This window comes from Mesorhizobium sp. M8A.F.Ca.ET.161.01.1.1, from assembly GCF_004792105.1.
Classification (GTDB): Bacteria; Pseudomonadota; Alphaproteobacteria; order Rhizobiales; family Rhizobiaceae; genus Mesorhizobium.
Map to the genome: position 1 here is coordinate 229504 of NZ_SRTD01000006.1, position 57671 is coordinate 287174.

The window sequence follows — 57671 nt, forward strand, 5'->3', positions numbered from 1 at the left end:
GGTGAGTCGCGACTCGAACCTCGACCTGATCGGCTATGTGACCGAGTTGCTTGAAGCGAGCGGCGTTGCCTGCCAGATCGTCCGCAGCGCGGACGGACACAAGGCCAACCTCTTTGCCACCATCGGCCCGGCCGACCGGCCCGGTGTCATGCTGTCGGGCCACACCGACGTCGTTCCCGTCGACGGCCAGAACTGGACGCTGCCGCCGTTCGAAATGACCGAGCATGACGGCAAGCTTTATGGACGCGGCGCTGCGGACATGAAGGGTTTTGTGGCCTGCGCGCTCGCGGCCTGCGTCAAGGCCTCCAAGATGGCGCTTCGGACGCCGCTGCATTTGGCGCTCTCCTATGACGAGGAAGTCGGCTGCCTGGGCGTGCGCGACCTGATCGAAATGCTGAGCGCGGCGCCGCGACGCCCGCTGCTGTGCATCGTCGGCGAGCCAACCAACATGCGGGTGGCGACCGGGCACAAGGGCAAGCTTGCCGCTCGCGCCATCTGCAGGGGACGCGAAGGCCATTCGGCGCTCGCCCCGCTGGCGCTCAATGCCATCCATCTCGGCTGCGATTTCGTGCGCGCCTTGCGCGACGAACAGGAGCGGCTGGCCCGCGACGGCGCCCGCGACGGCGACTACGACATTCCCTACACGACGGTGCATGTCGGCAAGATCAATGCCGGCGTCGCGCTCAACATCGTGCCCAACCTGTGCCAGGTCGATTTCGAGATCCGCAACGTTGCCGCCGACAATGCCGCCGGCATTCTCGACAGGCTGCGCATTGCCGCGGCGCGCATCGCTGAGGACGCGGCTTCGATCGCGGCCGAGGCCGCGATCGAAATCGAGATCACCAATACCTATCCGGGCCTCGACACGCCGGCCGCATCGGCGGCGGTGGCTTTCGTCAAATCGCTGACTGGTGCCAACGACACGATGAAAGTCGCGTTCGGCACGGAAGGCGGCTTGTTCAGCCGCGATCTCGGCACGCCTGCCGTCGTCTGTGGGCCGGGCTCGATGGCGCAGGGACACAAGCCGGATGAATTTGTCAGCGTCGAACAGCTGCGGCGTTGCGACGGGATGCTGGACAGATTGCTGGAACGGCTCACGGACGGCTGGCCGTGATGCGAATGGCAGCCCTCACTTCACGATGCGTTCGGTGCCGAAGACACCCTGCTCGACGACGAAGCGGCGGCAGTGGTCGATGAAGGCCTGCACCGTCAGCGTGCGATGCTCGGCGTTGGGCAAGGCAATGCCTATGGTCAGCGGCCTGAGGTCCCCCAGCAAAGGCACGAAGACCAGCAATTTTCCGTCCGGCGACATGGTGTTGAGCGGCCGCATATTGGCGATACCGTAGCCGAAGCCATTGGCAACCATCGAGCGCATCACGGCGATGTCGCCGGTGCGCTCGACGATCTTGGGCCGCAGACCCCTGGGCTGGAAAGCCGACAGGAAGTATTCGCGGCTGTAGGGCAGATCGAGCAGCACCATCGGCTCATCGACCAGTTCCTCAGGGGTGATGCCTGCCTTCGCCGCCAGGCGATGCGCGGCCGGAAGCATCACATAGGCCGGCAACTGCATCAGCGGCTCGAAGGTCATGTCCTGCGACAGCTCCAGATCGTAAGTCAGCGCGGCGTCTATCTCGCCACGCTGCAGCATCTCGAACAATTGGCCCTGGTTGCGTTCGAATTGCCGGACGCGCACATCGGGATAGGCATCCTCGAATTTCTTGCGCAGCGCCGGCAGCACGATCTGCGCGAAAGTGAGCAGGCAGCCGATCGCCAGCGGTCCGCGCACCTTTTCGGCGATGTCGCCGGCAATGTCGTGCAGCGCGTCGGCGTCGTTGAGCAGGCGCGCGGCTTCCTTGAGGAACAGGCGCCCGCCCGCGGTGAGCGCCAGGGCATGCGAGTGCTTGCGCACGAAAAGCTGGACACCGAACTCGGCTTCGAGCTGGGCGATCGACGCCGAGATCGACGGCGGCGAGACGTTCACCTGCTCGGCCGCCTTGGCGATCGAACCCGCTTCGCCAACGGCGACGAAATATTCGAGCTGTCTGAGCGTGAAGCGGAGCGGCATGGTTCTATGTTGCCGGTTTGCGGCTGGTGATCAAGTCGCGCCCACTCCTCAGTACTTGATCCAGGTGGTCTTCAGCGCGGTGTATTTGTCCAGCGCGTGCAGCGACAGGTCGCGCCCGAAACCGGACTGCTTGAAACCGCCGAAGGGAGTCATCGGGCTCAGCGCATCGACGGTATTCACGGAAACCGTGCCCACGCGCAGCCTTTCCGCGAGGCGATGCGCCCGCGACAGGCTGTCGGTCCACAGCGATGCAGCCAGGCCGTAGACACTATCGTTGGCGATGCGAAGCGCCTCGTCTTCGGTGTCGAAGGCGATCACCGACAGAACCGGACCGAAGATCTCGTCGCGGGCAAGCGGGTCGTCGGGCGAGACGTTGTCGAAGATCGTGGGCTGCACAAAACTGCCGCGCCCGTCGACGGCGACCCGGTCGCCGCCGGCCACCAGCCGTGCCGACTTCCTGCCGCCATCGATGAAACGCATGACGGTCGCGGCGTGGCGCGCGTCCACCATCGCACCCATCCTGGATGCTGGGTCGAGCGGATCGCCGGGCTGGGTCGCGGTTGCGCGCTCTGCCAGTTTCTCGACCAGCGCATCCTTGATGCCGCGTTCCACCAGAAGCCGGGAATTGGCCGAGCAGACCTGTCCCTGGTTGAAGAAGATGCCGAAGGCGGCCATGTCGGCGGCCGCATCCAGATCGCCGCAATCCGCGAACACCAGATTGGGGCTCTTGCCACCGGTCTCCAGCCAGACCTGCTTCATGTTCGACTGGCCGGAATATTGCAGGAACATCTTGCCGACAGCGGTCGACCCCGTGAAGGCGAGGCAATCCACATCCATGTGGCGGCCAAGCGCCTGGCCAGCCGTCTCGCCGAGGCCGGGCACCACATTGAGCACGCCGGCGGGCAGGCCCGCCTCCATGGCAAGCTCGGCCAGCCTGAGCGCCGAGAATGGCGATTGCTCGGCGGGTTTCAGCACCACCGAATTGCCCGCCGCCAGCGCTGGCGCGCATTTCCAGGTCGCCATGTCGAGCGGAAAGTTCCACGGCACGACGGCGCCCACGACCCCAAGCGGCTCACGCCGCACCAAAGCGAGGTCGCCCCGGCCCGTCGGCGCCACCTCGTCATAGACCTTGTCTATCGCTTCGGCGTACCACTGGAAGATCGCCGCCGACCCCGGCACGTCGATTGTCGCTGCATCCTTGACCAGCTTGCCCATGTCCAGCGATTCCAGCAGCGCGAGCTCCTGCAGGTTCTCGCGCAGCAATTCCGCCAGCCGCAGCAGCACGTGCTTGCGATGCTGAGGGCTCGCTCGCGACCAGACGCCAGCCTCAAAACTGCGCCGCGCCACAGCGACTGCGAGGTCGATGTCCTCTTCGCCGCAGGAAGCAACCTCGGCGAGCGTTGCGCCCGTGGCCGGATTGATGCTGGCGAAGGTCCGGCCGGAGCGGGCGGGCACCGCCTTGCCGTCGATGAACGCCCTGTCGCGAAAGCGGATCGCCGACGCCTTGCCGATCCAATCCTTATGACTGAGTTCGCTCATGCCGGCTCCAGATGTCGGACTATTCGTCACCCGGAACGCCATAGCTCGGCGCACCGGACGGATTGAGAGCGCGCGTGACATAGGCGTCGAGCTGGGGCTTGTAGATCTCCCACAGCGCCGCCAGCTGCTCGATCGGGCAGTCCTCGGTCCAGTCGCAACGCAGGTCCGCGACCGGCCATGAAACATCGCGCACCAGCTTCATGCCGGCGGAGCGGATAGGTCCCGCCTCCCCGCCTGCATCGAGCGCGGCCCACATGGTGGCGATCAGCCGGTCGCCGAGATCGCCTTCGGAGGCGAGAAAGGTGTCGACCATGGCTTGCGGAACCCTGTCGCTGGCAAGCAGATTGCCGCCGCAGGCGACGTCCTCGCCGCGCGCCTCGGCCCAGATGCCGAGTGCTTTCGGTCCCGAATGGATTGCGCTACCGCCGGCCGCGTCGACCGCCAGCACCTGCCGGTATTCGCTAAAAGCGGCCGTGCGCTTCAGGATCGCGACGGCTTCAGCGGCGGAGGCACCCCGCGCCATCAGCTCCAGAGCCCGTGGCCCGAGCGTTGGATCCGTGACGTTCTGGCTGACAACCGCGCCGACGCCGGCCTGCGCGTAGGCGCAGCGTGCCGCGACGGCGGGAGACGACGAGGATACCGCCACCCCGAACATGCCCGTGCGCCGGCAGCGCGCTACTATCGAGAAGGTCATGGCCTAGTCCGGGATGATGGCTGTGCATCATCCGGGATTACGGCGGTGCCGTCGATCTCGACCAGCCATTCCGGCCGCGCCAAGGCCGATACGACAAGGCCGGTCGAAACCGGATGCACGCCTTTGATGTATTCGCCCATCGTCCGGTAGACGGCTTCGCGATGGCGCACGTCTGTCAGATAGATCACCACCTTGACCAGATGCTCCATCGTGCCGCCGCATTCCTCGATGAGCTGCTTGATGTTCTGCATGACCTTGTGGGTCTGCTCGACCGGATCGTGGCTGCCGATGTTTTTGGCGGTGTCGAGATCCTGCGGGCATTGGCCGCGCAGATAGATCGTGCGGCCACCTCGCGTGACGACCGCCTGGCACAGATCATTGTCGAGCTTCTGCTCGGGATAGGTATCCTTGGTATTGAAGGTGCGAATTCGCGTATGCGCCATATTGGTCTCCATCAGGTCGGGCTCGCGGCGTCGTCGGCTTTGGTCAGGCGTCCACGGGCTCGCGTTTCGCGGCGGCGTGATAGGCCAGATATTTGCGCTGCGTCGAAATACGGTCGGCCACGTGCTTGGCGTCGTGCCAGACGCCCCAGATAAAACTGGAACCCCTTCTCGATTGCCAGGGCAGGCCCAGGAAATAGATCCCTGGCTCGGTCGAGACGCCGCGGTGGTGCCTTGGCCTTCCCTTCTCATCAAAGGCATCGACCTTCAGCCAACTGTAATCGGCGGCAAAACCCGTCGCCCAGATGATCGCCGCCATCCCCGCCTCGGCCAGGTGCAGTTCGCGGATCGGATTGGTCATGCATTCGGGATCCGGTTCGATCCGGCGGGCAGCGGGCTCTTCGGGAAGGTCGAGACCGTTGCGCGCCACATAGGCGTCGGCCTCGTCCAGCAGCGACATCAGATTGGCATCACCGCGGGCAATGTTCTTCGCAAGATCAGGCGCGAAGCTCATCAGCCCGTCCTGATAGGTCCTTGTCATGCCGACCAGGGTGAGCCCTTGCTTCGCCAGTCGGCGGAAATCGATCGTTTCGCCGCCGCGCGCGCCGCTCACCGCGATCGTCACATGTTCCGTGCCGGGTCCAGGGGTTTCGAGGTCCCATTTGCCGAGAACGCCCAGCCACCAGCAGAAATCGCGCCCGCGATAGGCCCGCGGCGGGCGATCGTGCGGGCCGACCGAGAGGTAGACGCGCTTGCCAGCGCGCTGAAGTTCGTCGGCGATCTGCACGCCCGAGGATCCCGCACCGACCACCAGGACCGCGCCCTTTGGCAGCTGATCGGGGTTGCGGTAGGCACTGGAATGGATTTGCAGGATGCCTGCCTCCTTGGGGACGAGAGGCGGGATGACGGGGACCTGGAAGGGTCCGGTCGCGGCGACGATGCTGTTTGCCTCGATCAGGCCATCGGACGTCTCGACGCGGAATCCGGGCCGGCCGACATTTCTTTGCACAAGCCTGACCTCGACGCCGCTACGGATCGGCGCATCGATCTGCTTTGCGTAAGCGACAAAATAGTCGGCAACCTCCTCCTTGGAGGGAAAGCCATCGGGACCCGTAATCGGAAACTCCATGCCCGGGAAGCGGTCGTGCCAGGCCGGGCCATTGGCAACCAGGGAATCCCACCGCTGCGAGCGCCAGCGCTCGGCAATGCGGCCGCGTTCTAGAACGAGATGAGGCACCCCGCACTTGCTCAGGTGCTCGCTCATGGCCACCCCCGCCTGGCCACCGCCAACGACAAGCGTGTCTATCGTCTCAACCGACATGCCCAGTCCTCTCCTGACCATCCGACAGCTCCTGCCGCACGGGACGAAAGCCGATTTCCGGCGGCTGGCAGACGCAGCCTAGGTGATCCATTTCGCCGTGTTCCGGACAAGCCGCTTGCGCCATCCGGTCTCCCTATTGGCGCTCACAAGTAGCAGCACGTGGCGGTGGGCGCCCATAACGAATCTCCGAAGTCACGCGTAACCATTTCCGAATTTCTCGCGCCGACAGACGCATCTACAGTTTCAGCGATCGGGTCCGCGGCGCCGCATGAGGTGGCGGGCGAAGCCGGGCACGGGTCGGCACGGAACTGGTTGCGGAACAGGATGCGCTACCGCGGCGGCCCGTTCCGCAATGCCTCGCGCGCCGGCATTCTCGAGGGGCTGCCATGAAGGCTGAACGCTATGATCACATTGTCGTCGGCGCGGGTTCGGCCGGCTGCGTGGTGGCCAATCGGCTGAGCGCCGATCCGTCGGTCAGAGTGTGCCTGATAGAGGCAGGCGGCAGCGACAACAGCCTGCGGATAAAGGTGCCGGCAGGCATTCTGGCGCTCTATGGCAACCCGAACTACGACTATTGTTTCGTCGGCGTGCCACAGCCCCATCTCAACAACCGCAGCATTCCGGTAAACCGGGGCAAGGCGCTGGGTGGATCGAGCTCGATCAACTCCATGGTCTATATTCGCGGCGCCGCGCAGGATTATGACGAATGGGCCGGGCTCGGCTGCGCCGGATGGGCCTACAGCGACGTGCTGCCCGTGTTCAGGAAACTGGAGCGCAATCTGGTCGCCCAGGACCCGCGCTACCACGGCACGGACGGCGAGCTTATGGTCGACAATCCGCGCGATCCAAACGTGCTTTCCCGCATGTTCGTCAAGGCCGGTGAAAATGCCGGCCTGCCCGCCAACGAAGACTTCAATGCCGAGGGCCAGTTCGGCCTCGGCATCTACAACGTCACGCAGAACCGGGGCCAGCGCTTCAGCAGCTTCACCGCTTTCATGCGTCCGGTGCTCGATCGCAAGAACTTGACCCTGCTCAGCGCATGCGAGGTGATCGACCTTGTCATCGCCGAAGGGCGCGCGACTGGACTGCGCGTGCGCCATGACGGCCAGGAGAAAATGCTCTCGGCCAGCCGCGAGATCGTGCTCTGTGCCGGAGCCATCAACTCGCCCAAGATCCTGATGGCGTCCGGCATCGGCCCGGCAAGCGAACTCAAGCAGATCGGCATCACGCCGGTTCTCGACCTGCCCGGCGTCGGCAAGAACCTGCAGGACCACATAGACGGCATGATCACCGTGCGCTCCAGGAGCACCAGGACGCTCGGCCTGTCGCTTGCCAACCTGCCCCGCATCGCGGCAGCACCGTTCCAGTATTTCGCGCGCCGCAAGGGCATGCTCACCACCAATTATGTCGAGGCTGGCGGCTTCGCGAAAACCAGGCATGCGAACGGCCTGCCCGACATTCAGTTCCACTTCGTGCCGGGCTATCGCAGCCACCGCGGCAGGCTCATCGAATATGGCCATGGCTATGCCATTCATACCTGCGTGCTCAGACCCAAAAGCGCGGGCGAGATCAGGTTGTCACGCGACAGTTCTCGGCGCGACGTTCTGATCGACCACCGTTTCTTCGCGGATGAAGAGGACGCCATGGTGCTTGTCGAAGGCATCAAGATCGCGCGCAAGATCCTCGCCGCATCCGAGTTCGATCCGGTGCGTGGCAAGGAAATGCTTCCGGGCAAGGACGTTCGCAGCGATGACGAGATCCTCGCCTATCTGCGCGCCGAAGCGCTGACCGTCTACCACCCTGTCGGGACCTGCAAGATGGGAACGGACGCGATGGCGGTCGTTGATCCGGCGACGCTGAAAGTGCGCGGCGTGGACGGGCTCCGGGTCGCGGATGCGTCGGTCATGCCGAAGCTGATCGGCGGCAACACGAACGCGCCAAGCATGATGATCGGACAGAAGGTTTCCGAGATGATCCTCGGCTCGGCACATCGCGGTGGCAAGTAGGCCATCGCTGTTCTGGTGAACCGTCGCAAACGTCCAGAATTGTCTTAAGCCCTCCAAACGTCGTCATTCTATGGCGGAGCAAGGAGCGAAGCGACGCGCGCAGACCATAGAATCCATTCCGTTACGCTAAGGCGTTGCTACCGTGCAGAATTCTGCTCCGCTGCGTCGCTCGGCCAAGGTCACGGAATGGATCCTCGGGTCTCCGCGTCCGCTTCGCTCCCGCTCCGCCCGTGGATGACGAAGCAGAGAGGCTTCGGCCAATTCCCAGCATCCGCGCTGAAAGCCTGCAACCTTTTCAGAAACCCGATGTCGAGAGACTGGGTTAGTGATCCTCGTCGATCTCGTCGTGCAAGAGGCCGAGGATGCGGCGCTTGAGCGCGATGAACTCGGGTTCGAGGATCACGTCCATCGAGCGCGGCCTGGGGATATCGACCTTGATCTCGGCCTTGATCTTGCCGGGCCGGGCCGTCATCACCAGGACGCGATCGCCCAGGACGAGCGCCTCGTCTATATCGTGGGTAACGAACAGGACCGTCTTCTGCTGCCGCTCCCAGACGCGCAAGAGCAGTTTCTGCATGGTGCCGCGCGTCTGGCTGTCCAGGGCGCCGAAGGGCTCGTCCATCAACAGAACTGCCGGGTCGTTGGCAAGGGCACGCGCAATCGCCACGCGTTGCTTCATGCCGCCGGAAAGCTGAGCGGGGTAGTGGTCGGCAAAGGGCGCGAGGCCGACCTCGTCGAGATACTGGTCGACGATCTGCTTGCGCTGCCCCGCCGGCAGGCCCTTGCGCCTGGGCCCATATTCGATGTTGGCGCGCACCGTGAGCCAGGGAAACAAGGTGTAGCTCTGGAACACCATGCCTCTGTCGGGGCCAGGCTCGATCACTTCCCTGCCATCGACCTTGATGCTGCCCGAAGTCGCGTCATTGAGGCCGGCCGCAAGGTAGAGCAGGCTGGATTTGCCGCATCCCGAAGGGCCGACGATGACGCAGAATTCATTCCTTGCCACCCCCAGCGACACATCGTCCAGCGCCAGCACGCCGTTGGCGTCGCCGTAACGCAATGTCACGTCTTCGATCGCCATCGTCGTGCCGGTCGGGCGCGGATCGCCGGTCGTCGAGGCCGTGCCGGCCAGATTTTTCGCCTTGATGGTTTCGGTCATTGCCATCCTTGATCCGACTGCGGTTTGCGAGCTTGCGTTCAAAATCAGGGTGCCCATGGCGCGACCCTCGCCCGGACAAGACGGAACGCCGTGTCGGTTATGAGGCCGAGAAGCCCGATCGCGGCGATCGCCATGAAGATCACATCGACCTGGAAGCCTCGCATCGCCTTCAGGCTGATATAGCCGAGGCCGCTCGACGCGGCGACGAGCTCGGCCACGACCAGATAGGTCCAGGCCCAGCCCATGGTGACGCGAAGCGTGTCGAGGATCGCTGGAAGCGCGGCCGGGAAAATGACGTGCCACACGGCTTCGCTGCGCTTGGTGCCCAAAGTGTATGAGGCGTTGACCAGATCCCTGGATACGCCGCGCGCACAGTCGGAAATCATCACGAGTTGCTGGAAGAAGGTGCCGAAGAAGATGACCGCTATGCGCTGTTCGATGCCGATGCCGATCCAAAGGATGAACAGAGGCACGAAGGAGGTCACAGGCAGGTAGCGGATGAAGTTGACCAAGGGCTCCAGCGGCGCCTGCACCACCCGGTAGGTCCCCATCCACAGCCCGAGCGGCACCGAGATCAGCGAGGAGACGATGAAGCCCAGGATCACCACCTTGGCGCTGGTCAAGGTGTGGTAGAAAAGGCTGCCGTCCAAAGACATGCGATAGGTCGTCTGCAGCACGGTTCCGGGCGTCGGCAGGAACATGTTCGGCACGACGCGGCCATAGGACAGCAAAGCCCAGCCGCCGATCACCACTACCCACATCGCCAGCGCGAGTGTTGTTGCCGTGCTGGCGGGAATGTTGGCGAATGGGGTCGTCAGGCGCGTCCACGCCGTCCGCCTCTGTGCCATGGGATGGTCTCCGTTGATCTTCTGAAGCGCGAAGTTCTGGCCTGTCGGAAACCGGGTTCGGCCCACACGGACCGACCCGGCTTCCCGAAGGCTCACTGTTCCCTGATGAAATCGGTGTCGAGGATTGTCTTCGCGTCGATCGTCATCTTGAGCTTGCCGGCCTTGCCCCAGATGTCCTGCGCGAAGTTCACCAGGTCGGACGCCTCGCTCTTCTGCGGCGTGCCGAAGAATTCCAGGTTGCGATCGCGGTCGTAATAGCGCACGCCCTTGGCGCCGGCGGCGAAATCCTCGGGCTTTTCGAGATAGCCGCCAATGCCCTTGGCCATGATCTCATAGGCCTTTTCCGGATTGGTCTTGATGTATTCGACCGCCTTGTAATAGCCCTTGACGAGGGCCTTCACGTCTTCGGGATGCTTTTCGATCAGATCGCATTTGAGGGCGATCACATCGACGATCAGGCCGGGGGTGGTCGTGGAATCGATCAGCACCTTGCCCTTGCCGCCCTTGCGGACTTCGGTGAGGTGAGGCTCCCAGGTCACCGCGGCGGGAACCTGGCCGGCGATGAAGGCGGTCGCCGCGTCATCGGCGGTCATGTTGGTGATGGTGACGTCGTCCTCGGTCATGCCTTCCTTTTTCAGGAGCACGTTGAACCAGAATTCGGAAACGGAGCCCTCGTTCAAGGCCACTTGCTGGCCCTTCAGATCCTTGAGCGCCTTGACGTCGGGCTGCGTCACGACGCCATCACCGCCATGGCTGTCGTCCAGCGCCAGGACGTATTTGAAACAGAGATCGTCGGAGCGGTACTTCATCAGCTCGTCGACGGTGGAGGCGGCGCCATCGAGATCGCCGCCGGCGACCGCCGCCATGTAAAGCGCTGATTCTTCTATGATCTTCAGGTCGACATCGACGCCGGCCTCCTTGAAGTAACCAAGGTCGCGGGCAAGAAACAGCGGCCCGTAGCCCACCCAGGTCGTCATGCCAAGACGAATGGCGCCTGCGTTGGCTGGCGCCGCAAGCCCCAGGCCCAGCAGGCCTGCGCCGACCGCGCCCATCAGGCAATTTCGGAATGTCTTCATTGTCGTCGTTCCCCTAGTTGCCGGCATCGGCCTCATGCAAGCGGCGTATGCCGGCTGTGTTTCGGCAGCCGCTCTTGTTTGGGCGTCGCCTCCCAGCGAGCCTTGCGTGTTTTAAGGTCCGCAAGAGAGCATCCGGACCGGATCGCAAAAAGAAGTCTTTTTCTGCCCATTGCTTCGTCGAAACCGAAGCGCGGTCGATAGCCAAATCGGCGACCTAGTGCCGGTCTTCATGCATGGATTGCGGGAGCCAGCCGTTTGGTTGTTTTCGTACAAATGTTTTTTCGTGACACGCTGGGCGGGTGGTTTTATGAATCCGGTGATCGATCCGCGCGTCCGGCATGCCTTCTGGTGCGCAATGCCTGATCGCTTCGGGCCGGTTCGAGACCAAAGGTGACGCCCATGCGGGAATTGCCGAAAGACATTGACGCCGATGTGGTGATCGAAATCAGCAGGTTGCTGGACGACAGCGCTCTTTTCGCGCCTGTCCGGGTTCATGAACTCACAGCAAGGGTAAGGCAGAAAGTGAAGACGGGTTTGCCGGACCGTTCAATTGAAGAGCTGATCGTGGAAATGGCCTCCTTGCGTCGGTTGGCCATGGCCTTCGAGCTGCCTGGATCGGAAAATGTGGTGCAAATTCCAGAGCGACTCCTACGCTGACCGGGTCACGCGCTCCACAAGGCGGTCAGGACAAGCGACGCCTCGAGCACCTGGGCACCGGTCTCATTGCGCACCTTGACGGTGATCTTGACCAGGTCGCGATCCGGCATTTCGTCACGGGCGACATCCTGCAAAATGCGAATGGCTTCTGCTCTCGCTTGTTCTCGCGATTCGAACGGCTGGCCATCGTCGTCCGGCACGAGGCCATCGCCGTTATAAAGATCGAAATGATACCGTTTCATTTTCGGGCAGCCTTGGACATCTCTAGCGTGCTAAATACTTGGCGACGCTGGAGGTTCCCTCTCTGCTCCGGCGTTTGCCCCAGAATGCTCTCGGGCTGTCAAATGATAGTGTCCGCCATCTTCCGAAGGCCTAGGGTCCGAGCGCTATCCTTGCGTCCGAGACAGTTGGCGATCGGCGTTTCAACCCCGATCCCTTCGAGGCCATCATGTTAGAGTCTCTCTATCTGCAACTCGGCCAGCACGACACAGTGTCGGACGAAGAGAAGGCCTTGTTGGCCGAAACGGTTTGTTTCGGAAGGGAGTTCGAAAAGGGGCAGGATCTGGTCAAGGCGGGGTCGCGGCCAACCTATAGCACCATGCTGCTGGATGGCTTGGCGGCACGCTATAAGGTGCTCGAGGACGGCGGCCGGCAGTTCACGTCCTTGCAGGTGCCCGGCGACTTTGTCGATCTCCACGCCTTTTTGCTCAAGACCATGGATCACGGCATCGTCGCGCTGTCGCCTTGCCGGGTGATGTTCGCGGATCACAACAAGCTGAAAGCCATTACCGAACAGGCCCCTCACTTGACCCGGTTGTTGTGGCTGGACACGCTGGTCGATGGCGCCATTCATCGCGAATGGATCGTGGCGATGGGCCGCCGTTCCAAGACCTCGCACCTGGCCCATCTCATGTGCGAATTGTTCGTGCGCCTGCAGGCGGTGAAACGCACCAACGGCATGAGCTTCCATCTACCGCTGTCACAGGCCGAAATGGCCGACGTGCTTGGGTTGTCGGTCGTGCACATGAACCGGGTGATCGGGGGCTTGAAAAAGATCAAGGTGATCACCTGGACGAACCATGTGGTCACCATTCTGGACTGGGACCAACTTGCCAGGCTTGCCGAGTTCGATCCCACCTATCTGAGCATCAACAACGAACCGAGATAAACAGGCTTGGCTCAATTTGCGGTGCTGCTGTTCTCGTCAAAAAACTGAATGCCCCGCACAGCAGCCTTCTTGGTGATCAAGCCTTTCAGATCCGCATCCGATCGCTCTGTGCCGGTCCGCTCCCGCAGCATGGCTATGGCGGCTTGCATCGACGAAAAGGGACGGTCCTGCAACTCGTCGAGAATGGCGTCCACCGACGCCGCGACGTTTGTCGGTTCGGGATTTATCGACATGGCCTTCCGTCCGACTCGCCTGCCTAATCGGCATGGCAGGTGTTCAAAGGCGCTTGATACCACCCAGCTTCAAGCGAAGCCTTTGGCCCTCGGCATAGGCCAGGGCAAAGGATTCGAGGTCGAATTGGCAGGTCGTTTCCTCACCGCCGCCGATCACACGGACGAACCATTCACCGCAGCCTTCGACGACCTCGATCCGGGTTCCGACTTTGCTTTTGTGCTGGGTATCGTGCACGGCTTTCCTCGCAAGCATCAGCCAACGCGGGATTCTCGCACCAGAACGAGGTTCCGTCATTTAAATTTGATGTCTTTGCGCTGTACGAGTTTTGCCAAATCGTGCCGAGCCAATCTGTCGCGCCGGCGGCATAAAACGCGGCTCGCACAGGATTAGGCTCGGGAGCCCTAAACAGAAGATCCAATAGCTTGGCAAAGCCGATGGTACCGTTGGCTGGGATCGAACCAGCGACCTCCGGATCCACAATCCGGCGCTCTAACCATCTGAGCTACAACGGCACGTCTTAACGTTGGTAGCAGGATCGAGGTGGAAGGTTCACTCTCCGCGATCCGCTCTGTCGTTCGGCGATGCGTCCATACGGGCTTCTGGATTCTAATTCAAGGCTTTTGCAAAGCAAAGGCCACTTCCCCACAGCGGTGCAGCTTTCGCCGGGCAAAGAAAAAGGCCGGCGGGAGGAGGTGCCGGCCTTTTCCTGTTACGAGCCAGCGGGAGGAGGTGCTGGCTGGTCACCCCGGAGGTGGAGGGAGGAGGTTCCACCCGCCGGGTATTCGCTCGACCGTCACTATCTCACATCTATTTGTCCGACAAAATGCGACCTTTTGTTGCATCCGCGGACGATGCGCAATTATTAGGCGGCCTTGATTTCCTTGATCGCCTTCTCGAAAGCGGTCTTGATCGGCTTCGAGACATCCTCGGCCGCCTTGGAGGCGACAGCCTGGAAGTCCTTGGCCTGCTCGACGGTCAGTTCGACGCGCTTGCGCAGGAAGGCGGTCTGCAACTCGACGACTTCCGACAGCGACTTGGCGCCGATCAGGGCTTCGAGATGCGAGAAGCCGGCCTCGGCATTGGCGCGCAGCGCGGCAATGGTCTTGAGCGACAGGTCGCTGGAAACAGTCTTGGCGGTCTCGTAGGTCGACTCCAGAGCCTTCTGGGTCTCCTCGGCACCGGTCTTGAGCTTGGCGTAGGCCTCTTTCGACTGCTCAACGCCCTTTTCGGCGAAAGCGCGCATCTGGTCGGTGGCCTTGGAGGCGTCGAAGCTCGGGAATTCAACGTTTTCGATCGTCTCGGCAGTCTTGGTCCTGGACATTTTCCATCCTTTTCAGCGGCAGCGGCTTTGACAGAAAGCCGTCTCGTTCATGTATGATGGCAATATAAAGGCAAATTTTGTGCATTGCAATATCCTTGTTGCAGTGCACAAAAAAATGTTTTTGGCCGTTAACCAAACAGCCAGAATTCAGCCTTTGCACGTTCTGGCTTGTGGACCTTCGTGGCTGCGGCTTTTATTAACAAAGCGTTAACTGCAAATCGCCGCTCCGTGAGGGTCCGCCAAGCGCATGCCGTCCGAATATTCCTTCCTCGACGTCGCCGTGCTCGACGCGGTCCGCCAGCGGTTTGCCGCCGGCGACGCGATCGCGATCCTGTCGGTGGACCTCGAGCAGGTCATCTGGGCCAATGGGCCGGGCGCCGCCATGTTCGGCTATCCCGATATCGAGGCGATCATCGGCGCCTCGGCGCGGCTGCCGCTGATCGCGCGCCGTCAGATCATGGCGACCAGCGGTTTCCCGCAGATCGGCGGCGATCGCTCGATCACGGTGCGCCTGGCGACCGGCATGACCAGCCGCGCCGTCGGCTTTCTTGCCAGTGCCCTGACGCTGCCCGATGGCGAGCATGCCATCATGCTGGCCGTGCCGGCGACGCAGACCGGCTCGCGCAGTGCCGCCGAGATCGCCAACCGGGCGATCAGCGGCCTTACCGAGGACGGCCATTTCATTGCCTTTATCGATGCCAAGGGCAATGTCGAGGCCGCCTCGCAGGGATTTTCGGCACTCGGCATCCAGCCCGCGACACTGGCGGCCCTGGTGGCCGACGTCGCGGCCGAGGGCGAGCGCATCGTCAAGCGCCTCGTTCCGGGCGGCAGAACCTCCTACCCGGCGGGCCTCGCCCGGCTGACGCCGGAGCGGCATCTGCTGGTGGTGATCGACGAGGATCAACTCGAGGACAGCGCATCTGGCGCTTCGGCGGACGGCTCGTCCGCGGCAACGGAACGCCCTGCCAAGGAGATTGACCGCACAACGGAGGCGGCGGAAACCGCCACGGTCGAATCCGGGTCTCGGCAGAACAATCAGCCGACGGCCGATGTTTCGCGGACGGAGGCGACCAAACAGCCCGCTGCCGCTGCCGAGACCGAACAGGCGCCCGCCCCTTCCGGACCCGTGGCTGACGATAGGCCGGAACAGGCAACGCGGGAGATCGAGGAACCGACAGGCCCGACACCGGTCGCCGCCGACAATGATCAGCCGGCGGCGGGCACGCCGGCACAGCACGATCATTGGTATTTCCATGCTGGGGAAGACGACGCGTCAACCGCGCCGGAACCGAAAGGCGGGACCGAAGCGGTTGGCCCCGAAACTTCAGCGGACAGCGTGAAGCAGGCCATCTCGCCTACGGCCCCGGCCGCAACCGTGGCCACCCGCAGGATAGACCGCTCGGCGGCACCGTTGCGTTTTGTCTGGCGTACCGACTCCGAGGGCAAGTTCAGCGCGCTGTCGCCGGAATTCGCCGATATCGTCGGCCATCCGGCAGCCGACGTGATCGGTCGACGCTTCAGGGATGTCGCGGCGGCCTTCGGTCTTGATGCGTCCGGCGAGATCGCCGGCCTGCTGGAGCGGCGCGACACCTGGTCCGGCCGCTCGGTGCTGTGGCCGGTCGTCGGCACCGACCTGAAGATACCCGTCGACCTGGCGGCATTGCCCGTCTATGGCCGCAGCCGCGCCTTCGAAGGTTTTCGCGGCTTCGGCGTCGCGCGAACCGGGGATGCGGTCGTCGATCCGGAAGCGATCGGCATGGCACTGGTGCCCAATGGCGCAATGCCGGCGGGACCGAAACCCGAGGCCGTGGAGACGGCGCCTGAACAACCCGAGGCCGAGGGGCCGAAGGTATCGGATCCGTTCAAGGGCGAAGTGCCGGCGCTGACCATCGTACCGAAACCGGAGCGGCGCTTTGCCGACAAGGTCATCCGGCTGGCCGAACACCGCCAACCGGCCAATGACAAGGGACTGTCGACGCTGGAACGCAGCGCGTTCCGCGAGATCGGCGAGCGGCTGAAGAAAGAAAGTTCGCCGGAGGCTGAACCGGCCGAGCCGGCAAGGCAGGCGGACCCAGATGCCGGGACAGGCCCTTTGTCGGAGCCGCACCACGCGACCAAGCCCGCGACCGATGCGACGCCGCCGGCGGACATCGCCGCCCCAGATACCAAACCAGCAGACTCGAGCCAGGAACCGGCGACCGGCCAGGCGCATGGTATGCCAACGCCTGATGCGCAAGACGCACCGGACGCGGGCGAACCCTCCCTGAGCGATGCCGAGGATCAAAGGGATCTTGCGCGGCTCGACGGTGCGCAAGCGGACCAGGTCGAACAACAGGCGCCGAGCTCCGAATCCTCGCCGCCGGCGGCCTCGGGCTCCCTGCTCGACTACGCCGATAAAGAGGACAAGCCTGCTGATGTCGCCGACGGCAGCGACGAGGCCACAGCGCCCGAGGCACAAGAGATAATCGCGACGAAAGCGATGGCCGAGGATCGCGAGGCGCCAGCGCAGGCAGGATCCGCCAAGTCACCGCCGGCTGATGACGACGACATGACGGCGGACGATTTACGCGACGCCGAAGACAATGAGGATTGGACCGACGAGGACGCGACTGCATCCGGCGAGGAACCGATTGCTGCCCCCGGCCGAAGCGGCGGCCCGGATGATGCGGCCGGGACATTTGCCGAGCGGCCACGCCTGCAAGTGCCACCACTCAAAACCGAAGGGTTCACGCCGTCGGCCTTTTCCGTCGGTAGCGAAAACAAGACGCCGGATACATCGCTGCTCGGCAAGTTGCCGGTGCCGCTGATCATCCATTCGGGCGACCAGTTGCACTATGCCAACGAGGAATTCCTCGACCTGACCGGATACGAGACGCTGGAGGACCTGGAGGAAGCGGGTGGCCTCGGCGCTTTGTTTGCCGATCCTTATGCCGATGACGGCGCTTTCGACGGCAGCGACCGGGCTCTGCGGCTGAAGACGCGCGACGGACAGGAATTTCCTATCGACGCCATCCTGCGCTCCGTGCCCTGGCGCGATGGCAAGGCGCTGATGCTGGTCGTTCGCCGTTCCGGCGAGGATGATGCCCCCGCGGCGGCGCACGCGATTGGCGAGGGGCCAACGCAGCCCGACATTTCCGAGCTCAAGGCACGCATCGCCGAGATGCGTACCATCATCGACACCGCCACCGACGGGGTCGTGCTGATCGGCAGCGACGGCACCATCCGTTCGATCAGCCGCCCAGCCGAGGCGCTGTTCGGTTTCGACAGCGACGAGGTGACCGGCAAGGCTTTCGCCTCGCTGTTTGCCATCGAGAGCCAACGCGCGGCGCGCGACTATCTCACCGGCCTGTCGGAGCCCGGCGTGGCGAGCGTGTTGAATGACGGCCGCGAGGTGATCGGCCGCGAAGCACAGGGGCGCTTCATCCCCCTGTTCATGACCATCGGCCGGCTGCCCAACGACAGCGGCTTCTGCGCCGTGGTACGCGACATCACACAGTGGAAGCGGGCCGAGGAGGATCTCACCCAGGCGCGTGCGGTGGCCGAACGCGCTTCCTCGCAGAAAACCGATTTCCTCGCCCGCATCAGCCACGAGATCCGCACGCCGCTCAATGCCATTATCGGCTTTTCCGAGCTGATGGTCGACGAGAAGTTCGGGCCGGTCGCCAATGACCGCTACCGCGACTACCTGCGCGACATCAACCGCTCGGGCAACCACGTGCTCGACCTAGTCAACGATCTCCTGGACATCTCGAAGATCGAGGCCGGCCAGCAGGAAATGGCTTATGAGGCGGTGTCGCTCAACGATACGCTGGCCGAAACCGTGGCGATGATGCAGCCACAGGCCAACCGCGAACGCGTCATCATCCGCTCCAGCTTCGCCTCGCGGCTGCCGGAAGTGGTGGCGGATTTGCGCAGCGTGCGCCAGATCGCGCTCAACATCCTGTCCAACGCCGTCCGCTACACCCAGGCCGGCGGCCAGGTGATCGTCTCGACCGCCTATGAGACCTCGGGTGACGTCGTCATGCGGGTGCGCGACACCGGCATCGGCATGAGCCAGGCCGAGATCGAGCAGGCGCTGAAGCCGTTCAAGCAGATCAACGCCCTGAAGCGCGGGCGCGGCGACGGCACCGGCCTTGGCCTGCCGCTGACCAAGGCGATGGTGGAAGCCAACCGCGCCCGGTTCACCATCAATTCGACGCCCGGCGAAGGCACGCTGGTCGAAGTCGCCTTCCCGTCGACCCGGGTGCTCGCCGAGTAAGGTGAGCCTCCGCGGCAGCGGTTCTGCCGCAAGCTTTGCAGTTTCCGCGCGGTGATATTGGCTGCCCGCCGAATCCGGGACCGTCGGGAAAATCGTTCGGCCGCCGGAACAAAGCCTGCAGGCGCTTGTTAGGCACACAGCACGATGTGTGCCTAACAAGGATCTATTCATGAAAAATCGGCTGTTACTGGCCGCGCTCGGCGCGGCCACGGCAATCACCTTTGCCATGCCTGCCCTGGCCGCGGACAAGGCGCAGGACTTCATCGACAAGGCGGCGTCCGGCGGGATGTTCGAGGTGGAATCGAGCAAGATCGCCGAAGGCAAGGCGCAGGATCAAAGCGTCAAGGACTTCGCCCAGAAGATGATCGCTGATCATGGCGCGGCCAATGCCAAACTCGAGACGATCGCCGGCGAGCAGAAGCTGCAGGTGCCGACGGCAACGGACGCCAAGCACAAGAGCGATATTGACGCTCTGCAAAGCGCCAAGGATCCGGTCGACAAATCTTACGTGCAGATGCAGCGCGATGCCCATGCCGATGCGGTGAAGCTGTTCGACGGCTACGCCAAGGACGGCGACAACGCGCAGTTGAAGACGTTTGCGCAGCAGACCTTGCCGACGCTCAAGATGCATCAGGACATGATCGAGAAGATCGCTTCCACGATGGATGACAAGTCTTCCGCGACGGGTTCGACGACCCCTGCCGTCACCACGACCGACACGGCAAATCCGTCCGCCCCGGTGCCGGGCGCCAACAGCTTCACCGAAGATCAGGCCAAGAGCCGCATCCAGGATGCCGGCTTCTCGGATGTGTCCGCGTTGAACAAGGACGAACAGGGCATCTGGCGCGGACAGGCGACCAAGGACGGCAAGAAGACGGCCGTCGCGCTCGACTACCAGGGCAACGTCGTTGCCGGCACTAACTGAACAGCAAATCTGGAGATCTTGACCATGAAAACCGTGACCGGACTTTTCGACAATTATGATGACGCTTCCGATGCTGTCGGCGAGCTGGAGGCAAGCGGCGTGCCGCACGCCGATATCAGCATCGTCGCCAACAATTCGACCGAATGGTACGACGGGGATGACGACCGCTCCAATGCCTCCGAGGATGCCGCCAGCGGCGCGGGTGTGGGTGCCGTCATCGGCGGTGCGGGTGGCTTGCTGGCCGGGCTCGGCATCATGGCCATTCCCGGCGTCGGCCCGGTGGTGGCCGCCGGCTGGCTGGCCGCCACTGCTGTCGGCGCCGTTGGAGGCGCTGTCGTCGGCGGAGCTGCCGGCGGAATCGTCGGGGCACTGACGGAGTCCGGAGTCCCAGAAAGGGACGCCCATGTTTATGCGGAAGGTGTGCGCCGTGGCGGCACGCTGGTGACAGCCAAGGTCGATGATCAGTTGGCTGGCCAAGCCGAGCGGATTCTCGGACAAGCCAATTCGGTCAATCTGGAAGACCGCCGCAGCGCATACGAGGCCGACGGCTGGACGGGTTTCGACAGCAACGCCAAGGCCTTCACACCCGATGAGATCGAAAGCGATCGCGGGCGCTACGCCAATCGCCCTTGATCCCCTCGCCCGCCGCCAAAGGCGGCGGGCGAAAGTCTGCCGCGCGCAAGCCAGCATCGAAGCTCGAAGGAACACGCTAAATGGCCAAGGCACCACGCCGCAACGGCAACACCGCCGCTATTCACGATCAGACCTTGACGAGAGGTGATGGCGGTGAATTGCACCAGCGCGCCGAAAGCGACGGCGCGGTATTGACCACGGCCCAGGGCGGACCGGTCTCGGACGATCAGAACTCGCTGAAGATCGGACCGCGAGGACCGACGGTCCTCGAGGATTTCCACTTTCGCGAAAAGATTTTCCACTTCGACCATGAACGCATACCCGAGCGGGTCGTGCACGCGCGCGGCTACGGAGCGCATGGCTATTTCGAGACCTATGACTCGCTCGCCAAATACACCCGGGCCGACATTTTCCAGCGCGCCGGCGAGAAGACGCCAGCCTTCGTCCGGTTCTCGACGGTTGCCGGCTCGAAGGGCTCATTCGATCTGGCGCGCGACGTCCGCGGCTTCGCGGTGAAGCTTTATACGAAGGAAGGAAACTGGGACATTGTCGGCAACAATATACCGGTTTTCTTCATCCAGGACGCGATCAAGTTTCCGGACATGGTGCATGCCGTCAAGGAAGAGCCCGACCGGGCGTTTCCACAGGCCCAGTCCGCACACGACAATTTCTGGGATTTCATCTCGCTGACGCCAGAGTCCATGCATATGATCATGTGGGTCATGTCGGACCGCGCGATCCCGCGTTCCTTCCGCTTCATGGAAGGGTTTGGGGTGCACACGTTCCGGTTTTTGAACGCCAAGGACGAATCGACATTCGTCAAATTTCACTGGAAGCCGAAATTCGGCCTGCAGTCGGTGGCCTGGAACGAGGCGGTGAAAATCAACGGCGCCGACCCGGACTTCCATCGCCGCGACCTCTGGCAGGCCATCCAATCCGGCAATTTCCCGGAATGGGAACTCAGGGTTCAGCTCTTCGACCAGGATTTCGCCGACAGCTTCGATTTCGATGTCCTGGACGCGACCAAGTTAATTCCGGAAGAGGTGCTCGAGCCGATCCCGGTCGGCCGCCTGGTGCTCGACCGCATGCCCGACAATTTCTTCGCCGAAACCGAGCAGGTGGCGTTCATGACGCAGAACGTGCCGCCCGGGGTCGACTTTTCCAACGATCCTTTGCTGCAGGGCCGGAACTTCTCGTATCTCGACACGCAGTTGAAGCGCCTGGGCGGCCCGAACTTTACGCACATCCCCATCAATGCGCCGAAGTGCCCGTTCCACCATTTCCAGCAAGATGGGCATATGGCCATGCGCAATCCGGTGGGCAGGACGAACTACCAGCCAAATTCATTCGATGAAGGCCCGAGGGAATCGCCCCAGCGCGGCTTTCGTTCCTTCGCCGACGCCGAAGCCGGACAAAAACTACGCCTGCGCGCCGAGAGTTTCGCGGACCATTACAGCCAGGCGCGGCAGTTCTTCAACAGCCAGACCCCGCCCGAGCAGCGGCACATAGCGATGGCTCTGACCTTCGAGCTGAGCAAGGTCGAGACACCGGTCATACGCGAGCGAATGGTCGCCCATCTCATGAATATCGACGAAGGACTTGCCGTAACCGTTGCCGACAAGCTGGGCATCAAGGAATTGCCCAGACCGGCGGACGCCGCAATCGTGCCGAGGAACGATCTCGCACCGTCGCCGGCGCTCAGCATCATCCAGAACGGACCGGAAAGTTTCGCGGGCCGCAAGGTCGGCGTGCTTGTCAGCGCGGGCGCGGATGCCGCGCTTCTGAAGCGGCTGCAATCGGCGGTCGAGAAGGAGGGAGCCACCATGGAAGTTGTCGCTCCCAAGGTCGGCGGCGTCGAGGCCGGCGATGGAAGCTGGATCGAGGCCCGGCATATGATCGACGGCGGTCCCTCCGTCCTGTTCGACGCCGTCGCCCTCGTCCTGTCGGACGAGGGGGCGCAACGGCTGACCGGCGAGGCAGCGGCGCGCGACTTCGTCGCCGACGCATTCGCCCACTGCAAGTTCATCGCCTTCACGGCCGCTTCTGTGCCGCTGCTGCAGAAAGCGGGCGTCGACCCGAAGGCCGATGAGGGCATGATTGACCTGACCGACCCCAAAGCTGTTGCCGGCTTTGTGGAATCATGCCGCAAACTCCGTCTCTGGGGGCGGGAAATGGCTGTAAAACTGTGATCAGCCTGCGCCCTTCTGCGAGCCGAGTGCACCGACGAAGCCTTGGGAAGAGACTGCTCCGGTAAAAGAAAAGGCGCCCAAAGGACGCCTTAAGAGATGGGATTGCTGTCACAACGGGGGCTTGAGCTGAATTCAGCTCCTCGGGGGCTGAGGAACGGGATTTCTCCCTCAAGTTACATGCGACTATCGACGCCGGCCCTTAACAAGTCCTTACCGGGTCGCCAAAAAATTTACGAATGTGTACCACTCGTGAAATCTAGGTAAATTCGCGCGACATATTTCGTTAACCATGCCGGTTGCGGTCACTGCGCAAGTTGCGGCAGGTTCCTGAATAGCTCCAGCGCTTCCGGGTTGGCGAGCGCTTCCTTGTTCTTGATGGCGCGGCCGTGCACGACATCGCGCACCGCAAGCTCGGTGATCTTGCCCGACTTGGTGCGGGGGATGTCCGACACGGCGACGATCCTGGCCGGAACATGGCGGGGGCTGGCGCCGGCGCGGATCTTGGCGCGGATGCGTTTTTCCAGATCCTCGTCGAGCTGGACACCAGCGGCTAGCCGCACGAACAGCACGACGCGCACGTCATTGTCGAAATCCTGGCCGATGCACAGCGCCTCGAGGATTTCGGGCATCTGCTCGACCTGGTTGTAGATTTCCGCCGTGCCGATGCGCACGCCACCTGGATTGAGCGTCGCGTCCGAGCGGCCGTGGATGACCATGCCGCCATGACCGGTCCATTCGGCGAAATCGCCATGGCACCAGACATTGTCGAAACGCTCGAAATAGGCCGCCTGGTACTTCTTGCCGTCGGGATCGTTCCAGAAGCCGATCGGCATGGACGGGAAAGCCTTGGTGCAAACCAGTTCGCCCTTCGCCTGCCTGACCGGCTTGCCGTCATCATCCCAGACGTCGACGGCGAGGCCGAGGCCCGGCCCCTGGATCTCTCCTGTCCAGACCGGCTCGATCGGCACGCCGAGCACGAAGCAAGAGACGATATCGGTGCCACCGGACACCGAGGCCAGGTGCACATCCTTCTTGATGCCGTCATAGACGAAGCGGAAATCCTCGGGCGAAAGCGGCGATCCGGTGGAGGAGATGGCGCGCACCGTCGACAGATCATGGCTGCGGATCGGCTTGAGACCGGCTTTGCGCACCGAATCGATGAACTTGGCCGAAGTGCCGAAGAAGGTCATCTTCTCGGCATCGGCGAGGTCGAACAGCACATTACCGTCGGGATAGAAGGGGGAACCGTCGTAGAGCAGCAGCGTGGCGCCGGAGGCAAGACCCGATACCAGCCAGTTCCACATCATCCAGCCGCAGGTGGTGAAGTAGAAGAAGCGGTCGCCATCACCGAGGCCGGCATGCAGCAGGTGTTCCTTGACATGCTGGATCAGCGTGCCGCCGGCCGAATGGACGATGCATTTGGGAATGCCGGTGGTGCCGGACGAAAACAGGATGTAGAGCGGATGCGAAAACGGCAGCCGCTCGAAGGTGACTGGTTTGACGGCGAAGGGCGACAGCGCCTCTTCCATCGCCACGGCCTTGTCGATGGTATCGGCAACATCCGCGGATGTGCCGAGATAGTCGACGAGCAGAACCTTGCGGACGCTGCCGAGCCTGGCCGCGACCGCCTTGACCTTGTCGGCGACCTCGATCGCCTTGCCATTGTACCAATAGCCGTCCGGCGCGATGAAGACGACAGGCTCGATCTGGCCGAACCGGTCGAGCACACCCTGCTCGCCGAAATCAGGAGAACAGGATGACCACACCGCCCCGATCGAGGCCGCAGCCAGCATGGCGGCGACGGCTTCGGGCATGTTGGGCATCATTGCCGCGATACGGTCACCCTTCTTCACCTTAAGCGACAGGAAAAGCTGCTGCAGGCGCGAAACCAGGCCATGCAATTCGTTCCACGACAGCCGCCTCTCGACCTTGTCCTCGCCGCGAAAGACGATTGCTTCGCCGGCACCGGTCTTCTTCAGAAGGTTTTCGGCGAAATTCAGCGACGCGTCCGGGAAGAACGAAGCGCCGGGCATCTTGCCGCCATCGAGTAGCAGTCGCTCGCCCTTGTCGCCTTCAAGTCCGCAGAAATCCCAGACGAGATCCCAGAACGCCTCCCGGTTCTCGACCGACCAGCGATGAAGATCGGTATAGGACGAGAACGGACTGCCGGTAGTCGTTGCCGCGGCCTTCATGAAGGCGGTCAAGGGGGAGGCATCAATCTGGTCTTGCGTCGGGGTCCAGAGCGGTACTTCGCCAGCCATGATCGATCCTCCCACGGTCGCCATCGCTTATGCATATCGCAGCGCAGCAGAGCAAGATTTTGTTGGGCCGATGCGCCCAGGTGTGCGCAAATGCCATCGCTGGGCCATAAAGACTTGAAATGCGTCAGCCCTAAGTCGTAGTGACGACAGGGTTACACCCGTCGGACGATCGGTTTTTATCGGAATGGAAGCATACGGGGCTATATGCCGTCATCCTTGATCCGCCGCGGAGTGTGGGCGATCGGCGTTGCCGCCATCGTCATCGCGCTGGTGGTCGCGGCCCTGCCGCTGATCGCCTCGACGCGGATCGTGCGTGACCGCATCGCGTGGGAGTTAAGCGCCTGGAGCGGCTTTCGAGTTGCCATCGAAGGGTCGCCGCGCATCGAGGTCTGGCCGAAATTCCGCGCGATCCTGACCGATGTGACACTGTCGAAGTGGACCGACGGCGATGCCCCGCCGGTCGTCGAAGCCGAAAGGGTCGAGGTTGACCTCTCGGCCATGGCGGCATTGCAGGGCGATGTGGCGTTTTCCACGGCACGGCTGGTGCGGCCGACAATCCGGGTGCAGCGCACGGCGGATGGCCTGTTCCTGCCCACGGCGCCGACGGGCGGGCGCATCGCGCGCTCCATCGACGCGGCTCGCGGCGTGGTCAATGCCGACCCCGCCAAGCCCGATCTCGACAAGCTGCCAGCCGACACTTTCGGCACCGTCGAGTTCAGGGATGGCCGCATGGTGGCGTCCGTCAACGGCAAGGATGTGGAGATCCTGAGCAGTCTTAGCGGCCAGGCCACCTGGGCGGCGATGAACAGCAATGCGACACTGTCCGCGACCGGGATCTGGCGCGGCGAAAGCGTGACGGTGGATGCCGCCTCGCCGAGACCGCTGGTGCTGTTTGCCGGGGGCACGGCGCCGCTCACCCTGTCCTTCAAGGCAGCGCCCGCCACCTTCTCCTTCGACGGCACCGCCAGCATGTCCGAAAACGCCTATTTCGACGGCCAGGTGAAATTCGCGGCCCCATCGCTGCGCCGCGTGCTGGAATGGTCGCAGGCCGGCATCGCGCCGAGCGCGGCAATCGGCTCGGTCAGCATTTCGAGCAAGGTCACTGCGTCGGCCGGCCGCATCAAATTCGAGAACACGGCGCTGGCGCTGGACAATAACCCGGGCATGGGCGCGCTGGACGTGTCGCTCGGCGAGACGCAGCCGGTGATTTCGGGCACGCTTGCCTTCGACACGCTCGACCTCAGGTCGTTCCTGTCCGCCTTCACGCCACTGGGACCGGCGACCAGCGCCGAGCCGGGCCAGGTCGACACGAGTTTCGCCGACCGGGTCAACCTCGATCTCAGGTTGTCGGCGGCCCATGCCACGGCGGGAAGCATCCAGCTTGCCGATGTCGCGGCCACCGCCCAGGTCAAGGACGGTCTTTCCGTCTTCGATATCTCCGACGCCTCGGCTTTTGGCGGCAACGTCCAGACCAGCCTTCGCTTCGACCGCAAACCCGAAGGCACCCAGGTCGAGATCCGGCTACTGGCCTCCGACGTCGATGGCGGCGCGTTCGGTACCGCGGCCGGGATGACCCGGCTGGTGCCGGTTGGCACGGGCACCGTTTCGGTCATCCTCAAGGGACCGGGAAGGACCTGGGATTCGATCTTCGAAAACGCCGACGGCTCGGTCTCGGCGACCTTCGGCCCTGGCGCGCTCAGCAAGTTCAACCTGCCGGCGTTTCTCAAGCATACCGAACAAGGCGGCTTCTTCGCGCTCGACGATGTCTCGGACGGGACGCTGCCCATCGATGGCGCCGAAGTGAAGGCAACCATTTCGAGAGGTGTGGCGAGACTCGACAAGGCAGAGGCCAATTCGGCGAAATACAAGATCTGGCTTTCCGGCATCGCATCCTACGCAGGACGCGGACTGGCACTGTCGGGCGGTGTTATCCAGCCGGATCAGCCTGCAACGCAAAAAACTGGCCAGCAAGGCCCCAACCAGTCGTCGTTTTTCGTCGGCGGAACGTGGAGCACGCCGTTCATTTCACCCATCAGCCGTGGCGTTTCGGGCGAATAAGGCATTGCTCCTGAAGCGCCGCTCCTAGAGAGGTTCAGCGTTTGATAGAATCGCCGATCCGCTCTAACTTCTTGTTTCTATGCAATTCCCAAGGGGAAGCGCTACGCGCTTCTCCCGGGAAAACCGCTAGGCACTTTTCCTGGAATTGCTCTACCCGCGTTGCGCGGCCCGCTCGTCAAGCTGCCGCTGCACCTCGCGTCGCTTGTTGGCGACCGAAGCGATGATCACGCCAACCGTGACGATCGCGATCAGGATGGTGCAGGCGGCATTGATCTCCGGCGTCACGCCGAGACGGACCTGGCTGTAGATCTTCATCGGCAGCGTGGTGGCGCCAGGGCCCGAAGCAAAGCTGGCGATGACCAGGTCGTCCAGTGACAGCGTGAAGGCCAGCATCCAGCCGGACACGATCGCCGGCAGGATGACCGGTAGCGTGATCTGGAAGAAGGTCTTCACCGGCGGCGCGCCAAGATCCATGGCGGCTTCCTCCAGCGAACGATCGAAGCTGACAAGCCGCGACTGCACGACGACCGCGACAAAGCACATTGTGAAGGTGATATGCGCGAGGATCACGGTCGTCATGCCGCGATCCATGCCGATGGCGACAAACAGCAGGAGCAGCGACAGGCCGGTAATGACATCAGGCATGACCAATGGTGCGAAGATCATGCCCGAGAACAGGACCCTGCCCCGGAAGCGTGTGTAGCGGGTCAGCGCCAAGGCGCCCATGGTGCCGAGAACCGTGGCCACGGTCGCTGAAATCAGACCGACGCGGATGGTCACCCATGCGGCGTCCATAAGGCCCTGATTGTGGAACAGCGACACGTACCATTTGGTCGAGAAGCCGCCCCAGACGGTGACGAGCTTGGACTCGTTGAAGGAGAAGACGACGAGCAGCACGATCGGCAAATAGAGAAAGGCAAAACCAAGCGTGATCGAGGTGATGTTGAAGCGGCTCCAGGTGGTGTTCATTTGTCCTGCTCCTGCGCGCGGGCCTGGGCATGCTGGAACAACACGATCGGTACGATCAGCAGCAATAGCAGGATGACGGCAACGGCCGACGACACCGGCCAGTCACGATTGGCGAAGAACTCGTTCCACAGCGTCTTGCCGATCATCAGCGTCTGTGAGCCGCCGAGCAGGTCGGGGATGACGAACTCGCCGACGGCCGGGATGAACACCAGCAGGCAGCCGGCAATGACGCCCGGCAGCGACAGCGGGAAGGTGATCTTCCAGAAGGCAGCTGTCGGCGGGCAGCCGAGGTCCTTGGCTGCCTCGATCAAGGAATAGTCCATTTTTTCCAGCGACGAATAAAGCGGTAGCACCATGAACGGCAGGTAGGAATAAACGATGCCGATGAAGATTGCCGTATAGGTGTTGAGGATCACCAGCGGCTGGTCGATGATGCGCAGCGCCAGGAGCAGCTGGTTGAGCAGGCCCTCGGGCTTCAGGATCCCGATCCAGGCATAGACGCGGATCAGGAACGAGGTCCAGAACGGCAGGATGACCAGCATCAGCAATGTCGGGCGGATCGTGGCCGGAGCGCGCGCCATGCCATAGGCGATGGGATAGCCAACCAGCAAGGTCAACACCGTCGAGACGGCAGCGATGACGACGCTGGTGAGGTAGGCCCTGAAGTAGAGTGCGTCCTGCGTCAGCCAGGCATAGTTGTCGAAGTTGAGGTCGCGAAAGCCGGCGAAGAAGCCGGAAACGCCGTCGCTGAAATCGAGCACCGGCGTATAGGGCGGCATGGCGATAGCCGTCTGCGACAGCGAGATCTTGAAGACGATGATGAAGGGGACGAGAAAGAAGAACAACAGCCAGAGATAGGGAACGATGATGACGAGCCGGCTGACGAAGCCGGCACCCAGCCGTATCAGGAACGGCTCGGCGGCAGTCGATGGCGCGGCGGCATCGGCGACGGCGACATTGGACATGACCGCCCCCCTACCGCGCCAGCACGACGCCGGCGTCGGGCCGGAAGGACACCCAGGCACGGTCGTTCCAGGTCAGCGGGTCCTCGGTCACACGGGCCGCGTTCAGCGCGCTTGCCCGCACGATCTGCCCGTCGTCCAGCCTGACGTGATAGACCGTCATGTCGCCGAGATAGGCGATGTCGTAAACCTCGCCCTCCAGCGCGTTGACGGCATCGGCCGGCTTCTTCGACGAGACCCTGATCTTCTCCGGCCTGATGGCGAAGACGATATTGGCATCGGCCTTTGCATTCGCGCCACCATTCTCGACGACGATCTGGGCCCCGCTTGGACCTGTGATGCGCGTCGTGTTGGCCGACTGTTCGGCAACCTTGCCCTCGAACATGTTCACGTTGCCGACGAAATGGGCGACGAAGCGCGACGTCGGGGCTTCGTAGACTTCCGGCGGCGTCGCCACCTGCATCACCTCGCCCTTGTCCATGATGGCGATGCGGTCGGCCATCGTCATCGCCTCTTCCTGGTCATGGGTGACGACGACGAAGGTGAGACCAAGCTCCTGCTGCAGATCCATCAGTTCGAACTGGGTTTCCTCGCGCAGTTTCTTGTCGAGCGCGCCGAGCGGCTCGTCGAGCAGCAGCACCTTAGGTCGCTTGGCGACCGAGCGAGCAAGCGCGACGCGCTGGCGCTGGCCGCCGGAGAGCTGATGGGGCTTGCGCTTGGCGAACCGCTCGAGCTTGACCAGCTTCAGCATGTCGGCGACGCGCTTTTCGATATCGGGCTTGGCCATGCCTTCCTGCTTGAGGCCGAAGGCGATATTCTTCTCCACCGTCATATGCGGGAACAGGGCATAGGACTGGAACATCATGTTGACCGGCCGGCGATAAGGCGGAATGCCGCGCAGATCCTGGCCATCGAGCAGGATGCGGCCGGCCGTCGGTTCCTCGAAGCCGGCAAGCATCCTGAGCAGCGTCGACTTTCCGCAACCCGAGGCGCCAAGCAGGGCGAAGAACTCGCGCTCGAAAATGGTCAGCGACAGATTGTTGACGGCGGTGAAGTCACCGAACTTCTTGGTGACGTTGTCAAACTGGATATATGGCTTGGCGTTCGGGTCGTTCCATGGCGCGAAGTCCCTGCGGATGCTGCCAAGCGATTTCATATCCCACTCCGTGTTTTTATATTCCCCAAAAACAGAAAACGACCCCGGCAGTTGGCTGCCGGGGTCGCGTCGGATTGCCTACTGGCCGGTGACGATCTTGGTCCAGCTGCGCGTGACGATGCGTTGGGTCTTGGGATCGTAAGGCTGGATGGTATAGAGCTTCTGCAAGGTCGCGGCGTCCGGATAAACCGAAGGATCGTCGAGCAGCGCCTTGTCGACGAATTGCTGCGATGCCTTGTTGCCGTTGGCATAAAGGACATAGTTCGACGATTTGGCGATCACTTCCGGCGTCATCATGTAGTTGATGAATTCGAGCGCCTCGGCGACATGCGGCGCATCGGCGGGGATCGCCATCTGATCGAACCACATCTGGGCGCCTTCCTTCGGCACGGAATAGCCGATTTCCACGCCTTGCTTGGCCTCGACCGCGCGGTTGCGAGCCTGGAACACATCACCCGACCAGCCGACCGCCAGGCAGATGTCGCCATTGGCAAGCGCGTTGATGTATTCGGACGAGTGGAACTTCCTGATGTAGGGACGGATCTTGAGAAGAGCTTCCTCGGCCTTGGCGATATCGTCAGGCGAGGTGCTGTTGGGGTCCAGACCGAGATACTTCAGCGCCGCTGGTATGATGTCGGACGGAGAATCCAGCACATAGACACCGCAATCCTTCAACTTGGCCAGGCTGTCCGGATTGAAGAAGGTATCCCAGCTGTCGATCTTGTCGGTGCCGAGCGCTGCCTGCACTTTCTTGGTGTTGTAACCGATGCCGACCGTGCCCCACATGTAATTGACCGAGTATTCGTTGCCGGGGTCGTATTTGGCGGTGCGCTCCGTGACCGTATCCCACATGTTGGAGAGGTTCGGCAGCTTAGACTTGTCGAGCTTCTGGAACACGCCGGCCTGGATTTGGCGGGCGAGGAAACTGCCGCTCGGCACGACGACGTCGTAGCCGCTGCCGCCGGCGAGCAGCTTGGTTTCGAGGATTTCGTTGGAATCGAAGGTGTCGTAAACGACCTTGATGCCGGTCTTCTTGGTGAAATCATCGATGATCGAACTGTCGATATAGTCCGACCAGTTGAAGACGTTGACGACGCGGTCCGCGGCGTGACCGGCTGGCATCGAAAGCGCCAGAAATACCGAGGTTGCCGAAAGCCAGAGCGCTTTGCGGATCATGCTATTCTCCTTTGGTGAGTGTTCCATTGCCGGCGCGTCGCGACATGCTCGCGCGGCCGGGCATTTGCTTCAGACTATTGAGCTTTCCGGGGGCCGACAAGCGCCAACCGGCACGCCGCCCGCGGCCACCAGGTTGTTCGGGGCGGGAAGGAATTGCGGTGCCGTCAGAAGCTTTCGCCGCCGCGCGGACAGAGATACAAGAATGTGGTCCGGTCTCGATCGAGCCGCCGGGGAGACTTGGCAAGATACGCCTGTCTTGTTGTTGCCGTAGTCCCAGCCTGCCCGGGCGGCAGCGACATTGTCAATGGGCAAAGCTTCGGCGCCGGCATCAATTAGGCGAAGGCACTCCGGTGACCCCAGCCCGCTGCGGCCGCGCCTGGCGTTTGAATTCGAGCCCGATATGGACAAGCAGCGCCGTGACCACCACCGCGCCGCCTATGATGGTGCGCCCGGACGGCACCTCGGAATGGATGAGCCAGACCCATATCGGCCCCAGGATCGGCTCGAACGTGCCGAGCAGTGCCGCGATCGCCGCCGGGATCAGGCGCGCGCCGGTGGCGAAGAAAGCAAGGCCAAGGCCGAGATTGACCACACCAAAGACGAAGAGAAAGCCCATGTCGCCGGCCGATACCGTGAAGGTCGAGGCCTGCGAGGCAGCGAAGCCCGCGGCCAGGATCGTGCCGAGACAGGTCGCCGGCGTCATGCGCACGCTGGAGAAGCGCCGGGTGATGACGGTGGCGGTCGAGAACATGAATGCGATCAGCAGCGCCAGTCCGTCGCCTATGGGCGAGACGGAGCCGTCAAGAGATTCAGACACCATGATGGCGACGCCGGCGATGACGGCGGCAATCGCCATCCAGGTTGCGACGGTTACTCTTTCGCGAAACAGCGCCCAGGCAAACAGGGCCGCCAGGAGCGGCACGCCAGCCTGCATCAGGAGGATATTGGCGACTGTGGTATAGGCAAGCGCCACGACGAACGAGGTCGACGCAATGGCGAAGCAGAATCCCACCGCAATGCCCGGCAGGCCCATGTCCCGGAACGACTTCACCATGCCGCGCCAGCCGTCACGCCAGGCCATGAAGCAGAGCAGGAAGGCGGCAGCCCAGACTGAGCGCCAGAAGATAACCGTCCAGCTGTCGCCAACGCTGATGAAGCGGGCGATGGTGCCGCCGAAACTCCACATCAGCGCCGACAGGAAGACCAGCAGCATGCCGACGCGTTCCTCGCGCGGCGAGACTGTCGCGGTAGCAAGGCCGGGCGATGATGCTGTGTCTGTCATGGCGCGACTGTCGAGCTTTTGTGGACGGGACGATGCGCAAGGGGCGACAATAAACTGCTCTGTTCGCGTAACGCAAAGACTTGGGCCGCGGGTGATCCAGAGACCGGCGACGATTGTGGCACCTTTGCTGCAGCGTTACTGGAAATCGAACGCGCTCAGGCCGGTCACCATCTCGTCGAGGCCGAGCGGTCTGGTCACCGGCGGCTCTGCGCGCGCCAGGCAGCCGACACGCTCGCAAAGCCGGCAGGCCGGGCCGACTGGCGTCGCCGCGATGCCCGCCCCTACCTTTGCACCGACTGCCGTGCCGGGCAGGGCCGCACCATAGACCATGTCGTCGCGAAAGCCGATGTCGCAGCCGAGCAGCAGTGCCGTGCGGCGCGGGCGTTCGGAGAACGCTCCTTGCGGCCCCTCCAGGGTGCGGGCCATGCATAGGAACTCGGCGCCGTCGGGCATTTCCACCGCCTCGACGAAGATCTGGCCGGGCTGGGTGAAGGCGACATGCACGGGCAGCTTGGGACAGCCGCCGCCAAACCGGCTTTGCGGAAACCCCTGGCTGCCGGCCTTGCGAAAGCGGTTTCCGGCATTGTCGACCTCCAGCATGAAGAAGGGCACGCCAGAAGCCCCTGGCCGCTGCAGCATGGTCAGCCGGTTTGCCGCTTGCTCGAAGGAAACGCCAAAGCGCGAGCGCAGGACGTCGATGTCGTAACGTGAGCGAATAGCCGCCGCGTGAAAGGGCTGATAGGGCATCATCAGCGCATGGGCGGCATAGCGGCCGAGTTCGAAGCGGGCAAGGCGGCGCGCCTCGTCCGTGGCCAGTCTCAGCGCCTGAATCTCGCCGGCGACCGCGACCGTCATGCGGATCAGGCAGGCCTCCATCGCGACTTCACGCAACTGGTCGAAAGGCGACAGGCGCTCGGAAAGGAACAGGCGCTGCGAATGGCGGTCGTAGCGACGGCGCCAGTTCGGCATGGTGGCGACCGGCAGAACCTTGACCACGATGCCGTATTCGCGCTTCAGCCATGCCTTCAAGGCGCCAGACAGGTCGTCACCGGGATCAAGCACCGAGGTGAACGCCTCGGCCTCTTCCTCGAGTGAGGAAAAATGGTTCGGTCGCCGCTCGAAAATCTCGTGCACCTCGTCGATCGGCAGGCGGGCGCCGGAGAGCGCGGTCGCCCGCCCTTCGCGCGCCAGAAGCTCGTTGAGGTCGGACAGCCGCTCGGCCTGCTCGCGATAGGCGCGGAACAGTTTTATCACCGCGGCGGAGGCATTGGGCGCCGCCTCGGCAAGCTCGATCAGTTCCTGGTCTCCCGGCAGTTCGCCGACAAGCAACGGATCGGAGAACACCTCCTTCAGCGCAGCGACCGAGCCCCTCGCCTCGCCCTGCAGCTCATGCGGATCGACCTTGTAGACGGAGGCCAGCTTCAGGATCAGTTGCACCGTCAGCGGCCGCTGGTTGCGCTCGATCAGATTGAGGTAGGACGGCGAGATGCCGAGCCCCTCGGCCATCGCCGTCTGGGTCAGGCCTTTGGCGCTGCGGATGCGGCGAATACGCGGCCCGGCGAAAATCTTCTGATCAGCCATCGACTATCCTTGACAAGATTTACACGAGATCCGCCGCAATCCCAAAGCCGCTTTCCTTTACAGGATTGACAAATTTACAGTGCCTTCCTGTCAAACACAACACAGATTTTCTCTTATATCCGACCGGTTTTAATAATTTTTCTGGCTCATCTCGCGCCGAAATGTAAATTCAGTCACATAGAAGCGCCCCCAACAAATTGGCGCGCAGACATCATACAGAACCCTCCGGAGTGACCAATGACTGATTTTTACAACCTCGTTCCCTCGGCGCCTGAAGGTCGCTTCGACGGCATTGAACGCCCTTATTCGCCGGAGGACGTGAAGCGGCTGCGCGGTTCGGTGCAGATCAGGCAGAGCCTTGCCGAAATGGGGGCCAACCGGCTGTGGAAACTCATCCACGAGGACGACTTCGTCAACGCATTGGGCGCCATGTCCGGCAACCAGGCGATGCAGCAGGTGCGCGCCGGACTGAAGGCGATCTATCTGTCGGGCTGGCAGGTTGCCGCCGACGCGAACACCGCCTCGGCAATGTATCCCGACCAGTCGCTCTATCCGGCCAATGCGGCGCCCGAACTGGTCAAGCGCATCAACCGCACGCTGCAGCGCGCCGACCAGATCGAGACCTCCGAGGGCAAGGGGCTTTCTGTCGAGACCTGGTTCGCACCGATCGTTGCCGACGCCGAAGCCGGCTTCGGCGGTCCGCTCAATGCCTTCGAGATCATGAAGGCATTCATCGAGGCGGGCGCCGCCGGCGTCCACTATGAGGACCAACTGGCATCGGAGAAAAAGTGCGGCCATCTCGGTGGCAAGGTGCTGATCCCGACCGCGGCGCACATCCGCAACCTCAACGCGGCGCGGCTCGCGGCCGACGTGATGGGCACACCCACACTGGTCGTGGCACGCACCGACGCGGAGGCGGCAAAGCTGCTCACCTCCGATATCGATGAGCGCGACCAGCCCTTCGTCGACTATGATGCCGGCCGCACGGTGGAAGGCTTCTACCAGGTCAGGAACGGCATCGAGCCTTGCATCGCACGGGCCATTGCCTACGCGCCCCACGCCGACCTGATCTGGTGCGAGACCTCGAAGCCCGACCTGGCGCAGGCCAAGAAATTCGCCGAGGGTGTGCGCAGGCACCATCCGGGCAAGCTGCTCGCCTATAATTGCTCGCCGTCGTTCAACTGGAAGAAGAATCTCGACGACGCCACGATCGCCAAGTTCCAGCGGGAACTGGGCGCCATGGGCTACAAGTTCCAGTTCATCACGCTGGCCGGCTTCCACCAGCTCAACTACGGCATGTTCGAACTCGCCCGCGGCTACAAGGCGCGGCAGATGGCGGCCTATTCCGAGTTGCAGGAAGCGGAATTCGCCGCGGAAGCCAATGGCTATACCGCGACCAAGCACCAGCGGGAGGTCGGCACCGGCTATTTCGACGCCGTCTCGATGGCGATCACCGGGGGCCGGTCATCGACCACCGCCATGCATGAATCGACCGAGCACGCGCAGTTCAAGCCGGCAGCGGAGTGAGTTCGCAAAAAGACGACCAACAGAGGAACGCCCGAGAGGGCAAGGACATAGGAGAAGACCAATGGCATCGATAAGCCGTGTCAAGGAACGGGCGGAAGAGCAATCGACCACGATGAGCGTCGACCAGCAGGCGACGATCCGCATGCTGGCTAACGATCTGCACAGGCTGAACCAGTCGGTGATGAAGGCCGTCGAGGCGGGCGTCTCGGTGGAGCTCGTGCGCTCTGCAAGGCACCATGGCGGCGACGGCAATTGGGGCGATCTGCTGATCCCGGTGATCGTCACGCAGCAGAGCCACAGCTGATCGGAAATGGTCCAGGCGACCCTTCACCTGCGCAATGTATGCGCAGGTGAATTTTATTTTTACGTAACCAAGCCATGGACAGAGCAGTACAGTACTGTTGCTTGAATCCACTGTTGTGGAGAGTGCCATCCGGTTCTTTTATTTCAACTTGACATAGGGTCCGATCTCACGCCAATTGTCGCCCAGATTCAACTCTGCATTGAAATAGGGGCGAACTTCTTGGCCGACTTGGGTGCCCCGTGAAACGAGACGGCGAGACCGCAAAACATGTGAATCTGGTGACCCGGGATTCAAGTACCGAGACGATCCACGATCTCTCCCGGGTGCTTGTCGTCGGGAAGTCGCCGATCAACCGTGTCGTGGTATCGAAGATCGTCGAGCGATCCGGACTCAGACCAATCTCGGAATCGCCTGATATCGCGGCGAAAACCTTGCGAACGCTAGTGCCGGGCGCGATTGTGCTCGACGGCGGCCCCGACAACAAGGATTGCGACAACCTGATGCCCGGCATCGAAAAATTGCGCCGGGCCTCGGGCAAATCACTTCCTCCCGTGATCCTGCTTTCAACCAAGAACGGCACGCCGGAGAGCCTTGGCCTGGCGAATATCATCGATGCGGTGGTGGCCAAGCCGATCACGCCCGAACGGCTGCAACCGGTGATCGATCGTCTGATCAGCCGCTGAGGCAATTGCGGGAAAGTCGTGCAGCGGTTTTTCCCTCCGGAATTATGCAAAAAGCAAATAATCGAAGTCGCGATCAGCCCGGCTTCGCGATGCTTTCTATCAGTTCCGGCAATTGGCCGAGATCCGATATCTGGCGGAAACGCGGCTCGGCAACTGGCGCCTCGACGTGTTCGAGCACCCAGGTCAGTTCGTGTGGCACATGGACACCCCAGCCGCCGGCCTCGATGGCGGGCACCACGTCCGACTTCAGCGAATTGCCGACCATCATGCTCCTTGCCGGACCATCGCCATGGCGGTTGAAAAGGCGCGCATAAGTCGCGGCGGTCTTGTCGCTGACGATCTCGACGGCGTCGAACAGGTCGCCCAGACCGGAGCCGACCAGCTTGCGCTCCTGATCAAACAGATCGCCCTTGGTGATCAGGACGAGGCGGAAGGTGCCGGCGAGTTTCTCGACCGTCTCGCGTGCATGCGGCAACGGCTCGATCGGATGGCGCAGCATCTCGCGCCCGGCGTCCAGAATCTCCGCTATGACCGAAGCCGGTACGCGCCCGTCGGTGACCTCGATCGCCGTTTCGATCATCGAGAGCGTAAATCCCTTGATCCCGAAACCATAGATCGCAAGGTTGCGCCTCTCGGCCTCCAACAGCCGCGCCGATATCTGCTTTTCCTCGCCATGATCGGCCAGCATGGCGGCAAAGCGCTTTTCTGTCGTGCGGAAGAATTGTTCGTTCTGCCAAAGCGTGTCGTCGGCATCAAAGCCGATCGTGGTCAGTTCGCTGCTGGTTCGCATCGCCGGCTTCTCGATTGCGGGAAGGCGCCAAACCTAAGCCGACCGGCAGGCGGTTTTCAACCTGCACCGGCAATTGCCGGCGGCGGCTCCCCTTCCCTTCCATCACGCGGCACGGCTATACTCCGAAATCCGCAACCCAATCTGGTGAATGATGCCGCCTGCAAAAAAGGAAGTCCGTCCGTCGAGCCGCGGAGGACGGGCGCGCACGCCTGCCTTTGTGAAAAACCTGCGTGGTGTGAAGAACTGGAAGGAAGTCAGCGATTGGCTGGAATGGCGCGGCATCGAGGATATCGAATGCATCACGCCTGATCAGGCCGGCGTGGCGCGCGGCAAGATGATGCCGTCGAAGAAATTCACCTCCAACACCTCACTGGCGCTGCCCTCGGCCGTCTTCATGACGACGATTTCCGGCGGCTATCCAGAGGACGGCAACGGCTTCCACTATCCGGAAGACGACGGCGACCTCAAGCTGATGCCGGACCTGTCGACGCTGACAGTGGTGCCATGGGAAGAAGACCCGACGGCGGCCGTCATCTGCGACCTCGTCCACCAGGATGGCCGTTCGGTCGAGTTCACGCCGCGCAATGTGCTGAAGCGCGTCATTGCCGCCTACGACAGACTTGGGTTGAAGCCGGTCGTCGCGCCCGAGATCGAGTTCTACCTCGTGCGCAAGAATCCAGACCCGGACTATCCGTTGACCCCGCCCGTCGGCCGCTCCGGGCGCGCGATCGGCGGCGGCGCCGGCTATTCGATCGCCGGCGTCAACGAGTTCGACGAACTGATCGACGACATCTACCATTTCTCCGAAAGCCAGGGGCTGGAGATCGACACGCTCATCCACGAAGAGGGCGCCGGCCAGCTCGAGATCAATCTGCGCCATGGCGACCCGGTCGAACTTGCCGACCAGGTGTTCATGTTCAAGCGCACCATCCGTGAGGCGGCTCTCAAGCACGAGATCTACGCGACCTTCATGGCCAAGCCGATCCAGGGCCAACCAGGTTCGGCCATGCATATCCACCAGTCGATCATCGACAAGAAGACGGGCAGGAACATCTTTTCGGCCGAGGATGGTTCCGAAACCGAGGATTTTTTCCATTTCATCGGCGGCATGCAGAAGCACGTGCCGAACGCGTTGGTGATGTTCGCGCCCTACGTCAATTCCTACCGGCGGCTGACGCAGGCGGCATCGGCTCCCGTAAACAACAAATGGGGCTACGACAACCGCACCACGGCGTTCCGCGTGCCGCGTTCGGACCCCGCGGCGCGGCGCGTCGAGAACCGCATTCCGTCCTCCGACGCCAATCCCTACCTGGCACTTGCAGCCTCGCTCGCCTGCGGGCTGATCGGCATCACTAGGAAGATCAAGGCCGAGCCACCGGTGCTGACGACCGCCAACGCCGACGAGATCGACCTGCCGCGCGGCCTGCTCGAAGCGGTCGACCTGTTCGAAGGCGACGAGGAACTCTGCGCGTTGCTGGGCAAGTCCTTCGCCGCCACCTATGCGGCGATCAAACGTGCGGAATTCGAAACGTTCATGGAAGTGATCAGTCCGTGGGAGCGGGAATACCTGCTGCTCAACGTCTGACCAGTCATGAACTATCAGTCCCCAATTTCTCCCGGCCGCTCCTGGTATGAGGACACTGCCGGCCCACGGCCCGAATATCCGTTGCTTGACGGCGACCGGGCCTGCGATGTCGTCATCATCGGCGGCGGGTTTACCGGCCTCTCGGCGGCAACGCATCTCGCCAAGGCTGGGACCAATGTCGTTCTAATCGAGTCCTATCGCTTCGGCGACGGCGCTTCCGGGCGCAATGGCGGCCAGCTCGGCACCGGCCAACGCGCCTGGGCGGAGGATCTCGAGGCCGAATATGGCCTTTCCCGCGCCAAGGCGCTGTTCGATCTTGCCGAAGAGGCCAAAGCCCACCTGCTCGAATTCGCCGCCATCAACCAGATCGATATCGACTACATGCCGGGTCAGCTTTCGGTTGCGCACAAGCCGCGCTATGTCGACGACTACAAGGCGCATGCCGAACTCATGGCCGGCCGTTTCTCCTACCCGCACATCTCATTCATGGATGCGAAGGAGACCGCGGAGCGGCTGGGTTCGAGCGCCTATTTCGGCGGCACGCGCGACACCGGCACCGGCCATATCCACCCGATGAAACTGGTGATCGGCACGGCGCGGGTAGCGGCACAAGCCGGCGCGCACCTGTTCGAAGCGACGCCATCAACCGGCATCATCTCCGCCGGCGGCAAGGTCAGGGTTTCCACGCCCAGAGGTACGGTGACGGCGGAGAAATGCCTGATCGCGGTCAATGCCTATGGCGGAACGCTCGAGCCGGTGAGTGCCGCGCACATCATGCCGATAGGATCCTTCATCGGCGCGACCGTGCCGCTGGGGTCGGAGTCGAAAGTGCTGCCAGGGGGCGAATCGGTCGACGATTCCCGTTTCGTCGTGCGCTATTTCCGCAAATCCCGGGATGGCCGGCTGCTGTTCGGCGGACGCGAGGTCTATGGCGTCAACGATCCAAAGGATATCCACATCCATATTCGCCGTCAGATCGCAGAGCTTTATCCGGCGCTGAGCGATGTCGAGATCACCCATGGCTGGGGCGGTTATGTCGGCATCACGGTGCCGAGAAAGCCGTTCGTGCGCGAAGTGATGCCGAATGTGGTCTCGGCCGGCGGCTATTCGGGTCACGGCGTCATGCTGTCCAACTTCTTCGGCAAACTCTATGCCGAAACCGTCACAGGTAACCGCGACCGGCTGAAGCTGATCGAGGACCTGAAAATTCCGCCCTTTCCTGGCGGCCGCCGGTTCCGAGCGCCGCTGCTTTTCCTGGCGCTCAACTGGTTCGCGCTGCGCGACAGGATTTAATGCGTCGCGCAAAGTGCCCTCGCCCAGGACGAACGACGAGCATCAAAACAGATCTAAAGTGCGTTGTTATAAGTCCGGTTCGAGGCGACGTGCTTCAGGCAGGGATCGGATCGCCGTCATCTGATGCGATCACGATCTCATGTAATATTGTAATATCCATGTAACATTTGTTGCCCGGGCGACACATTGCGGAATTGCCGGCGAAGGCGCAGAATCCTCGGTAATGGCGTACTGATGCCACAATCGCGGACGAAAGGTCCGCATCTGGGCGATTGTTCGGGGATTGTTGCGGGCCTGCCCGCGTTTTGGGACCGATGCTGATCGAACGCATGATTTGCGAGATTTGATCGAAAGAACACCGGCCCGCTTATGGAGGTGGCAAGAGTGAGAGAGCCCTTCAGTTTCGGTGCTCCGGAACGTCGGCGCTTTGCCATGCAGTTCGGCTATGACATGCGCCCGTCATTCTGGCAGGGTGTCCGTTCGAACTCGCACCTGGTCATTGCCGCGGTCGGCACCGCCGCACTGCTTGGCGTTGCCGCGGTTGCACTCTGGCTGGCATTGCCGACCAGCGAGAGGCAAGCGGCCGCCAGCCCCGAGCAGAGCATTCCGGCCATTCCAGTGAAGACGACGAAAGTTTCCCCTTCGGGGACTACGGTCACCGCAGCTGCCGTGACACCGCAGGCGGAGCGCAAGTCCAGCCAGGTGTCACCGATCATGGCAGCGGCGGCGGGCAACATACAAGCGCTTGCGGCCAATGATCCCCGCTGGACCGGGGCACAGCCAAAGGCTGCCGCCGCGGCAGCTGATCCCGATCAAGCGGCTGCCCCCAGCCAGATAGCCAAGCAGCCCGAGCCGTTGCCTGACAAAACAGCGGCATTCGCCCAATCGTCTACCGATACCGATGCCACAGACGAGCTTGCCAAGGTCGCAGCGCCGAGCCCGCCTGCGAACAGCAGCAATCCCGATGGCGCGCAGACCGCCGGCATTCCGGAGACGCAGCCGCAAGTACCGGAACAAAAACCTGCAAATGCACAAGGCGAAGATAACGCAGCCAAGGCGAAGCCGCGCAAGGTGGCTGCGGCGGGCAGCGGCCGTATTCTCAGGACTGTCACCATGCGCAGTGCTCCGAAGAAGGGCGCAGCCTCCATCGGCACGGTGCCTGCCCGGACTTCAGTGCAACTGATGGGCTGCAAGCAGTGGTGCGAGATCGTCTACAACGGCAAGCACGGCTGGGTGTACAAGAGCTACGTCAAGCCCGACGCGTAACACCCGACGATCGCCGCATTCAGATGCAGCGCCCGCCATCGACTTCCAGCGCCACGCCGGTGATGAAGGCGGCCTCGTCCGAGGCCAGCCATAGAGCCGCATTGGCGATATCGAGCGGGGTCGACAGCCGGCCGAGCGGGATCGAGGCGCGGAATGTCTCGCGGATTTCGGGCGTATCGGCGCCCATGAATTTCTCCAGCATGCCGGTCTCGCCGGCGACCGGGCAGAGGCAGTTGACGCGAATGTTCTTGGGCGCGAGTTCCACTGCCATCGATTTGGTGGCGGTGATCGCCCAGCCCTTCGAGGCATTGTACCAGGTGAGGCCAGGTCGAGGCCGCAGCCCCGCGGTGGACGCCGTGGTCAGGATGACGCCGCCGCCCTGCCGCTCCATGATCGGTATGACGGCAAGGGCGGCGTGATAGATCGCCTTCATGTTGACTGAGGTGATCAGGTCGAAGGTTTCCTCGTCGACCTTGAGCATATCGCCGTTGCGATGGGTGAACCCGGCATTGTTGACCATGATGTCGATGCGGCCGAAGGCGCTTTTGGCCGCATAGACCATCTCGTCGAACTCGGAGCGCAACGAAACATCGGTCTGCGTCCAGATCGCCGCCGCGCCGATCTCGCCGGCGACACGTTCCGCCCCCTTGGCGTTGAGATCGGCAACGACGACCCTGGCGCCCTCTTGCGCAAAGCGCTTGGCCATGCCTTCGCCGAAGCCGGATGCCGCACCGGTGATAATGGCGACCTTGTTTTCCAGACGCATGCGTCTACCGCTCCTTGGGTTCATCGCGCAGCCTGCACGAAAGAGCTGACAGCCCGGCCGGTGCCGCGACGGGATACAGCCCGATTTCTCCCTTAGCTTTCGTCACATTCACGTTCTATGCTGCAACTGCGAAAGCTTCCGGAGTCTTCGTTCACGACAAGCCTCCCGGCGGCGCCAGTGTCAAGCGCACAGGTGGATCCAATCAATATCCAGCGATTGGTCCTCGATGTGACACCATGGCACTGGAAAATTTAAATCGATTAGAATATATCAGCCGCGTACTCGCGACCGGCGTCAAAGCGGACAGACCATGACCAGCCAGATCATCCCCGTCGACCCTTTCGACTTCATCATCTTCGGTGGTACCGGCGACCTGTCGGAGCGCAAGCTGCTGCCGTCGCTCTACTACCGCCAGCGCGACCATCAGTTCTCGGAGCCGACGCGCATCATCGGTACGTCGCGCTCGAAGATGAGCGACGAGGAGTTCCGGGCCTTCGCCAAGCAGGCCATTTCGGACCACGTCAAGCCGGCCGATATCGATGCCAAGGAGTTGAAGACCTTCCTGGCACGGCTTTCCTACGTCCCGGCCGATGCGACGAGCGGCGCCGGCTTCGACAAGCTGAAAAAGGCGATCGGCGAAAGCGACCACATCCGCGCCTTCTACCTGGCCGTGGCGCCGGCGCTGTTCGGCGATATCTCGCACAAGCTCAAAGAGCACAATCTGATCACGCCGAATTCGCGCATCGTGCTGGAGAAGCCGATCGGCCGCGACCTGGCCTCGGCGCAGGCGCTCAACGATCTCGTCGGCGACGACTTCCACGAAAGCCAGATCTTCCGCATCGACCACTATCTCGGCAAGGAGACGGTGCAGAACCTGATGGCGCTGCGCTTTGCCAATGCGCTCTACGAGCCGCTGTGGAATTCCGCCCATATCGACCACGTGCAGATCACCGTCGCCGAGACCGTCGGCCTGGAAGATCGCGTCACCTATTACGACAAGGCCGGTGCGCTGCGCGACATGGTGCAGAACCACATGCTGCAGCTGCTTTGCCTCGTCGCCATGGAGGCGCCGTCGTCGATGGACGCCGACGCCGTGCGCGACGAGAAGCTGAAGGTGTTGCGGGCGCTGAAGCGCATCAACGGCAACGAGGCGCCCAAGCACACCGTGCGTGGTCAGTATCGTGCCGGTGCGTCGGCCGGCGGACCGGTGAAAGGTTATGTCGAGGAACTCGGCAAGGACAGCAACACCGAGACCTTCGTCGCCATCAAGGCCGAGATCGGGACCTGGCGCTGGGCCGGCGTTCCCTTCTATCTCAGGACCGGAAAGCGGCTGGCGACCCGAGTTTCGGAAATCGTCATCGAGTTCAAGCCGATCCCGCATTCGATCTTCGGCGACAGCGGCGCAGGACCGATCTTCGCCAACCAGTTGGTCATCCGGCTGCAGCCGGACGAAGGCGTCAAGCAGTTCATCATGATCAAGGATCCAGGCCCGGGCGGCATGCGGCTACGCCAGATCTCGCTCGACATGAGCTTCGCGCAGTCTTTCGACGGTCGCGCGCCGGACGCCTATGAGCGGCTGATCATGGATGTCATCCGTGGCAACCAGACCCTGTTCATGCGTCGCGACGAGGTGGAAGCCGCCTGGAAGTGGATCGACCCGATCCAGAATGCCTGGGAAGGCGCCAAGCAGGAAGCACAGGGCTATACGGCAGGCACATGGGGGCCGTCAGCCTCGATAGCGCTGATCGAACGTGACGGGCGGACATGGCACGAGAGCAATTGAACAGCGCCAGCTACGACTGGAATGCCTTTCCCGACCGTCCGCAACTGGCCTCGGCGCTGGCTGCAAAGGTGGCCGATCGCCTAACGAGGGCGATCGACCGGCGCGGCACGGCGGTGCTCGCTGTCTCCGGCGGCACGACGCCGGCAAAATTCTTTGCCGCGCTCTCCGTGGCGCCGATCGCCTGGGACAAGGTGATCGTGACGCTGGTCGACGAACGCTTCGTGCCGGCCTCCTCGCCGCGATCCAATGCCGGACTGGTTGCCGCAAACCTGCTGCAGAACGCGGCCAGGGCGGCCCGTTTCGTTCCGCTCTACCACGAGGCGGCCGGCATCGAGGATGCCGCCGCTTCCGATGATGCGGCATTGCGATCCCTGCCCTGGCCGCTCGATGTCGTGATCCTCGGCATGGGACCGGACGGCCACACCGCCTCGTTCTTTCCCGACGCCGACGATCTGCCGAGGCTGCTCGATCCGGCCTCCGACAGGATGATCCTGCCCGTCCATGCTAAAAGCGCCGGCGAGCCGCGGCTGACCCTGACGCTCGCCCGCATCATCGATGCGGGTTTCCTCGCCTTGCACATAGAGGGCGAGGAGAAGCGCATCGCCTTCGACAACGCTGTCGCGCCCGGACCGCGCAAGCCGATCCGCGCCGTGCTCGACGCATCGCCCAGGCCCGTGGAGGTTTTCTGGGCGCCCTGACTTCAAGTTTACAAGTGGTCCCGGCAACGGCGGGAGGATGTTTCCGGGACCTCGCCTGAAAGGACCTGATGCCATGACCGCAAGACGCGACATCGAAGCCATCACCGAGCGGATTCGCCAGCGCTCCAAACCGGGCCGAGAACGCTATCTCGGCCGTATCGCCGAAGCGTCGAACCAGACCGCCAACCGGTCGGTCTTATCCTGCGGCAACCTTGCCCACGGCTTTGCGGTGTGCAGCCCCTCGGAAAAGCTGGCGCTCGGCGCGGACAAGGTGCCCAATCTCGGCATCATCACCTCCTACAACGACATGCTGTCGGCGCATCAGCCCTTCGAGACCTTCCCGGCCCTGATCAAGGAGGCCGCGCGCGAAGCCGGTGGCATCGCCCAGGTCGCCGGCGGCGTGCCGGCGATGTGCGATGGCGTGACACAAGGCCAGCCGGGCATGGAGCTGTCGCTGTTCTCGCGCGACGTGATTGCCATGGCGGCCGCGATCGGCCTGTCGCACAACATGTTCGACGCCGCCGTCTATCTCGGCGTGTGTGACAAGATCGTGCCGGGACTGGTGATCGCCGCGCTCACCTTCGGCCATCTGCCGGCGGTTTTCATTCCGGCCGGCCCGATGACGACAGGCCTGCCCAACGATGAGAAGGCCAAGGTCCGCCAGCTCTATGCCGAGGGCAAGGCAGGACGGGCCGAACTGCTGGAAGCCGAGTCCAAATCGTACCATGGGCCGGGCACCTGCACCTTCTACGGCACGGCCAATTCCAACCAGATGCTGATGGAGATCATGGGCCTGCACACGCCGGGCGCGTCCTTCGTCAATCCAGGCACGCCGTTGCGCGATGCCTTGACCCGCGAGGCGACGAAGCGGGCGCTGGCGATCACCGCGCTCGGCAATGCCTATACGCCTGTCGGCCGGATGATCGACGAACGCTCGTTCGTCAACGGCGTCGTCGGCCTGCACGCCACCGGTGGGTCCACCAACCACACCATCCACCTCATCGCCATGGCGGCGGCCGCCGGCATCGCGCTGACCTGGCAGGATATTTCCGATCTTTCGGAGGCAGTGCCGCTGCTGGCACGGGTCTATCCGAACGGGCTGGCCGACGTGAACCATTTCCATGCCGCGGGCGGGCTCGGCTTCCTGATCCGCGAGCTGCTCGACGAAGGCGTTCTGCACGAGGATGTGCAGACGGTGTGGGGCGAAGGCCTGCGGCCATATGCGGTCGAGGCAAAGCTCGGCGCCGACGGCAGCGTGGTGCGCGAGGCGTCACCGCGTGCCAGCGGCGACGAAAAGGTGCTGGCGCCGTTCAACAAGGCGTTCCAGCCGACCGGCGGCTTGAAAGTGCTGTCGGGCAATCTCGGCCACGCGGTCATCAAGACTTCGGCCGTCAAGCCGGAGCGACGTCTCATCGAGGCGCCGGCCAAGGTGTTCGACAGCCAGCAGGGGCTGAACGACGCCTTCAAGGCCGGCACGCTCACCGGTGATTTCATCGCCGTCATCCGCTTCCAGGGGCCGAAGGCCAACGGCATGCCGGAACTGCACAAGCTGACCACAGTGCTCGGCATCCTGCAGGATCGCGGCCAGCGTGTCGCGCTGGTCACCGACGGGCGCATGTCGGGCGCTTCCGGCAAGGTGCCGGCGGCGATCCATGTGACGCCGGAAGCGGTCGAGGACGGGCCGATCGCGCGAATCCATGACGGCGACATCATCCGTCTCGACGCCGATGCCGGCACGCTGGAAGTGCTGGTGCCAGGGACCGAATTCGCGCTGCGCCGCACGGCCGAGGCCGACCTGATCGGCAATGAATTCGGTTTCGGCCGCGAGCTGTTCGCTGGTTTCCGCCAATTGGTGGGCCGCGCCGACCACGGCGCCAGCGCCTTCGGAACCGCCTGAGGCAATCTGTGCGGCATGAAAAAGGGCGGCTCGCGGCCGCCCTTTTTGCCGGTCGAAATCGCAATCCTTATTGCACCGTCAGTTCAACCCGCTCTCCAGCCTTCACGGTCACGGTGCCTTCCTTCTTGCTGTTGTCCGGCTTCTCCGAGACCACCGCGTAATCGCCCGCCGCTATCGCCGCCTGATACTTCTCGTCATAGGCGTAGCCGATCGACTTGCGATTGCCATTGATGTCCTTCTTGGTCTCGAAAATCTCGATCTTGGAGGTGCCGGGAGCCGTGATTGCCAGCACGCCGGCATTCATGGCGACCTTGAGATCCTGGAACTCGCCGACCTTGACGCTGAAAGGCTGTTCCACGACGGCGAGGTCAACCGTCGCGATCAACACATAGTCGTCGGGCGGCAAATCGAACTTGCTGTCGGGGCCATAGGCATACGTGACCTCGTCGCGGGTGCCATCGATCTTCTTCTTGGCCTTGAGCACCTTGAAGCCGACGCCTGAACCATCGGCCTTGTCGCCACCGGCCGCATAATAGGCGTTGGCAACGACATGGCCGACGCCGACGATGATGTCCTTGTCTATCACCCGGCCGGCAGCGAGCGGAATCGTTTCGGTGACCGCGCCCTGTCCGATCGTGACGGTCACTTTCTGATCGCCGGCCGGCAACACGGCTTTCGTGTCTCCATAATAGGTCGGGGGGTTGTCGGCCCCCGGATAGGCGATCACGACAGCCGCCCCACTGGCCACATCGGCATCTTGGCTGGGACGCGGATGCAGGACGAGCGTGCCGGCATTCAAGGTGAACAGCGGCTTGTAGACCTGGCCTGCCTCGATCTTGATCTTCTGCTCCACCTTGGCCTCGCCGTCGCGCGCGACGATGACATAGTCGCCGGGTTCCAGATTGGCTTTGTACTCGCCGTATTCGGTGGTGATGTTGTCGCCGCGCGTGCCGTCCGATTTGCCCCTATAGACTTCCCAGGCATTGCCGTCGGTGACAGGATCGCCGCCCTCGGCCAACACCACGGTCGGCATGAAATTGAAATCGGGCTTGGCCGGCTCCGGCGCTGGTGCCGGAGCGGGGGCCGGTGCCGGCTCGGGCGCCGGTGCCGGCGCCGCGACGGTCTCGACCAGCGCTTCCTGCAGCGCCTTCTCGTCGGAAGCCTGGATGTATTTGCCGCCGGTGTTGTCGGCGAGGCAGGCAATCTGCTTGCCTTCGTCGGCGGTCAGGCCGAAGCCGACGACGTCGGCGGTGAAATCGACGCCGGAGGCTTCGAGTTCCTTGCCAAGCGCACAAGGGTCGCCGCCGCAGGTTTCAAGCCCATCGGTGATGAGGACGACCGTCGCCTTGTCCTCGGTGTATTTCAGCGCTTCGGCCGCCTGCTTGACGGCTGCCGTCAGCGGCGTCTTGCCGAGGAATTTCATACTGTCGGCGGCTGCCGAGATGGCGCTTGCCGAGCCAGCCTGAGGCGGCACGATGAGCTGGATGTCGTCGCAGCTGCCCTTCTCGCGATGGCCATAGGCCATAAAGCCGATCTCGTCGTCTGCGGGAACCGATTGAAGCACGGTCCTCAGTGATTCACGGGCGATTTCCAGCTTGGGCTTGCCATCGATCTGCGCCCACATCGATCCCGACGCGTCGAGGATGATGATGACCTTGTTGGCGGCAAAGCCGAATGTCGTCATCGACAAAAGGAGGATCGCCGCAGCGACGCTCCGTGCAAGTCCCGCCATCGAAATCTCCTGAGTTAGCCCCCTCGTCGGCACGTGAAAGCTATTTGACGGGGCGTCGGGACACAAGCCCGCAGGCATGGCGCCGGCATGCCCGACCAGGCAAATCACTCAGTATGTCGTGCGGCGCTCTTCCGAGGGCGGGCGGCCAAATTGCAGCCGATAGCTCTGGGCAAAATAGGAATGCGAGGTGAAGCCGGTCGCGATCGCCACGTCGAGGATCGGCATGTTGGTCTGACGCAGCAATTCACGCGCCCGCTCCAGCCGCAGCCGCATATAGTAGCGCCCGGGCGTGACGTTGAGATGGCGCAGGAACAGCCGCTCCACCTGGCGCACCGAAAGGCCCGCCGACTTGGCGAGCTGTACCGCCGACAGCGGTTCGTCGAGATGGTCGGCCATCAGTTCGACGATGCGCCTGAGCTTCTCCGACTTGCCCGTCAGGTCACGCTCCGGCCCGACGCGCTGGCGGTCTCCGGCGGAGCGGATGCGCTCGTGCTGGAACTGGTTGGCGACGCCATTGGCAAGGTTGGAGCCGAAATCGCCACGTACGATCTCCAGCATCAGGTCGATAGAGGTGGTGCCGCCGGCGCAGGTGTAGCGTTTGCGGTCGATCTCGAAGACATTGCCCGTGCAGTTGATATCGGGAAAGCGCTCGACAAAGCCGGCGCGGTTTTCCCAATGGATGGTGCAGCGATAGCCTTCGAGCTGGCCGGCCTCGGCCAGCAGGTAGGATCCGACCGACAAGGCACCAAGCGCGTTGCCGCGCCGGCCCCAGCTGCGCAAGGCCGCCAGAACCTTGCTCTTGCCCGGAAATTCCGTCGTCAGGCCGACCGAGACGAAAAGAATATCCACCGGCGGCAGGTCGGCGACGGCGTAGTCGATCTTCAGCGGCAGGCCGTTGGAGGCCATCACCGGGTCGCCATCGGCGGAGACCGTCGTCCAGCCGTAGAAATCGCGTCCAAGCAGGCGGTTCGCCGACCGGAACGTGTCGATCGCGGCCGCCAGCGAGAACATGGAAAACTTGTCGACCAGCAGGAAGGCGAACTGCCGGCCACCTTGAACGGGATCGCTCGTGACCGGCCGTTCCGGGGAAATAGTGGGATTCGGCAAAGCTGCGGCTTTCAGGGTCAACCCGGGCTCAGAAGGAGGGCCGCTTCAATCCGGCCGCAAGGTAGGCCGAAGCTAACGTATTGGCCATCAGCATGGCAATGGTCATCGGACCGACCCCGCCGGGGACCGGGGTAATCGCGCCCGCCGCCTTGGCCGCTTCGGCATAGGCGACATCGCCGACGAGACGCGACTTGCCCTCGCCCTTCTCGGGAGCGGGAATGCGGTTGATGCCGACATCGATGACGGTGGCGCCAGGCTTGACCCAATCACCCCTGATCATTTCCGGCCGGCCAACCGCAGCGACAAGGATGTCGGCCGTGCGGGCAAGCGCCGGCAGGTCCTTGGTGCGGCTGTGAGCGATGGTGACGGTGCAGTTGGCGGCAAGCAGCAGATTGGCCATCGGCTTGCCGACGATGTTGGAGCGGCCGACGACGACGGCGGTGAGGCCGGACAGGTCCTTGCCGCGCACGCGCTCGATCAGGAGCATCGAGCCGGCGGGCGTGCAGGGCACGAAGGCCGTGTCGAGTTCACCAGTGCCGAGCTTGCCGACATTGATGAAATGGAAGCCGTCGACATCCTTCTGCGGCGAGATGGCCTGGATGATCTTGCCGGCATCGACATGGGCGGGAAGCGGCAGCTGGACCAGGATGCCGTTGATGGCCGGGTCAGCGTTGAGTTCGGCGATGAGCTCGAGCAGTGCCGCCTCGGACGTCTCGGCCGGCAGCGTGTGCTGGAGCGAATGAAAGCCGCATTCCTTGGCGGTGCGGGATTTGGAAGCGACATAGACCTGGCTCGCCGGATCCTCGCCGACGATGACCACGGCGAGACCCGGCTTGGCCTTGCCCTTGGCGACCAGCTCGGCGGTCAGCGCCTTGACCGATCGCACCACGTCTTCGGCAACGCTCTTTCCGTCAATCACTTCGGCCATGGACCACCCTCAATATCGTTCCGCTCAACGCTGCCTTCGGAAAACACAATGCAGCGGCGCAGGCAATCTGCAGCGCGGCATTGTCATGAAAATTCAAGTTCGCAATCCCGTCAAAGCGCCGTTCCATGCCGTTTACGTGAAACCGGCACGGTTTTGTTCGGCCTCCACACCCTATCCGGTGGCTCAGAAGTAACGGCGACGGGTGCGGTTTTCCGTGAGTTCGCGGACCGCTTCGCGGAATTCACGCAGGCTGGCGCGAATCTCTTCGACCGATGACTGTTCGCCATCCTCCTCGACCGGGGTCGGCCTCGCATGCGCGGCTGGATGGGCCGGTTGTTGCGTGGGAGCGGGCGGCGGGTACGACATCTGCGCCGCATAGGGTCCGGCCGTGGGTTGCGTATAGGGATAACCCGGTTGTGACCGGGGCTGCGCCGGCGGATAGCCCATCGGCTGCGCATAGGGAGAGGACGGCAAGGGCGGAGCCGGATAAATTGCCTGTTGCGGCATCAGGGGCGAGCGCGAGAGCGACGCCATTTGCCGCCCATACCCGGCCTCGGCGCCTGGCTGGAAAGGTGACTGCGAATAATCCAGGCCGGCCGTCTGCCGAGGCCCGAAACCGGGCTCCGGATAGCCAGGGAATATCGGAGCGTTGGCCGGCCGTCCGTTGTCGGCAAAGGCGGGTAAGGCGAACTCGCTGGAGATGTCGCCGTCGGCTTCGGCCGACGGCTTGCGGGACATGGCCTTGCGCAGTCTCGACATGAGTGCGCCGATCCTCCCGGAGCCTTCGGCGGGAGCGGCTTCGGTCCTCGTGGCCGGCGGCGGCGCGGGACGCGGCGGTACGGGCGCTGTCGGCATTGGCGGAGCGGGCGGAGGCTCCGGCCGGAATGCCTGCGCCTCTAGAGGCGCCCTCTGTTCATCCAACTTGCGTTCGTGCAGCTTGCGCTCGTTCGGCTTGCGCTCGCGGCGTGAGCGCAAGCTTGCCGTCTCGCGCAGGCTGTCATAGGTCCCGCGCAAGGCGCCGAGACCAACACCCGCGCCAAAGCCAAGCAGCAGCCCGGCCAGTGCCACCAAGGCCCGCGAGGGTCCATTTGGCTCAAGTGGGGCTTGAGCGGAGGTGATCACGTTGATGTTGGTCGTGTTGATGCCCGTCTGTTCACCGGTCTCCTTGGCGCGCAGAAGATATTGCTCGTAGACGGAACGCTTGGCGGTGGCCTCACGCTCCAGTTCGCGCAGGGCAACCAGGTCGCTGTTGACGTCGCCGCTTTGGACCTTGGCCTGAGCCAGCCGAGACGCGAGGTCCTGTTCGAGCTGGACCGCGCGCTTCAGGTCGACCTGTAGCGAAGAGGCGATGCGGCGCAGTTCATTGGCAATGCGCTCGCGCGCGCCGGCAATCTGGGCATCGAGAGCCTGGAGTTCGGGATGGCGCGGCCCCAGCCGAACCGCGGCACGATCGGCCTCCTGCTTCAGCGTCGCATATTGCGAGCGCAGATCGCTCATGGTGTTGGAGTTGATTTCTTCCGGCAACGTGCCGGTCAGAACGGAATTGACGTCCAGCGAACGCGCCGACGCCGCCCGAGCATTGAGTTCCAGCGTGCGGGCGCGGGCGACGGAGAGCTGCTCGTTGAGCTTCAGCATCTGATCGTCGCTGATCAGATGGCCTTGCGCATCGACGAGACCATGCGTGGCCCTGAAATCCTCGACCTTGCGCTCGGCCGCCTCGACCCCCTTGCGCAGATCGTCGAGCTTTGACGTCAATTCGTTCGTCGCGCGTCCGGCCATGTCGGACTGGTATTTGGCGGCCTCCTGCTGAAAGACGGTCCTCGTCGTATTGGCGATGAGCGCCGACTTCTCGCCGTTCTGGGTTACAGCGCTGACGGAGATGACAAAAGTCTTGCCGGTGCGTTCAACCGACAGGCTCTTGGCCAGATTGCCAACGGCCAGCGCCTGGCGGCGAACCTCATCGACACCGCCCGGCCCATCGTGGCGTGACACAATCGAGCGGATAAGCGACATGACGCCAAGGCCGCCGGAACCCTGGCCGTTGAACTCCGGATCGTTGACGAGATTGAGATTCTTGACGACCTGATCGAGAACGGTGCCCGAGGTGAGCATCTTGATCCGGGTTTCGACGACGGCCAACGCGGCATCGGGCTGGCCTACCGGTTGGGTGAGATCGCGGTCGGAAAGCTTCAGGTCGCCCGGCTCGATGATCAGTTCGGTCGTGGCTTCATATTTCTTCGGCATCGACAAGGCGATGGCAATGCCGAGCCCGGCGCCCAGTATCGTGGTCGCGACGATCAGCAGCTTCGACCTGGCGACGCCGCGAACGACCAGCATCGGATCGATCAATGGCTTCCATTGCTGATCGTCCGCACCGCCATCGGAGGAGGTGTCGGCTCCGTCCGTGGCGCGGGATCCGATTGCATCACGAGCGCGACCCGTCCCTGAAGGTTCTTCCGGCGCCGGCCTTGCGCGCGGCATGTCGGGAGGAAGATCGCCGGCGCCGGTCTCCGCGCGGGAACGCCAGGCGGCGTCGGCTTCAACCGGCTGCTCCCCGTCAGGAGGGAACGGCGCGGCGTCACCGGCGGCAAGCCGCGGCGGGCTCGCCTTCGTCTCGCGCCGGGAACGGGCCAGGCGATGGCGCGTGGCGGCATCCTCGCGCCATGAAGGATCCGCGCGATCTCCTATCGACACCAGCGAAGCGTCGTCCTCGCCACGCACGGCGTCGCCAAGCGCCAGCAAGGAGCGCTCGCGCTTCCAGTCCTCACGGTTTTCCCTGTCGACCATTATCGTGGAGCTTTACTCTTGGCCGCTTGGGAGCGGCGGTCGGCCATTCGTTAAGCCACGCTAAACAGGCATAGGAAACAAAAGGTTAATTTCCGGAAGACGGTGGCAGGAATTCACGTCATGATTGCAAGAACTTTTAACACAACCGAAAGCTTCAGAACGGCGCGTTAAACTTTCCGGCCTATGCATTTCCTTGACCTATGACTGAGGCGAGCGACATACCGCAAAGGCGGACCTTCGCGCGGATCGGCACCTTCATGGCCGAACGACGCGGGCTGGTGCGCGACTATTTCTCGGCGATCAGCGGTGCCGGCGGGCGACTGGTGTTTTCACTCGCTTATTTCATCGCGCTCGCCAATACGCTCTCGATCGCCGAATTCGGCATGTTCGCCACCGCCTCGGCTGCCGGCGTCATGCTGTCGCGAATCCTCGCCTTCGGGTTCATTTCGGCGCTCTATCGCACCGCTACCATCCGGCCCAATCTGATCGGCACCTTCACCGCCGGCTTCCTGGTGCTCGGCGCCGCCTCGCTGCCGCTTTTGGCCGCCGCCTCGTTCGGCGTCTACCTGATCTTCTTTGCCGGCACCGTGCCGCTGTCGGTGTTCACGGCGATCGTCTTCGCCGAGGCGCTGCTGTGGCGACCGGTGGAAGTGGCGCTGATCGTCAACAACGGGCTGGGCAAATTCGGCCGCGCCGCCATACTGGCGATCCTGGCCACGGCACTGCGGGCGCTTGGTGCGGTGTTGTTCATGGTCTCGGCACAGCACGGCATCTGGGTGTGGTCGTGGTTCTACATCGGCGCCAACGCCGCCTCGCTGCTGCTCGCGTTTGGGTGGTTCTATCCGCGCCAGAGGCTGCGGCTGCGCGTCGAGCTCTATCTGCGGCGGCTCGCCGATTCCATCTATGTGGCCGGCGCGGAAGTGCTGTTCTACCTGCAGATGGAGTTCGACAAGCTGCTGGTGCTGGCGATCGGCGGTCCGCATCTGGCCGGCATCTATGCCATCATCATGCGCCTGGTCGACCTGACGGCCATTCCCATCCGCACCTTCTCGATGATGCTCGTGCAGCGCATGATGCGCGCGCCCGAACTCCTCTCACGGCTGGCGGTCAAGAGCGGCATCGAGGGCGGTGTGTTCGCGGTCTCGACGCTGGCGCTGGCGGCGCTCGGCATCGTGCTGCATTTCTTCCCCAACGCGCTCGGCAGGAATGTCTCCGAGGCCGCGCCCCTGGTGGCGCTGGCGATCTGCGTGCCGGGACTGCGCAATCTGGTCGAATACCAGGCCGAGCTTCTGTTCGCGCGCGGCCAGACGCTGGTGCGGGCGCTCAATCTGGGCCTGCTCGCCGCCCTCAAGGCGCTGCTGCTGACCTATGTGCTGACCACCATTACCGAGACATCTGATCTGGTGCTGTCGCTCAACATCGTCTTCCTGCTGCTCTATCTCGCGTCGATGCTGCTGACCTATTCGGCGCTGCGCCGACCGGCGAAGGCAATCTAGGACAAGTCAGCGATCAAGCCCGATCAGGCGGCGGATGCGGCCGATATCCGTGCCGATAAAGGACTGCATGCCGATCGCCACCTGCTCCGGCGCCATGCTGGCGACGAAGCGGCGGAACTCATCGTCCGACAACGCCTCGCCCGTCCAGTGGACACGGCAGAATTCCTCCGAACCGTGGAAATGGCCGGCGCCGTCCAGCAGATCATCGACATAGCGGCCGTAGATCATACATTCGGAGAATTTGCGCGCCGAGCCGATGACCTCGACCCAGTCGCGACCATGGACCTTTTCGATCCGGCCGCACATGGCCAGCACCGTGTCACGGCGCCAGGCGATCAACGTCGAGATATAATCATGGACCGACGCCTGGGACCGGTCGATGCCGAGTGCGGCGCCGGCATTGCGCGACCACACGCGATGCTCGTCATGGCCGTCATCGGCGAGCACGCCATCGCGGCGGAACAGGCGCGCGCTGCCATCGCGCCAGAAGACACCGCAATCGAACGCCTTCAGGAAAGCGACGTCGGAATCGCAGAAGATCAGCACGTCTTCCCTGGCGTGCGCCGATATGGCGATACGGCGCAGTTGCTGCACGTGCCAGCCGCGCAGCGGCTGGGTCTTCATGCTGAGCCAGACGCGCCGGCGAAACAGGCTGAACGGATCGTCGAAGGCGCGCAGCCAGCGCGGCAGGAGATCCCGCTCATCGACGATCGAGCGGCGGCTGGTCGCCAACTGACGGAAAAGCGCGAGGTCGCGATGTTCGACCAGAATGTAGTGGTGCGCAGCACCCGAGACATGGCGGTCAAGCGTTTCGCACAGCAGGCGGCAGCGCTCGAAATCCGGGGCGTAGCTTGCCGTCACCACCGCCGCCGTTGGCGTCTTCGGCAACAGGCCTGGACCGGGCGACGGGTCTGGGACGAACCGCTTGTTCAACGAAACTCTCCAGGAGCATCTCCGACGGTCTCGGCGCCCCGCGACCATTTCTGCTTGACGACCCGCCACAGGAACAGCGGATTGCCGACCACATAGCGGCGCCAGAGCCGGCCGGGCTCGACCGCCAGCCGGAACAGCCATTCCAGCCTCAGGCGGCGCATCCATGGCGGCGCGCGCGGCACCGAGCCGCTCAGGAAATCGAGCAGCGCGCCAACCGCGACCGGCAGCGTGCAGTGGCGTTCGTCGATGTGGCGTTCAATCCACAGTTCCTGGCGCGGCACGCCCATCGCGACGAGCAGCATGTCAGGCCGCAATTTTGCGATCCGACCGATGATCTCCGGCTCCTGCGCGGCGGAGAAATAGCCATCGTGAACGACCACGAAGCTGTGCTGCACGGCAAGCGCCGCCAGCTTCAGCGACGCCGCCTCGGCGTTGACACGCGTCGCACCGAGCAGCCCCACGGTCAGCGGCCGCTTGGAAGCCTGCAGGAATGCGGGCACGAAATCGGTGCCGTTGAGATTGTCGGGAAATGCCGCCCCGTAGAGAAGCTTCGCGGCGAGATCGACGCCGATGCCATCCGGCAGGATGAGGAAATCGTCGAGCGCCTCGGCGAAGACCGGGTCGGTATAGGCGATGTTGGCATTGTGAGCGTTGAGGAAGCTGACCTTGGTGAAGCGCTTCTCGGCAAGCAGGCGATTGAGCAGGGCGATCGCATCGTTCCAGCGGATGGCGAGCACCGGGATGCCGAGGATCATTTTCAGACTGTCGAGCCCGAACGCGGCGCGGGTGGCGTGCATGTTCATGCAAGCACCTCCCGCCGGACGGCGCCGATTTTTTCGAGACCGACACGAACCGCGGCGTCGAGCGCCTTGACCTGCCGGCGATGGAAGGTGGTGCCATCGACATCGTCGATATCGGCCGCGGCAGCCTCCAGGGCCTGGGCGAAGCCGGCCGGATCGTCGGTGACCACGCAATTGGCGGGGCGGTGGTCGATGCCGCGCAGCGAACGGCTGGTGGCGACCGAGGGCAGGCCAAGCTCGAAGGTCTCAATGGTCTTCAACTGTACGCCGCTGCCCGCCGTGCTGATCAGCGGGATGACGGCCGCGCCACAGACGAAAGCCCGGGCATCCGGAACGCGGCCGACGAATTGGACGCCCGGATGCGTCGAGGTGACGCCGGCAGGCATGTGGCCCGCGATGCGGATGCGGAAACCAGGCCGCAGGTGCGGCACCACCTTGCCCAGGAACCAGTCGAGGCCGATGCGGTTTGGCTGCCAGGTCCAGGTGCCGATCAGCGCCGCGTCGCAGTCGATCGGGCGCCGCCCTTTCCGGACCGGCGCCGTGTCGCCGGTTACCAGCGGCAGCACCGCCGAACGCTCATCCGAGGCGACACCGAGCGCCACGCGATCCTCCTCGGCCAGCGTGAAGACGAAGCGCGCGCGGCGGCAGAGACGCTCTTCGACGAGCTTGAGCAGCCTTGCCTCGCGCCGGAACAGCAGACGCTGGAAAATGCCGCCGGCGGCAGCGGCATTCTCGCGGGCCGAGAGATGCTCGACATTGTGGGCGACGAAGATCGAAGGCCGGCCTTCGAAGAGCTTTTCGAAAGCACCGGCGAACTGCACGGAATTCAGCACATAACCATCGAATGGACCGGCGCGTTCGATCGCGGCCTGAACGTCGTGGTCGGACACCGCACGCAACTTGACCGACGCGAAGGTGAGGCCCGAAAATATTGCCTTGCCGACCCAGGAGAGTTTTTGCAGCGGCGAAGCACTTTCGGTGCGCACGTCGATCGCACCAAGCACCACCGTGTTTTCGGGATCTATCGCGGCTTTCCCGGGCCAGGTGAAGCCGATGACCGTCACGCGCGCGCCGGCGCGCCGCAAGGCGGCGATGATCGCGGCGTTGGCGATCTCGTAGCCCGAGGCGAGAGCACCGTCGGGCACGATCGATGTGGCGAACAGCAGATGCATCTCACTATCCTGTGGTGTAGCCGGTAGCAAAGCGCGGTGAACCCTTGATTAAACGAGCACGGTCAACGCCCCAAAGCCCATGCCTGGCGGGCCTCTCCGTGCAAGGTGATTAACGAAACCTTATCATCGTGGTGCTACCAGAACGC

Annotated in this window: 47 protein-coding genes and 1 tRNA gene (1 of these 48 running past the window's edge); 19 read left to right on the forward strand and 29 right to left on the reverse strand. The window is 63.1% G+C overall.

Going from position 1 to position 57671, the window contains the following annotated elements; translation table 11 throughout:
* Positions 1 to 1114, forward strand: partial view of an acetylornithine deacetylase gene (gene argE, locus EN804_RS17610; RefSeq protein WP_135920471.1) — the 3' portion only. It extends 44 nt beyond the left edge of the window; only the last 1114 of its 1158 coding nucleotides appear in the window; its start codon lies off the left edge, out of view; its stop codon occupies positions 1112 to 1114.
* A gap of 15 nt (positions 1115 to 1129) precedes the next feature.
* Here argE and EN804_RS17615 read toward each other — a convergent pair whose 3' ends face one another.
* Genes EN804_RS17615 through EN804_RS17635 form a run of 5 tightly spaced genes read right to left on the reverse strand, consistent with a single transcriptional unit; the run spans position 1130 to position 6059 of the window.
* Positions 1130 to 2065: a LysR family transcriptional regulator gene (locus EN804_RS17615; protein ID WP_015316459.1), complete on the reverse strand. Its 936-nt coding sequence runs from the start codon at positions 2063 to 2065 to the stop codon at positions 1130 to 1132.
* Between the two features lie 48 nt (positions 2066 to 2113).
* A complete protein-coding gene (locus EN804_RS17620) occupies positions 2114 to 3604 on the reverse strand; it encodes an aldehyde dehydrogenase (RefSeq protein ID WP_135920475.1) in 1491 nt (496 codons plus the stop codon).
* A gap of 19 nt (positions 3605 to 3623) precedes the next feature.
* Positions 3624 to 4298: a DUF1028 domain-containing protein gene (locus EN804_RS17625; protein ID WP_135920478.1), complete on the reverse strand. Its 675-nt coding sequence runs from the start codon at positions 4296 to 4298 to the stop codon at positions 3624 to 3626.
* Positions 4295 to 4741, reverse strand: a complete 447-nt coding sequence (locus EN804_RS17630; RefSeq protein ID WP_127870873.1) for a RidA family protein — start codon at positions 4739 to 4741, stop codon at positions 4295 to 4297. Before EN804_RS17630 ends, EN804_RS17625 begins: the two co-directional genes overlap by 4 nt.
* A 43-nt stretch (positions 4742 to 4784) precedes the next feature.
* Positions 4785 to 6059: an NAD(P)/FAD-dependent oxidoreductase gene (locus tag EN804_RS17635; protein WP_135920481.1), complete on the reverse strand. Its 1275-nt coding sequence runs from the start codon at positions 6057 to 6059 to the stop codon at positions 4785 to 4787.
* A 386-nt stretch (positions 6060 to 6445) separates the two neighbouring features.
* On the opposite strand from EN804_RS17635, the gene EN804_RS17640 reads away from it, so the two are divergent.
* Entirely contained in the window at positions 6446 to 8065 is a 1620-nt protein-coding gene (locus EN804_RS17640) for a GMC family oxidoreductase N-terminal domain-containing protein (protein ID WP_135920483.1), read from the forward strand.
* Positions 8066 to 8387: 322 nt separating this feature from the next.
* Here the strand turns inward: EN804_RS17640 and EN804_RS17645 are convergent, their stop codons facing one another.
* The 3 genes from EN804_RS17645 to EN804_RS17655 form a co-directional block, all read right to left on the reverse strand.
* Positions 8388 to 9146, reverse strand: coding sequence for an ABC transporter ATP-binding protein (locus EN804_RS17645; RefSeq protein ID WP_246693444.1), 759 nt, complete (start codon positions 9144 to 9146; stop codon positions 8388 to 8390).
* A 122-nt stretch (positions 9147 to 9268) separates the two neighbouring features.
* Positions 9269 to 10072 carry an ABC transporter permease gene (locus EN804_RS17650; RefSeq protein WP_127870869.1) on the reverse strand — a complete coding sequence of 268 codons (804 nt, stop codon included), beginning with the start codon at positions 10070 to 10072 and terminating at the stop codon, positions 9269 to 9271.
* Between the two features lie 92 nt (positions 10073 to 10164).
* Entirely contained in the window at positions 10165 to 11148 is a 984-nt protein-coding gene (locus EN804_RS17655; protein ID WP_127870868.1) for an ABC transporter substrate-binding protein, read from the reverse strand.
* Positions 11149 to 11547: 399 nt separating this feature from the next.
* Between EN804_RS17655 and EN804_RS17660 the strand changes: the two genes are divergently transcribed.
* Positions 11548 to 11805 carry a hypothetical protein gene (locus EN804_RS17660; RefSeq protein ID WP_127276936.1) on the forward strand — a complete coding sequence of 86 codons (258 nt, stop codon included), beginning with the start codon at positions 11548 to 11550 and terminating at the stop codon, positions 11803 to 11805.
* A gap of 5 nt (positions 11806 to 11810) precedes the next feature.
* Here the strand turns inward: EN804_RS17660 and EN804_RS17665 are convergent, their stop codons facing one another.
* The gene (locus EN804_RS17665) at positions 11811 to 12047 is read right to left on the reverse strand and encodes a hypothetical protein (RefSeq protein WP_127276934.1); all 237 of its coding nucleotides are present in this window, start codon (positions 12045 to 12047) and stop codon (positions 11811 to 11813) included.
* Between the two features lie 206 nt (positions 12048 to 12253).
* Here EN804_RS17665 and EN804_RS17670 point away from each other — a divergent pair, with 206 nt between their 5' ends.
* Entirely contained in the window at positions 12254 to 12973 is a 720-nt protein-coding gene (locus tag EN804_RS17670; protein ID WP_127276932.1) for a Crp/Fnr family transcriptional regulator, read from the forward strand.
* A gap of 11 nt (positions 12974 to 12984) precedes the next feature.
* On the opposite strand, the gene EN804_RS17675 is transcribed toward EN804_RS17670, so the two are convergent.
* From EN804_RS17675 to EN804_RS17690, 4 genes are all read right to left on the reverse strand, one after another.
* Entirely contained in the window at positions 12985 to 13206 is a 222-nt protein-coding gene (locus EN804_RS17675) for a hypothetical protein (RefSeq protein WP_127870867.1), read from the reverse strand.
* Positions 13207 to 13249: 43 nt separating this feature from the next.
* The gene (locus tag EN804_RS17680) at positions 13250 to 13441 is read right to left on the reverse strand and encodes a hypothetical protein (protein ID WP_245464296.1); all 192 of its coding nucleotides are present in this window, start codon (positions 13439 to 13441) and stop codon (positions 13250 to 13252) included.
* Between the two features lie 201 nt (positions 13442 to 13642).
* A tRNA-His gene (locus EN804_RS17685) sits at positions 13643 to 13719 on the reverse strand.
* A gap of 350 nt (positions 13720 to 14069) precedes the next feature.
* Positions 14070 to 14528, reverse strand: coding sequence for a phasin (locus tag EN804_RS17690; protein ID WP_027144815.1), 459 nt, complete (start codon positions 14526 to 14528; stop codon positions 14070 to 14072).
* Between the two features lie 247 nt (positions 14529 to 14775).
* On the opposite strand from EN804_RS17690, the gene EN804_RS17695 reads away from it, so the two are divergent.
* The 4 genes from EN804_RS17695 to EN804_RS17710 all read left to right on the forward strand — a co-directional run bounded on the left by EN804_RS17695 (position 14776) and on the right by EN804_RS17710 (position 22533).
* On the forward strand, positions 14776 to 18786 hold the full coding sequence (locus tag EN804_RS17695) for a PAS domain S-box protein (RefSeq protein ID WP_135920488.1): 4011 nt from the start codon (positions 14776 to 14778) through the stop codon (positions 18784 to 18786).
* 169 nt (positions 18787 to 18955) lie between these two features.
* Positions 18956 to 19711, forward strand: a complete 756-nt coding sequence (locus EN804_RS17700; RefSeq protein WP_135880993.1) for a DUF4142 domain-containing protein — start codon at positions 18956 to 18958, stop codon at positions 19709 to 19711.
* 24 nt (positions 19712 to 19735) lie between these two features.
* The gene (locus EN804_RS17705; RefSeq protein ID WP_135920490.1) at positions 19736 to 20344 is read left to right on the forward strand and encodes a general stress protein; all 609 of its coding nucleotides are present in this window, start codon (positions 19736 to 19738) and stop codon (positions 20342 to 20344) included.
* A gap of 80 nt (positions 20345 to 20424) precedes the next feature.
* Positions 20425 to 22533, forward strand: coding sequence for a catalase (locus EN804_RS17710; RefSeq protein ID WP_135920492.1), 2109 nt, complete (start codon positions 20425 to 20427; stop codon positions 22531 to 22533).
* Positions 22534 to 22835: 302 nt separating this feature from the next.
* Here EN804_RS17710 and EN804_RS17715 read toward each other — a convergent pair whose 3' ends face one another.
* Positions 22836 to 24794 (reverse strand): acetoacetate--CoA ligase, encoded by a 1959-nt coding sequence (locus EN804_RS17715; protein ID WP_135920494.1) that lies wholly within the window; start codon positions 24792 to 24794, stop codon positions 22836 to 22838.
* Between the two features lie 204 nt (positions 24795 to 24998).
* Here EN804_RS17715 and EN804_RS17720 point away from each other — a divergent pair, with 204 nt between their 5' ends.
* Positions 24999 to 26852, forward strand: coding sequence for an AsmA family protein (locus tag EN804_RS17720; RefSeq protein WP_127277036.1), 1854 nt, complete (start codon positions 24999 to 25001; stop codon positions 26850 to 26852).
* A 150-nt stretch (positions 26853 to 27002) separates the two neighbouring features.
* Here EN804_RS17720 and EN804_RS17725 read toward each other — a convergent pair whose 3' ends face one another.
* The 6 genes from EN804_RS17725 to EN804_RS17750 form a co-directional block, all read right to left on the reverse strand.
* Positions 27003 to 27821, reverse strand: a complete 819-nt coding sequence (locus EN804_RS17725; protein ID WP_127277034.1) for an ABC transporter permease subunit — start codon at positions 27819 to 27821, stop codon at positions 27003 to 27005.
* Positions 27818 to 28786, reverse strand: a complete 969-nt coding sequence (locus EN804_RS17730; protein WP_127870860.1) for an ABC transporter permease subunit — start codon at positions 28784 to 28786, stop codon at positions 27818 to 27820. The genes EN804_RS17725 and EN804_RS17730 overlap by 4 nt, the downstream gene beginning before the upstream one ends.
* A gap of 10 nt (positions 28787 to 28796) precedes the next feature.
* Positions 28797 to 29939 (reverse strand): ABC transporter ATP-binding protein, encoded by a 1143-nt coding sequence (locus EN804_RS17735; protein ID WP_127277032.1) that lies wholly within the window; start codon positions 29937 to 29939, stop codon positions 28797 to 28799.
* Between the two features lie 78 nt (positions 29940 to 30017).
* Positions 30018 to 31115 carry a polyamine ABC transporter substrate-binding protein gene (locus EN804_RS17740; protein ID WP_135861895.1) on the reverse strand — a complete coding sequence of 366 codons (1098 nt, stop codon included), beginning with the start codon at positions 31113 to 31115 and terminating at the stop codon, positions 30018 to 30020.
* A gap of 328 nt (positions 31116 to 31443) precedes the next feature.
* Positions 31444 to 32397 (reverse strand): DMT family transporter, encoded by a 954-nt coding sequence (locus EN804_RS17745; protein WP_135861898.1) that lies wholly within the window; start codon positions 32395 to 32397, stop codon positions 31444 to 31446.
* A gap of 135 nt (positions 32398 to 32532) precedes the next feature.
* Complete coding sequence (locus EN804_RS17750) at positions 32533 to 33978, reverse strand: XRE family transcriptional regulator (protein ID WP_127277026.1); 1446 nt, start codon at positions 33976 to 33978, stop codon at positions 32533 to 32535.
* A gap of 237 nt (positions 33979 to 34215) precedes the next feature.
* On the opposite strand from EN804_RS17750, the gene aceA reads away from it, so the two are divergent.
* The 3 genes from aceA (at position 34216) to EN804_RS17765 (ending at position 36492) form a co-directional block, all read left to right on the forward strand.
* Positions 34216 to 35505: an isocitrate lyase gene (gene aceA / locus EN804_RS17755; RefSeq protein WP_127870858.1), complete on the forward strand. Its 1290-nt coding sequence runs from the start codon at positions 34216 to 34218 to the stop codon at positions 35503 to 35505.
* 61 nt (positions 35506 to 35566) lie between these two features.
* Positions 35567 to 35809 carry a hypothetical protein gene (locus EN804_RS17760; RefSeq protein WP_023766759.1) on the forward strand — a complete coding sequence of 81 codons (243 nt, stop codon included), beginning with the start codon at positions 35567 to 35569 and terminating at the stop codon, positions 35807 to 35809.
* 278 nt (positions 35810 to 36087) lie between these two features.
* Positions 36088 to 36492, forward strand: a complete 405-nt coding sequence (locus EN804_RS17765) for a response regulator (RefSeq protein ID WP_245521014.1) — start codon at positions 36088 to 36090, stop codon at positions 36490 to 36492.
* A 73-nt stretch (positions 36493 to 36565) separates the two neighbouring features.
* On the opposite strand, the gene EN804_RS17770 is transcribed toward EN804_RS17765, so the two are convergent.
* Entirely contained in the window at positions 36566 to 37282 is a 717-nt protein-coding gene (locus EN804_RS17770; protein WP_127870856.1) for an HAD family hydrolase, read from the reverse strand.
* A 148-nt stretch (positions 37283 to 37430) separates the two neighbouring features.
* Here EN804_RS17770 and EN804_RS17775 point away from each other — a divergent pair, with 148 nt between their 5' ends.
* From EN804_RS17775 to EN804_RS17785, 3 genes are all read left to right on the forward strand, one after another.
* On the forward strand, positions 37431 to 38867 hold the full coding sequence (locus EN804_RS17775; RefSeq protein ID WP_189524532.1) for a glutamine synthetase family protein: 1437 nt from the start codon (positions 37431 to 37433) through the stop codon (positions 38865 to 38867).
* 6 nt (positions 38868 to 38873) lie between these two features.
* Positions 38874 to 40160, forward strand: a complete 1287-nt coding sequence (locus EN804_RS17780) for an FAD-binding oxidoreductase (RefSeq protein WP_135920498.1) — start codon at positions 38874 to 38876, stop codon at positions 40158 to 40160.
* 384 nt (positions 40161 to 40544) lie between these two features.
* A complete protein-coding gene (locus tag EN804_RS17785) occupies positions 40545 to 41426 on the forward strand; it encodes an SH3 domain-containing protein (RefSeq protein WP_189524533.1) in 882 nt (293 codons plus the stop codon).
* A 19-nt stretch (positions 41427 to 41445) separates the two neighbouring features.
* On the opposite strand, the gene EN804_RS17790 is transcribed toward EN804_RS17785, so the two are convergent.
* Entirely contained in the window at positions 41446 to 42192 is a 747-nt protein-coding gene (locus tag EN804_RS17790) for an SDR family oxidoreductase (RefSeq protein WP_127870853.1), read from the reverse strand.
* 310 nt (positions 42193 to 42502) lie between these two features.
* Here EN804_RS17790 and zwf point away from each other — a divergent pair, with 310 nt between their 5' ends.
* The 3 genes from zwf (at position 42503) to edd (ending at position 46570) form a co-directional block, all read left to right on the forward strand.
* Positions 42503 to 43975 carry a glucose-6-phosphate dehydrogenase gene (gene zwf, locus EN804_RS17795; protein ID WP_135881002.1) on the forward strand — a complete coding sequence of 491 codons (1473 nt, stop codon included), beginning with the start codon at positions 42503 to 42505 and terminating at the stop codon, positions 43973 to 43975.
* Complete coding sequence (gene pgl, locus EN804_RS17800; RefSeq protein WP_135920502.1) at positions 43957 to 44673, forward strand: 6-phosphogluconolactonase; 717 nt, start codon at positions 43957 to 43959, stop codon at positions 44671 to 44673. The genes zwf and pgl overlap by 19 nt, the downstream gene beginning before the upstream one ends.
* Positions 44674 to 44746: 73 nt before the next feature.
* Positions 44747 to 46570 carry a phosphogluconate dehydratase gene (gene edd / locus EN804_RS17805; RefSeq protein WP_135920506.1) on the forward strand — a complete coding sequence of 608 codons (1824 nt, stop codon included), beginning with the start codon at positions 44747 to 44749 and terminating at the stop codon, positions 46568 to 46570.
* Positions 46571 to 46637: 67 nt separating this feature from the next.
* Here edd and EN804_RS17810 read toward each other — a convergent pair whose 3' ends face one another.
* From EN804_RS17810 to EN804_RS17825, 4 genes are all read right to left on the reverse strand, one after another.
* Entirely contained in the window at positions 46638 to 48302 is a 1665-nt protein-coding gene (locus EN804_RS17810) for a VWA domain-containing protein (RefSeq protein WP_135881005.1), read from the reverse strand.
* 108 nt (positions 48303 to 48410) lie between these two features.
* Positions 48411 to 49409, reverse strand: coding sequence for a GlxA family transcriptional regulator (locus EN804_RS17815; RefSeq protein ID WP_135920564.1), 999 nt, complete (start codon positions 49407 to 49409; stop codon positions 48411 to 48413).
* A gap of 28 nt (positions 49410 to 49437) precedes the next feature.
* Positions 49438 to 50337: a bifunctional methylenetetrahydrofolate dehydrogenase/methenyltetrahydrofolate cyclohydrolase FolD gene (gene folD, locus EN804_RS17820; protein WP_135920508.1), complete on the reverse strand. Its 900-nt coding sequence runs from the start codon at positions 50335 to 50337 to the stop codon at positions 49438 to 49440.
* A 183-nt stretch (positions 50338 to 50520) separates the two neighbouring features.
* Complete coding sequence (locus EN804_RS17825) at positions 50521 to 53124, reverse strand: GNVR domain-containing protein (RefSeq protein ID WP_135920510.1); 2604 nt, start codon at positions 53122 to 53124, stop codon at positions 50521 to 50523.
* 200 nt (positions 53125 to 53324) lie between these two features.
* Between EN804_RS17825 and EN804_RS17830 the strand changes: the two genes are divergently transcribed.
* Entirely contained in the window at positions 53325 to 54620 is a 1296-nt protein-coding gene (locus EN804_RS17830) for a lipopolysaccharide biosynthesis protein (protein ID WP_135920512.1), read from the forward strand.
* Between the two features lie 6 nt (positions 54621 to 54626).
* Here the strand turns inward: EN804_RS17830 and EN804_RS17835 are convergent, their stop codons facing one another.
* Genes EN804_RS17835 through EN804_RS17845 form a run of 3 tightly spaced genes read right to left on the reverse strand, consistent with a single transcriptional unit; the run spans position 54627 to position 57525 of the window.
* Complete coding sequence (locus tag EN804_RS17835; protein WP_127275897.1) at positions 54627 to 55553, reverse strand: DUF6492 family protein; 927 nt, start codon at positions 55551 to 55553, stop codon at positions 54627 to 54629.
* Positions 55550 to 56356 (reverse strand): WecB/TagA/CpsF family glycosyltransferase, encoded by an 807-nt coding sequence (locus tag EN804_RS17840; protein WP_127275898.1) that lies wholly within the window; start codon positions 56354 to 56356, stop codon positions 55550 to 55552. Before EN804_RS17840 ends, EN804_RS17835 begins: the two co-directional genes overlap by 4 nt.
* Positions 56353 to 57525, reverse strand: coding sequence for a glycosyltransferase family 4 protein (locus EN804_RS17845; RefSeq protein ID WP_135861907.1), 1173 nt, complete (start codon positions 57523 to 57525; stop codon positions 56353 to 56355). Before EN804_RS17845 ends, EN804_RS17840 begins: the two co-directional genes overlap by 4 nt.
* Between the last annotated feature and the right edge of the window lie 146 nt (positions 57526 to 57671).

Bases quoted from the DNA above. Each gene is read 5' to 3' on its own strand.
- EN804_RS17615 (WP_015316459.1), bottom strand. From the start codon at position 2,065: ATGCCGCTCCGCTTCACGCTCAGACAGCTCGAATATTTCGTCGCCGTT.
- EN804_RS17620 (WP_135920475.1), bottom strand. From the start codon at position 3,604: ATGAGCGAACTCAGTCATAAGGATTGGATCGGCAAGGCGTCGGCGATC.
- EN804_RS17625 (WP_135920478.1), bottom strand. From the start codon at position 4,298: ATGACCTTCTCGATAGTAGCGCGCTGCCGGCGCACGGGCATGTTCGGG.
- EN804_RS17630 (WP_127870873.1), bottom strand. From the start codon at position 4,741: ATGGCGCATACGCGAATTCGCACCTTCAATACCAAGGATACCTATCCC.
- EN804_RS17635 (WP_135920481.1), bottom strand. From the start codon at position 6,059: ATGTCGGTTGAGACGATAGACACGCTTGTCGTTGGCGGTGGCCAGGCG.
- EN804_RS17640 (WP_135920483.1), top strand. From the start codon at position 6,446: ATGAAGGCTGAACGCTATGATCACATTGTCGTCGGCGCGGGTTCGGCC.
- EN804_RS17645 (WP_246693444.1), bottom strand. From the start codon at position 9,146: ATGGCGATCGAAGACGTGACATTGCGTTACGGCGACGCCAACGGCGTG.
- EN804_RS17650 (WP_127870869.1), bottom strand. From the start codon at position 10,072: ATGGCACAGAGGCGGACGGCGTGGACGCGCCTGACGACCCCATTCGCC.
- EN804_RS17655 (WP_127870868.1), bottom strand. From the start codon at position 11,148: ATGAAGACATTCCGAAATTGCCTGATGGGCGCGGTCGGCGCAGGCCTG.
- EN804_RS17660 (WP_127276936.1), top strand. From the start codon at position 11,548: ATGCGGGAATTGCCGAAAGACATTGACGCCGATGTGGTGATCGAAATC.
- EN804_RS17665 (WP_127276934.1), bottom strand. From the start codon at position 12,047: ATGAAACGGTATCATTTCGATCTTTATAACGGCGATGGCCTCGTGCCG.
- EN804_RS17670 (WP_127276932.1), top strand. From the start codon at position 12,254: ATGTTAGAGTCTCTCTATCTGCAACTCGGCCAGCACGACACAGTGTCG.
- EN804_RS17675 (WP_127870867.1), bottom strand. From the start codon at position 13,206: ATGTCGATAAATCCCGAACCGACAAACGTCGCGGCGTCGGTGGACGCC.
- EN804_RS17690 (WP_027144815.1), bottom strand. From the start codon at position 14,528: ATGTCCAGGACCAAGACTGCCGAGACGATCGAAAACGTTGAATTCCCG.
- EN804_RS17695 (WP_135920488.1), top strand. From the start codon at position 14,776: ATGCCGTCCGAATATTCCTTCCTCGACGTCGCCGTGCTCGACGCGGTC.
- EN804_RS17700 (WP_135880993.1), top strand. From the start codon at position 18,956: ATGAAAAATCGGCTGTTACTGGCCGCGCTCGGCGCGGCCACGGCAATC.
- EN804_RS17705 (WP_135920490.1), top strand. From the start codon at position 19,736: ATGAAAACCGTGACCGGACTTTTCGACAATTATGATGACGCTTCCGAT.
- EN804_RS17710 (WP_135920492.1), top strand. From the start codon at position 20,425: ATGGCCAAGGCACCACGCCGCAACGGCAACACCGCCGCTATTCACGAT.
- EN804_RS17715 (WP_135920494.1), bottom strand. From the start codon at position 24,794: ATGGCTGGCGAAGTACCGCTCTGGACCCCGACGCAAGACCAGATTGAT.
- EN804_RS17720 (WP_127277036.1), top strand. From the start codon at position 24,999: ATGCCGTCATCCTTGATCCGCCGCGGAGTGTGGGCGATCGGCGTTGCC.
- EN804_RS17725 (WP_127277034.1), bottom strand. From the start codon at position 27,821: ATGAACACCACCTGGAGCCGCTTCAACATCACCTCGATCACGCTTGGT.
- EN804_RS17730 (WP_127870860.1), bottom strand. From the start codon at position 28,786: ATGTCCAATGTCGCCGTCGCCGATGCCGCCGCGCCATCGACTGCCGCC.
- EN804_RS17735 (WP_127277032.1), bottom strand. From the start codon at position 29,939: ATGAAATCGCTTGGCAGCATCCGCAGGGACTTCGCGCCATGGAACGAC.
- EN804_RS17740 (WP_135861895.1), bottom strand. From the start codon at position 31,115: ATGATCCGCAAAGCGCTCTGGCTTTCGGCAACCTCGGTATTTCTGGCG.
- EN804_RS17745 (WP_135861898.1), bottom strand. From the start codon at position 32,397: ATGACAGACACAGCATCATCGCCCGGCCTTGCTACCGCGACAGTCTCG.
- EN804_RS17750 (WP_127277026.1), bottom strand. From the start codon at position 33,978: ATGGCTGATCAGAAGATTTTCGCCGGGCCGCGTATTCGCCGCATCCGC.
- aceA (WP_127870858.1), top strand. From the start codon at position 34,216: ATGACTGATTTTTACAACCTCGTTCCCTCGGCGCCTGAAGGTCGCTTC.
- EN804_RS17760 (WP_023766759.1), top strand. From the start codon at position 35,567: ATGGCATCGATAAGCCGTGTCAAGGAACGGGCGGAAGAGCAATCGACC.
- EN804_RS17770 (WP_127870856.1), bottom strand. From the start codon at position 37,282: ATGCGAACCAGCAGCGAACTGACCACGATCGGCTTTGATGCCGACGAC.
- EN804_RS17775 (WP_189524532.1), top strand. From the start codon at position 37,431: ATGATGCCGCCTGCAAAAAAGGAAGTCCGTCCGTCGAGCCGCGGAGGA.
- EN804_RS17780 (WP_135920498.1), top strand. From the start codon at position 38,874: ATGAACTATCAGTCCCCAATTTCTCCCGGCCGCTCCTGGTATGAGGAC.
- EN804_RS17790 (WP_127870853.1), bottom strand. From the start codon at position 42,192: ATGCGTCTGGAAAACAAGGTCGCCATTATCACCGGTGCGGCATCCGGC.
- zwf (WP_135881002.1), top strand. From the start codon at position 42,503: ATGACCAGCCAGATCATCCCCGTCGACCCTTTCGACTTCATCATCTTC.
- pgl (WP_135920502.1), top strand. From the start codon at position 43,957: ATGGCACGAGAGCAATTGAACAGCGCCAGCTACGACTGGAATGCCTTT.
- edd (WP_135920506.1), top strand. From the start codon at position 44,747: ATGACCGCAAGACGCGACATCGAAGCCATCACCGAGCGGATTCGCCAG.
- EN804_RS17810 (WP_135881005.1), bottom strand. From the start codon at position 48,302: ATGGCGGGACTTGCACGGAGCGTCGCTGCGGCGATCCTCCTTTTGTCG.
- folD (WP_135920508.1), bottom strand. From the start codon at position 50,337: ATGGCCGAAGTGATTGACGGAAAGAGCGTTGCCGAAGACGTGGTGCGA.
- EN804_RS17825 (WP_135920510.1), bottom strand. From the start codon at position 53,124: ATGGTCGACAGGGAAAACCGTGAGGACTGGAAGCGCGAGCGCTCCTTG.
- EN804_RS17830 (WP_135920512.1), top strand. From the start codon at position 53,325: ATGACTGAGGCGAGCGACATACCGCAAAGGCGGACCTTCGCGCGGATC.
- EN804_RS17840 (WP_127275898.1), bottom strand. From the start codon at position 56,356: ATGAACATGCACGCCACCCGCGCCGCGTTCGGGCTCGACAGTCTGAAA.
- EN804_RS17845 (WP_135861907.1), bottom strand. From the start codon at position 57,525: ATGCATCTGCTGTTCGCCACATCGATCGTGCCCGACGGTGCTCTCGCC.